The organism is Pontibacter sp. E15-1 (assembly GCF_022601975.1).
GTDB lineage: Bacteria > Bacteroidota > Bacteroidia > Cytophagales > Hymenobacteraceae > Pontibacter.
Map to the genome: position 1 here is coordinate 1 of NZ_JAKVIR010000006.1, position 57,671 is coordinate 57,671.

Annotated in this window: 27 protein-coding genes (1 of these 27 running past the window's edge); 26 read left to right on the forward strand and 1 reads right to left on the reverse strand. The window is 48.4% G+C overall.

The genetic code is table 11. The features are described 5' to 3' along the window. Positions 1 to 212 precede the first annotated feature (212 nt). From MKJ04_RS05445 to MKJ04_RS05490, 10 genes are all read left to right on the forward strand, one after another. Positions 213 to 3,500, forward strand: a complete 3,288-nt coding sequence (locus MKJ04_RS05445) for a carbohydrate-binding protein (protein ID WP_241640028.1) — start codon at positions 213 to 215, stop codon at positions 3,498 to 3,500. A gap of 475 nt (positions 3,501 to 3,975) precedes the next feature. Continuing rightward, complete coding sequence (locus MKJ04_RS05450; protein WP_241640029.1) at positions 3,976 to 5,796, forward strand: arylsulfatase; 1,821 nt, start codon at positions 3,976 to 3,978, stop codon at positions 5,794 to 5,796. A gap of 117 nt (positions 5,797 to 5,913) precedes the next feature. Then, a complete protein-coding gene (locus tag MKJ04_RS05455) occupies positions 5,914 to 7,287 on the forward strand; it encodes a hypothetical protein (protein ID WP_241640030.1) in 1,374 nt (457 codons plus the stop codon). Positions 7,288 to 7,351: 64 nt separating this feature from the next. Continuing rightward, positions 7,352 to 8,722 carry a right-handed parallel beta-helix repeat-containing protein gene (locus MKJ04_RS05460; protein ID WP_241640031.1) on the forward strand — a complete coding sequence of 457 codons (1,371 nt, stop codon included), beginning with the start codon at positions 7,352 to 7,354 and terminating at the stop codon, positions 8,720 to 8,722. Positions 8,723 to 8,942: 220 nt separating this feature from the next. Next, on the forward strand, positions 8,943 to 9,821 hold the full coding sequence (locus MKJ04_RS05465) for an alpha/beta hydrolase (RefSeq protein WP_241640032.1): 879 nt from the start codon (positions 8,943 to 8,945) through the stop codon (positions 9,819 to 9,821). Positions 9,822 to 10,165: 344 nt separating this feature from the next. After that, complete coding sequence (locus MKJ04_RS05470) at positions 10,166 to 12,895, forward strand: hypothetical protein (RefSeq protein ID WP_241640033.1); 2,730 nt, start codon at positions 10,166 to 10,168, stop codon at positions 12,893 to 12,895. A 100-nt stretch (positions 12,896 to 12,995) separates the two neighbouring features. Further along, a complete protein-coding gene (locus tag MKJ04_RS05475) occupies positions 12,996 to 14,657 on the forward strand; it encodes a sulfatase (RefSeq protein ID WP_262918056.1) in 1,662 nt (553 codons plus the stop codon). A 71-nt stretch (positions 14,658 to 14,728) separates the two neighbouring features. Further along, entirely contained in the window at positions 14,729 to 16,495 is a 1,767-nt protein-coding gene (locus MKJ04_RS05480; RefSeq protein WP_241640036.1) for a right-handed parallel beta-helix repeat-containing protein, read from the forward strand. Next, complete coding sequence (locus tag MKJ04_RS05485) at positions 16,492 to 18,825, forward strand: c-type cytochrome (protein ID WP_241640038.1); 2,334 nt, start codon at positions 16,492 to 16,494, stop codon at positions 18,823 to 18,825. The genes MKJ04_RS05480 and MKJ04_RS05485 overlap by 4 nt, the downstream gene beginning before the upstream one ends. A 215-nt stretch (positions 18,826 to 19,040) precedes the next feature. After that, on the forward strand, positions 19,041 to 21,749 hold the full coding sequence (locus tag MKJ04_RS05490) for a T9SS type A sorting domain-containing protein (protein ID WP_241640040.1): 2,709 nt from the start codon (positions 19,041 to 19,043) through the stop codon (positions 21,747 to 21,749). A gap of 154 nt (positions 21,750 to 21,903) precedes the next feature. On the opposite strand, the gene MKJ04_RS05495 is transcribed toward MKJ04_RS05490, so the two are convergent. Then, positions 21,904 to 22,845, reverse strand: a complete 942-nt coding sequence (locus tag MKJ04_RS05495) for a sugar phosphate isomerase/epimerase family protein (protein ID WP_241640042.1) — start codon at positions 22,843 to 22,845, stop codon at positions 21,904 to 21,906. A gap of 576 nt (positions 22,846 to 23,421) precedes the next feature. Here MKJ04_RS05495 and MKJ04_RS05500 point away from each other — a divergent pair. From MKJ04_RS05500 to MKJ04_RS05575, 16 genes are all read left to right on the forward strand, one after another. After that, on the forward strand, positions 23,422 to 24,786 hold the full coding sequence (locus tag MKJ04_RS05500) for an alpha-L-fucosidase (RefSeq protein WP_241640044.1): 1,365 nt from the start codon (positions 23,422 to 23,424) through the stop codon (positions 24,784 to 24,786). Positions 24,787 to 24,889: 103 nt separating this feature from the next. Further along, entirely contained in the window at positions 24,890 to 27,274 is a 2,385-nt protein-coding gene (locus tag MKJ04_RS05505) for a PDZ domain-containing protein (RefSeq protein ID WP_241640046.1), read from the forward strand. Between the two features lie 736 nt (positions 27,275 to 28,010). Then, a complete protein-coding gene (locus tag MKJ04_RS05510) occupies positions 28,011 to 29,228 on the forward strand; it encodes a glycoside hydrolase family 88 protein (RefSeq protein ID WP_241640048.1) in 1,218 nt (405 codons plus the stop codon). Positions 29,229 to 29,278: 50 nt separating this feature from the next. Continuing rightward, positions 29,279 to 30,643 carry a sugar porter family MFS transporter gene (locus tag MKJ04_RS05515; RefSeq protein WP_241640050.1) on the forward strand — a complete coding sequence of 455 codons (1,365 nt, stop codon included), beginning with the start codon at positions 29,279 to 29,281 and terminating at the stop codon, positions 30,641 to 30,643. A gap of 242 nt (positions 30,644 to 30,885) precedes the next feature. Next, positions 30,886 to 31,977, forward strand: a complete 1,092-nt coding sequence (locus MKJ04_RS05520; RefSeq protein ID WP_241640052.1) for a glycoside hydrolase family 88 protein — start codon at positions 30,886 to 30,888, stop codon at positions 31,975 to 31,977. Positions 31,978 to 32,147: 170 nt separating this feature from the next. Further along, on the forward strand, positions 32,148 to 33,308 hold the full coding sequence (locus tag MKJ04_RS05525; protein ID WP_241640054.1) for a DUF4861 family protein: 1,161 nt from the start codon (positions 32,148 to 32,150) through the stop codon (positions 33,306 to 33,308). Positions 33,309 to 33,345: 37 nt separating this feature from the next. Then, positions 33,346 to 34,344 (forward strand): ROK family protein, encoded by a 999-nt coding sequence (locus tag MKJ04_RS05530; RefSeq protein WP_241640056.1) that lies wholly within the window; start codon positions 33,346 to 33,348, stop codon positions 34,342 to 34,344. A 1,383-nt stretch (positions 34,345 to 35,727) separates the two neighbouring features. Beyond that, positions 35,728 to 39,789 carry a two-component regulator propeller domain-containing protein gene (locus MKJ04_RS05535; RefSeq protein ID WP_241640058.1) on the forward strand — a complete coding sequence of 1,354 codons (4,062 nt, stop codon included), beginning with the start codon at positions 35,728 to 35,730 and terminating at the stop codon, positions 39,787 to 39,789. Between the two features lie 559 nt (positions 39,790 to 40,348). Further along, entirely contained in the window at positions 40,349 to 41,263 is a 915-nt protein-coding gene (locus tag MKJ04_RS05540; RefSeq protein WP_241640060.1) for a family 16 glycosylhydrolase, read from the forward strand. A 703-nt stretch (positions 41,264 to 41,966) separates the two neighbouring features. After that, positions 41,967 to 44,993, forward strand: a complete 3,027-nt coding sequence (locus tag MKJ04_RS05545) for a glycoside hydrolase family 2 TIM barrel-domain containing protein (RefSeq protein ID WP_241640062.1) — start codon at positions 41,967 to 41,969, stop codon at positions 44,991 to 44,993. A 946-nt stretch (positions 44,994 to 45,939) separates the two neighbouring features. Further along, complete coding sequence (locus MKJ04_RS05550; protein ID WP_241640064.1) at positions 45,940 to 48,978, forward strand: SusC/RagA family TonB-linked outer membrane protein; 3,039 nt, start codon at positions 45,940 to 45,942, stop codon at positions 48,976 to 48,978. A gap of 18 nt (positions 48,979 to 48,996) precedes the next feature. Continuing rightward, the gene (locus MKJ04_RS05555; protein ID WP_241640066.1) at positions 48,997 to 50,727 is read left to right on the forward strand and encodes a RagB/SusD family nutrient uptake outer membrane protein; all 1,731 of its coding nucleotides are present in this window, start codon (positions 48,997 to 48,999) and stop codon (positions 50,725 to 50,727) included. 53 nt (positions 50,728 to 50,780) lie between these two features. Then, positions 50,781 to 53,675 carry a SusC/RagA family TonB-linked outer membrane protein gene (locus tag MKJ04_RS05560; protein ID WP_241640068.1) on the forward strand — a complete coding sequence of 965 codons (2,895 nt, stop codon included), beginning with the start codon at positions 50,781 to 50,783 and terminating at the stop codon, positions 53,673 to 53,675. A gap of 25 nt (positions 53,676 to 53,700) precedes the next feature. Further along, positions 53,701 to 55,383 (forward strand): RagB/SusD family nutrient uptake outer membrane protein, encoded by a 1,683-nt coding sequence (locus MKJ04_RS05565; RefSeq protein ID WP_241640069.1) that lies wholly within the window; start codon positions 53,701 to 53,703, stop codon positions 55,381 to 55,383. Positions 55,384 to 55,521: 138 nt separating this feature from the next. After that, the gene (locus tag MKJ04_RS05570; RefSeq protein ID WP_241640070.1) at positions 55,522 to 56,691 is read left to right on the forward strand and encodes a glycoside hydrolase family 43 protein; all 1,170 of its coding nucleotides are present in this window, start codon (positions 55,522 to 55,524) and stop codon (positions 56,689 to 56,691) included. Positions 56,692 to 56,741: 50 nt separating this feature from the next. Beyond that, on the forward strand, positions 56,742 to 57,671 hold the 5' portion of the coding sequence (locus tag MKJ04_RS05575) for a DUF5013 domain-containing protein (protein ID WP_241640071.1). It continues 117 nt past the right edge of the window; 930 of the gene's 1,047 nt are visible here — the first part of the coding sequence; the start codon lies at positions 56,742 to 56,744; its stop codon lies beyond the right edge, outside the window.

Consider the following 57,671-nt stretch of genomic DNA (forward strand, 5'->3'; position numbering starts at 1 on the left):
ACTTAAGATAGCCTTTTTCTAATGCTTAAAAAAATAAGAAAAGCACCAATCTTCGAATAGCACCGTGCAACGGTCTCGTATACTATAAGCTAGATGGAGGAGAAAGGATAGCCATTTCGGAAGATACAGGAGCCTTAGATGTTAATGTTGCCATAGCAAGAAAATTGACTGGCAAGACCCTGGAGCTTATTGTAACCGGCACCTCTGCAAGTATGGAGAATTATTATAGCATATCTGGTATAACCATACTTGAAACCACAGACCCTTTTGCCAGAATCGAGGCAGAAGATTACGATGATATAAGTGGACCCAAAGTAGGTAATACCGGCGATGTGGACGGTGTACAGAATTTAGGTGCTATCAAGCCGGGCCATTGGAGCATGTACGCTGCTTTGGACCTGACCGATGTGAAAAGTATAAAAGCTCGCGTAGCTTCAATTTATAATGATGCCTTTATCGAAGTAAGACTGAATGCGCCGGATGGCCAGTTAATCGGTACTGTTGATGTGCCGCAAACAGGTGCCTGGCAAGTCTATGCAACAGCTACTGCTTATATTGAAGATGTAACCGGGGTCTATGATGTTTATCTGGTGTACAAGAACACTGAAAGTTCATATGTCTGCAACATCAACTGGTTCCAGTTTTCAGATGAATTTGTGGCTCCGCCGATCGACCCTTACGTGAGGTTTGAAGCAGAAAATTACAACGGCGAAAGTGGTACATCCATAGCCAATACTTCTGATGTAGATGGCAAAAAGGATGTCAGCAATATCCAAAACGGTGACTGGATAAAGTTTACGAGCCTTGATATTAGCAAAGCCTCACGTGTAGACCTCCGGGTAGCCGGTATAAGCAACAATGCACAGATAGAGCTAAGGCTGGATGCAGTCGATGGACCCGTGATCGCTTTCGTTGATGTGCCCAATACAGGATCATTGAGTACCTGGGCAACGATAAGCACTCAGGTTGATCAGGTAGCTGATGAACATGATATTTACTTGGTCTTTACCGGACAGGGAGAGAATTTATTCCGTCTCAACTGGCTTCAGTTTAAAGTTTACGAAAACCCTTTTGCCAGGATAGAGGCAGAAGATTATGATGCGAAGGAGTGGAAAAAGGGTAATGTAGGAGGCACAACCGATGCGGAAGATAAGGGCGTTGGCTCCATCGTAAAATCTATTGTTCCCGGTGACTGGATCATGTTTAACGATGTTGATCTGACCGGAGTAAAAAGCATTAACGCACGTTTTGGCTCGATATATAATGATGCTTACGTTGAAGTGAGGTCAGGCTCAGCAGAGGGGCTGCTGCTAGGAACGATAAACCTGCATAACACCGGGGGCTGGCACAACTGGGAAACTACCAGTGCAAATCTGGAAAAAGTCACTGGCACTCACGACCTTTACTTTGTTTTTCTGACTGAAACGAGCGCTAATGTCTGCAACCTCAACTGGTTCCAGTTATCGGGTCAACGTCTAGAGGAAAAGGATATTTATTCGAGAATAGAAGCCGAGGACTATAATCTGGCAAATGGTACAAAAACTGAATCTACGTCTGATGCTGATGGAGGAAAGAATGTGGGTACCATTCAGGATGGAAACTGGTTACTATTCAAGTCGCTGGATTTATCTGAAGCAGGAGGTATTCTAACCCGGGTGGCAAGTATAAACGATGGTGGAACAATTGAACTAAGGTTAGGTTCCAGTACAGGTACACACATAGGAACTGTAAATGTGCCAAATACCGGTGGATGGCAAAATTGGCAAACTGCTCAATCCAATATTGATGCGGTAGAAGGAGTATATGATTTGTACCTGGTGTTTAAGGGTGCCAGCAGTTACCTGTTCAACATAAACTGGCTACAGTTTGTTAAGAAACCCATTGTTATAGAAGATTCTACTACAATTGAAGCAGAGGCCTATTTCACACAATCGGGAGTTAAAGTGCAAGCCACATCAGATATAGATGGAGGAGAGCATGTTAGTCTGATTAATAATGGAGACAATATTTCATTTGATCTTGAGGTGCTTTCAGGGGGGATTTACAATGTTTCCTTCCGTGTTTCTCCGAAGACTTCAGGGAGTAGTATAATTATTCGAAAGGATGATGGGACCACAGAAAAAGTGATGGTTCCGGATGCAGGCAACGGTGAAGAATGGCAAACGATTTCCACTTATCTGAAGCTAGCCTCTGGTGTGCAGTCGCTTTCATTTGAATTTGCAGGAGAAGGCAGCAATCTGTCCAACCTGAACTGGATCGAGTTCGAGTTGACGGATATGGCTTTCAGTATAGCCTCTAAAACCAAAGGGGCGGCCACAGATAATAGCATCGAGACGCAGCTGGAGTTGGTCAACACGGGCGGTTCTGCCGTTTCGTTAGACGATGTGACCCTGCGCTATTGGTTCACCGCGGAGGAGTTTGCCCCGCTAACCTTCTTCTGTGACTGGGCCCAAATCGGAGCAGCTAACATCAACAGCAAGTTTGTAACGAGCACACCGGCCAGAACGGGAGGCTATACCTACCTGGAGCTTTCGTTTGCAGCGGGGCTGGAGCTTGCCTCTCAGGCCGGAACAGGCCCAATTCAAACACGCGTTGCCAAGAATGACTGGACAGATTTTGATGAGAAGGATGATCACTCCTATCTGCCTTCTAGCTCTTTCCTGGAAAATGCGCACATCACGCTCTACAAAAACGGGGTATTGATTTGGGGTGAAGAGCCAGAGGTTGAGCTCGGTGCCACTTCCTTCGTTGTCGCGCACAAAGCGGGCGATGCCTCAAAACCCAAGGACAACTCCATCAAGCCGCAATTCAACATCAATAATACAGGCAATGTTGCGGTTCCGCTTTCCGATGTGAAGGTAAGGTACTGGTTCACCGCCGAAGGGTCTGAAGCCATGAACTTCTGGGTTGATTGGGCAGAGTTGGGTAAGTCAAACGTATCGGGTATGGTTTATACGATGGATGCACCAACGGCTACAGCAGACAGGTATCTGGAATTAAGCTTCAACAGTACTGATACCTTGCACAGCCTAAGCAGCACCGGCGAGATCCGGACAAGAATGGCCAAATCAGATTGGAGCGCATTTGACGAAACCAATGACCATTCCTATGTTGGGACGAGAGAATACCAGGCAAATCCTCATGTGACCGTGTATGTAAAGGATGAGTTGGTGTATGGAACCGAGCCTGGAGGAATAGCGCATACGGGTGTGGCGTCAGCTGTGAAAGCAATCGGTTTTGAAAGCACAGGTTCACTGCTACTGTATCCAAACCCGGTGAAGGACAACGCTACCCTGAACTTTACTTTAGCAGAAGCGGGGAAAGTGGAGTTCACTATCCTGAGCCTGACTGGCCAGCGGGTTCGGTCAGAAGTCAAAGCGCTGCCGCTCGGCGATCAACAAGTGAAACTCGATGTACAGGGATTGGCTGAGGGAGTTTACCTGTTGCAGCTACACAGTCAGGAAGTAAATGCAGTATTGCGGTTTGTGAAAACCCATTAGCCGCTATAGTCTTCAACACTGATTCAAAGGAGGCTGCCCATGTGGGCAGCCTCCTTTTTTTGTTCCCCTACAGTGGGTTTTGCCAGTTGCTGGTGGGTAAGTGCTCAACTGATTATCCCCAAGCTTATACCTGGTTTCATCGGGCAGACATGACTTGACATGGCGCTCACCTCGTGGGCTGAACTGCTTGTTGAAAGAAGTTGTAACAGCGGTATTTGTGTTTTTTCCCGCTTTTTTGATAAATTATAGTTGATGGGGGTGTACTCACTGAGCTTAGCTTGATACTGCCTTTTTAGAGAGTTAGGTACATAATTTATCCCTTTTGAACGATAGTTGATACGATGTGTGACCACAGTTTTAGAGCTTTGTTAGGAAGTATAATGCGATATGCAGCGCATTTGATTGGGGGACCAAACAGGCCAGAAGCGCTGTTGGAAGGGCCTGCTTCAAAAAGGGTTTTGTAGACAAAATTTGAATGAAGAAACTAAAGATTTACCTCACAGCAGTTTTAAGCCTGATGGCGTTGGCATCCCATGCCTCAGGAAGCAAGCCGAAAGAGAAGCCAAATGTGATACTGATCCTGGTAGATGACCAGGGGTATGGAGATATCGCGGCTTTAGGCAATCCTATCATCAAAACACCAAATATGGATGCGCTTCACGCCAAGAGCGCCAGGTTTACAGACTACCATGTGAACCCCACGTGTGCCCCCAGTCGTGCGGCACTGCTTACCGGCCACAATGCCAACCGGGCCGGGGTATGGCACACGGTGAACGGCCGATCACTCCTGCTGGAAAGGGAGGTTACCATGGCGCAGATATTCAAGGAGAATGGCTATGCTACCGGAATTTTTGGGAAGTGGCATTTAGGTGACAATTACCCTTCTCGCCCGCAGGACAAAGGTTTCGAGGAAGTGCTTACCCACGGTGGGGGTGGTATGGAGCAGACAATGGATTATTGGGACAATGACTACTTCGACGATATCTATGTGCACAACGGGAAGTTGGAGCAGTACAAGGGCTACTGTACAGACATTTGGTTTGAGGAGGCCATGAAGTATATCGATACCCAAAAAGACAAACCCTTCTTCTGTTACCTGCCCACCAATGCGGCACACTCGCCCTACTTTGTAGAAAACAAATACCTGGAGCCATACCAAAAGTATGAAGATGATGGTACGATTCCGATGGCTGCTTTTTATGGGATGATCGCCAATGTCGATGAAAATATTGGCAAGCTGATGAATTACCTGAAGTCGACAGGCAAACTGGACAACACCATCATCATCTTTACCACCGACAACGGCACAGCGCAAGGGGCCAGCGTGGAGGGGCATCGGTTGGATGGTTTTGTAAATCAAGGATTCAACGATGGCATGCGCGGGATAAAGGCAAGCAAATACGAAGGAGGCCACCGGGTGCCTCTGTTCATCCATTGGCAAAATGGTGATATCAAGGTGGGCCAGGATATCGATGAGCTAACCGCCCACTATGATGTGCTTCCCACGCTTGTGGAGCTATGCAACCTCAAAGTAAAGCCAGAAACCAAGTTTGACGGGCAAAGTCTGGTACCGCTGATAAAGGGGGATGATAGCGGCTTCAAAGATCGGATCGTGATCACCAACTCCCAAAGGACCGAGGTGCCTGAGCCATGGCGCAGAACTTCCCTGATGCAGGATAAGTGGCGTCTGGTAGACGGGGAAGAACTCTACAATTTGAAATCTGACCCGGAGCAGCGAAACAACATTGCAGCGCAGCATCCTGCCAAGGTTGCGGAATTCAAGGCTTACTATGACAAATGGTGGAAAGAAATCTCCCCGAGTTATAAAGATCAGCCATACATCTATGTCGGTCATAAGGGCGAAAACCCTGCAAGATTATATTGTCATGACTGGCATACCGATGCTGAGGCAAGCCCATGGCATCAGCGTCATATCCGTGAGGGATACATCGATAATGGGTATTGGCTGATTAAAGTAGCGGAAGCAGGTAAATACAAGGTGCGGTTGCGCAGATGGCCTGTAGAAACTGGCTTAGCCCTTCATGCAAAGGCTCCCGTTCGCCCAGCCAAACCCGGGACAAGTGTAAGTGAGACCAAACCCGGGAAATCGCTCCCAATAAAATCCGCTCGACTGGAGGTGCAGGGACAAAAATTCGCTGCTGAGGTTAACCCCAGCGCAGAATTTGTAGAGTTTACGGTGAAGCTCAAAAAAGGGGAGACCCAACTGAAAACATGGTTTGACCTCGAGGGCGGTGACGAACTAGGGGCATATTTTGTAGACGTGGAGAAGCTGTAGATAACACAAGATGGAAGGCACTTTCCCCACTCCGGTAAACAGCGCTAAGTAACTTATACCTGGGCTTTGCAATGGGTAGTAAAAACAGAGAAATAGGAAGGCTTGATAATTAAAATCATGAACAAATTCCATTATGCATTAACGGTAGTCTTGATCTTGATCGCCAGCGCCCTTCAAGCCGCTGAGATCAAGGTCAATTCCTTTGCTGAGTTAGCTACCTATACCTCGCAAAGCGGCAACGTGATTTCCATGAAACCGGGTGTCTATCAGCTGAATGATTATTGGACTGCGGATTCCATGCGTGTGCGGCATGACCGGAAGCAGTTTCAATTTCTCAATTTCAAAGGAGATAGTAACGTGTTTCAACTGGATGGAGTCACCATTGAGGTTGACAATGCCCTGCGTCTTGCCTTAAACGCACCCATCCATACCAGTTTATTTAAGGTGACGGGCAATCATAATACCATACAAGGCCTTCAAATCCGATATGTGGGAGAAGGCACCTCGCGTGGCGGGGCAGCTTTGGAGATTGCTGGCACGGGCACCGTGCTGAAAAAGCTGACGCTCCATGTCACAGGATCATCGCCCTATGGGTATGGCGATTTGCTGGGCAAGGGAGACAGAAGCCTGACCAAACTGAGAAAGCATAGTGGCCTGCTGATTACCGGTTCTGATACCAAACTCTACGACTGCAAAGTTTACATGCGCTCTTTAGGGCATGCATTTTTTATCCAGGGTGGGATTGATAGCTATCTTGAAAATTGCTATGCCGAAGGTGAGATGCGATCTACCAATGATATGTTGAAAGAGACCTCAGGCCCGGCATTTGAGGAGGGCTTTGCGTCGATATACGAGGGTTACGATGGGAAGAAAAGCATTAAGCCCGACTATATGAAATCGTTAAACGAATGTGGCTTTAGGACCTATGGGGCAGGCGGATCACCACGAAGGGAGACGGGTAAGGTAACCCTAGTCAATTGTACAGCAAAAAATATGCGGGTGGGTTTTGCACTGGCAGCTAATGAGGAAACGGCGCCTGTTACCCTGCGCGACTGTAAAGCCATTGCCTGTGAGCGTGGGTATTATTTGAGCAAAGCAGTGAGTGAAAATTGTAGCGGCGATATGTTATATGGCCCCTTGCTGTATCTGGTGGGCAACGAACGCTCACAAATAGATATGATCCTGGAACCGGGCGAGTCCAGGTATAAAGTGCATGCCCTGGCCACTATATGCGGCACAGGCCATGAGGTATCCATCCAAACCAATAAAAAGACGAAAAAAATTACGGCTCCGATCATGTTGGGCTACGGTATGCCTGACTCCGGCGAAAACGCATCTCCCATACCAGAGGCGTATGCAGGAGATGTTACCCTCACGAACAAGACCTCAGCGCCGGTCATTGTAGGAGCAGAAGCAAAGAATTGTACGGTTGTGACGCAGGGCAAGGTGGAACGTAACAAAGGATCAAACATTGAAATTGTCGGGAAGTGATGCTGAAGATAGCGGGCGTTTTTAGCGCAGAAACTAAAGGGGAATCGAATAATTGACGATAAGGATGATGAAAGGGTGTATTAAAAACGCAGTGCTGATCGCACTGATTTTGGTTTGCGGAATAGCAAAAGCTTCAGCCGTGTCTGTCAGCAGTTTGGCTGAATTAGCTTCGTATGCCGGCAAAAGCGGCAATGTGATCACCATGAAACCGGGTGTCTATCAGTTGACGGATTACTTGACGATGGATTCGATGCGGGTGCGGCATGACCGGAAGCAGTTTCAGTACATCACCTTCAGTGGCAGCAACAATACATTCAACTTGGAGGGTGTAGAGATAGCAGTAGACACTGAATTGCGCACGGCATTGAATCCTCCCATTCATAGTGACGAATTCCTGGTTACGGGTAATGACAATACCTTCAATGGGCTGACCATCAGATGCGTCGGGAATGGGACTTCACCTGGCGGAACGGTACTGCAGGTGGCCGGCACAGGCAATGTGCTGAAGGATATGACCCTATACGTGGCTGGTTCCTACCCCTATGGGTATGGCGACTTGTTTGGCAAAGGCGGGGAAACCGTGATCAAACACAAAAAGCACAGTGGGCTTCTTGTCACCGGCAGCAATACCCGGCTTTATCGCTGTAAGCTGTACAACCGCTCTTTCGGGCATTGTTTTTTTGTGCAAAAAGGAGCAGAGAATGTATACTTCGAGGATTGTTATGCTGAGGGAGCGGTGCGCTCTACTGATGAAATCCTGGCGGAGACATCCGGGCCGGCAGTGGATGTGAACTTTAGAACCTGGACGCAAAATCGTGAAGGTAAGTACGTGGTGACGCCAGGCTATATGAAATCGTTGAGCGAGGACGGTTTTCGCACGTATGGCGAGATCAAAAATATCCATTTCAAAAACTGCACCGCCAAAAATACACGGGCCGGATTTGAGCTGCGGACCAATGGTGGGACCCGTCTGGAAAATTGCACCACTATAGGTACAGAGCGCGGCTACTGGGTAGGCGATGGTGCCATCGTGAAAAACTGTAAGGGAGATGCCAATTATGGCCCCTTGATGTTTGTGGAGGGAAGCAACGCAGACGTGGAACTGGTGGTAGACACAGCTGAGTCGGACCGCCTGGTGCATGCACTGGTTACCATTCAAGGGAACAACAATAAAGTGGTGCTGAAATCCGAAAAGGGGTATAAGCGAAAGACTGACCTTCCAATTTTGGTAGGCTATACCCATCCGGAACATGGCGAATCGATGTCGCCCTACAGTGAAGGGAAAACGTCTGGTTTAAAATTGACAAATGAAACCGGTATGCCGGTAAAGATCAGTGCGTTGGTGAGCAATAGCAAAATTATCACAGACGGGAAGGTGCTGGAAAATAACGGGAAGAATAACAAAATCATCAAAAAAGTGAGGACATCGCTTTAATGCATTAGCTGCTCAGTTTGCCGGGCACGTTGTCTTTTTTAGGTATGAGGTAGCGCTATTTCTGATGCCATGAAAATTTCAATTTACAAGATTCTTAAAGTACTTCAGGAGCGATTCAAACAGCAGTACCACCACACCGCGTGGCAAAATTAAGGAGGAATTTTGAGCCGCTAGCTAGTCAGCTGGATCTTTCGAAACCAAACAAAAAATAAAATAACATATGGTAAAGTCAATACTACTGCTCACCATCCAGGCTTTAATTTGCTTCGAACTTCAGGCACAGCTGTTGGGCCTACCGGCAGGTATTCAAAAAGATGGGCAGCCTGATACGATTACTTATAAAGTAGTTGATGAAGATACCCTGAAGATGATTTTGAGGTATCCGGATGAATTCAAGAACCGAAAAAAATATCCGGTAATCGTGTTCTTCTATGGAGGCGGATGGAATGGGGGTACTTTAAAGCAGTTTCAGCCAGAGGCAGAGTACTTTGCTTCGCGTGGTATGATTACGGTACTGGCTGATTATCGGGTACGGTCGCGGCACCAGACCACACCCTATGAGGCGGTGGCTGATGCCAAATCTGCCATGCGCTTTTTGCGGAAGTACGCTAAAGAGCTGAATATAGATCCCGATAAAATGGTTGCCTCCGGGGGCTCGGCAGGGGGGCATCTGGCAGCGGCCTGTGGCGTCTTGCCTGGCCTGGACGAAGAAGGAGAGGATCTGCGCATTAGCTCCAAAGCCAATGCCCTGGTACTTTACAATCCTGTATTCGATAATGGTCCGGAGGGGTTTGAGCACGAGCGGATGGGTGATCGGTGGCAGGAGATCTCACCAGCCCACAACATCACGAAGCAAGCACCGCCTACCATCGTGTTTTTAGGTAAGGAAGACCACCTGATCCCGGTATCGGTGGTTGAAAATTATCAGGCGAAGATGGAGGAAGCTGGCCGCCGGTGTGAGCTTTTTTTATATGACGATGCAGGGCACGGGTTCTTCAATAACTACAAGTACGACGGCAAGTTTTATACCCTAACGATTCGGGAAACAGACAAATTTTTAAGATCACTCAAGTACCTGAAAGGGCAACCGGAAATATAGCCAGGACTTTCGCATCTAATCGAAACACGGAGCGAAAGCAATCTACAGCCTGCCGTTGTTGTGTGTTCTCACCAACAACTTGTTAGTCAAAAGACGCAAAAAGGGCAGCTTTGCGAAAGTCCTGATTGCAAGATGAAGGTATCACCAACCTCTCTTCTGTTTCTGGTGATTGATAGAGCAGACGCCAGTGGATTGCCCCAGAGAAGAAGGGACTGCCCGCCGGATCGGGGCGGAGCCAGTAAACGAGGGGCAAATCACAGTGAAATACAGCCTCGTGCTGTGGAAAATTGCCAGCCCCAAATCCACGACATCCCCACAGGGTATAAAAATAGAAGAAACATTTTATGAAGAGGTTTTCGATACTTTTAGCTGCACTACTTTCAATTTCATTTTGTGTCCAGGCCCAAATTCCCTTACCCAAGAGTCTGGAAAAGGGCTATCCGCGCATTTATACGACACAGGGGGGGAAGAAAGAGCTTCAGAAAACCATCAACAAGGAGAAATGGGCGCAGGAGGTACTGTCCGGCATCCATGACAGAATAGATGAGCACGTGGCCCGCCATGTAACCGACCCGGAGTGGATGGTGTCGCGGCTGCAAATGTACTGGAAAACTAAAGCCACCAACGTCTACATCGATGGCGTGGATTACTCGCATGCAGATGGGCAGGCCCCGGTTCCGACTGTTCGCTTCACGGGTTCGCGCAACTCCCATACCCTGTATGGCAAACCCAAGCTGGAAGATATCCAGCCATACATGGACGACCCAAGGGGACTGTACCTGCCCAACAAAAGCAAAGAGGGCCATCCGTTTGAGTGGGTGGAGGAATCGAAAACAGGCAATATCATTGTGGCGATCAATCAGGAAATCATGGAACTGGCCCGTGATGCTGCTTTCATCTATTGGCTGGAGAACGACCCAAAATACGCCCGGTTTGCCTATGATATTTTCCATACCTACATGGAAGGCATGTCCTACCGCAGCGAACCTATTGATTTGCTGAATGGCCATATCCAGACGCTCGTCGGGTTCACTCATTTCCAGGTCATCCACGAAAGTACGCTTCGGGAGGTCGCTGTTTTATATGATTTTCTGCACCCATACATCGAGGCCAACCACCCGCAAAACATCGCCATGTATGATAAAACGATCAAGCGTTGGGCTGATCAGATTATCAAAAACGGGGTGCCTCAAAACAACTGGAATCTCCATCAAGCCAAAATCATACTAAAAGCAGCCATGGTGCTGCAAGACAATGCGCGGTATGCAGATGGCAAAGGCCGGGAATACTATATCGACTACATCCTGAATGTCACCTCTCCGCGGCAGTGGTCACTGACGAAGTTTTTGGAGTATGGGTATGATTTTGAAAATGGCGTATGGGCGGAGTGCCCGGGCTACTCACAGGGCGTTACCAAAGACCTGACCAACTTCATCGAAGACTTTGACCACACGTTCGACCACAACATACTGCCCTATATGCCGGTGATGGACGAGGCGGTGAAAATGTTGCCGCAGTATCTGTTTCCGAATGGGCAGACGGTAGCCTTTGGTGATAGTTACTATGGCCCCGTGACCACGGAGCCAATGAGTGATATGATCCGGATAGCGCAGAAAAACGGCGATGCAAAGCGGGAAAAGGAATATACGGCCATGCACCGGCTGTTTGCCGAAGACCATGAAGACGGGCAAGGCGGGAAGCCACGGGCAGAGATAGCCTCTTTTTTTGCCAGTAAGCCGCTCAAACTGAACCCCAAGTATAAAAAGGCAGAAAAGGCGGATTACATGACGCAGACGTTTTACGCACCCAATGTGAGCTGGCATGTGCAGCGCATGGGCGAAGGAAAAGACGGTATGATGGTCTCGCTGAATGGCTCTCTGGGTAACCACATGCACGCCAACGGCATTAATATGGAGCTTTACGGCAAGGGGTTCGTACAGGGCGCCGATCCGGGTAAAGGTGGTAACTACTTGCAGCCGATTTATTTAGAATACTATTCGCAGTTTCCGGCGCACAATACCGTCATGGTAGATGGGGCGTCTTCTTATACCGAGATGCTCAGCTATCATGCCTTTGACCTGATGGGGGAATATCCCAAAACAGAAAAGAAAGCGGGGTACTATCCGGGCATCACCTATTCTGATGTGTACTTTCTGGAGCCGGAAACCCGCAGCGACCAGAGCCGCCTGGTGAGCATCGTGAAAACAGGTGAGGCGACTGGGTATTATATTGATGTGTTCCGGTCCCGTAAGCAGCGAAAAGGCGACAAGTTTCATGACTATTACTACCACAACCTGGGGCAAAGCATGGAGCTGCTAGATGAAGCAGGCGCGCCATTGGCACTTACGCCGAACGAAGAGATGGCCTTTGCCGGAGGGCACCTTTATGCCCTGGATTATATGTGGGACAAAAAGTCCGTGCGAACAAACGAGGATTACCAGGCGCAATGGAAAATCGACATGCCCGATGGCAAGGACGATGTGCTGATGAACCTGTGGATGATGGGAACTGAGGGGCGCGAAGTGTTTAGCATCAAGTCTCCCCCAAACAAAGCCTTTCACGGTGACAGTGGCTTGCCCTATGAGGTGGGCGAACAGCCATACCTGACGCTGGCCGCCCGGCAGCATGGCGAGGCCTGGGAGCGCCCGTTCGTGTCGGTTTATGAGCCTTATACCTCTGGCAAAGGAAAAAGCATCGCCAGCATCGACGGGTTTGAAGATGAAAATGGGAGCAGTGAGTTTGTGGGCATCAACGTGAAGCATAAGTCCGGGCGCGAAGACCATGTATTCTCGACCAAAAATGGAGCGCAGGCCAGCTACAAGGGTATGGCCACTGACGCTAGCTACGCGCTGGTTGGAGCGGAAAAACAGGGCGATCTCATTTTGTTTATGGGCAATGGGCAACTCCTGAAAGGCAAGGGTTTTACCATCAGCGCAACCAAAACCGGCAATGTGGTGCTGGAGAAAAAAAACGGAAAGCTGCTGCTGCATAATGAGGTGCCGGTGAGCATCAGTAATGGTGAGAGGGAGCAAAAGTTTGAACCGGGAGACTATCGGGAAATAAGCTTGAACTAAACCAGGTAGAGTCCGTGATTTTTGATAAATGAGATGCTATGCGCTATCAGGTAGTAGGGTCACTGTGAATTGACCTGTATGAATATGTAATAAAGAGGGTATGAAAATAACGAAACTAAAAACAACATTATTTACTGGCTTGGCAGTGGGGCTTCTGGCAACTATTGGTTCATGCGTCACAAACAAGGAGTCGGCAGAAGAGAAACAAAGACCTAACATTCTTTTCATCATGTCGGACGATCATGCCTACCAGGCCATCAGTGCCTATGGCAGTAAGTTGATCGAGACACCCAACATAGATCGGATTGCCAAAGAGGGCATGCTGTTCACCAACGCTAGCGTGACCAACTCCATTTGCGCACCGTCAAGAGCGACGATTCTTACCGGAAAACACACGCATATCAATGGGAAGATAGACAACCTGATGCCGTTTGACACCACGCAGGTGACCTTTCCGCAGATTTTTCAGGCCAATGGCTATCAGACGGCCATGTTTGGGAAATTACATTTTGGCAATAATCCAAAGGGCGTAGACGAGTTCATGATCCTGCCTGGGCAGGGCTATTATCTGAATCCTGATTTCAGTACGCCTCGGGGCGACACGACCATCATGGGCTACGTCACCGATGTGATCACGGATCTCACACTCAACTGGCTTAAAAAAGAGCGCGATCCGGAAAAGCCGTTTATGATGATGTATATGCACAAGGCGCCGCACCGCCCTTGGTGGCCAAAGCCTGAAAAGTTTGCCGAGTTCACCAAAAAGCAATTCCCGGAACCAGAAACCTTGTTTGACGACTACGAAAACCGGGGCACTGCCGCCAAAACTGCTGAAATGAACCTGCTGACGCACATGATGTACAGTCATGATAGCAAGATCAGACCCGAACTGATCGAGAAGATGGGGGACAAGGTGACTCCCCAGGTAGAGGAGTTTGAGAATGGGTTTTACGGTCCGTATGGCAGGGCCACTGCGGAGCAAAAAGCACAGTATGACCCTACGCTGGATTCGATCAACGCATTCTTCGAAGCCAACTGGCCCAACATGACGGAGAAAGAGAAGATGCGTTGGAAGTACCAGCGGTATATGCAGGATTACCTCGCCACTATTTCCTCGGTTGATGACAATGTGGGAAGAATCCTCGACTACCTGGATGAGAGCGGACTGGCCGAAAATACCATTGTGGTATACACATCGGATCAGGGCTTTTACCTGGGCGAGCACGGTTGGTTCGACAAGCGCTTCATCTATGATGAGTCTTTCAAAACCCCACTGATGATCCGTTGGCCAGAGCGTGTAGCTGCCGGTGCGGTGGAAGACGAAATGGTGCAGAATCTGGATTTCGCACAGACCATGCTGACTGCGGCTGGTATTACGCCTCCGACAGATATGCAGGGTGAAAGCCTGATGCCACTGCTGACCGGTCAAAAAGAAAAGTGGACCCGAGACGCGGTCTATTATCACTATTATGAATACCCAAGTGTGCACATGGTTAAGCGCCATTATGGGATTGTAACCAAAGAGTATAAACTCGCTCACTTCTACTACGATATCGATGAGTGGGAGCTTTACGATCGGCTGAAAGACCCGCAGGAAATGAACAACGTTTTCGACGATCCGGCCTATGCAGATGTGGTCGCAGAGTTAAAAGTAAAGTTAGCGGACCTTCGCAAGCAGTATAAAGACTCACCGGAGCTTGATCAGAAATACATCGACATATATAAAAACATGCAGGTGAAGAAGGGCAATGACTTTTGGTAATATTAGCTGTGATGACAAAGCGAAAAATCTATAATAATAGCTGGTGGCTCGGCCTAAGCCTTGCGTTGTGTATGCTCGCACAGTGTCTGCAGGCGCAAAGTACCAGCCCAAAGAGTCTTTGGCAAGTGCGCTATGAAGGTGACGCCATCGTTAACCCGAAGCATGATCAGGTCATAAAGCCGGATGGCTTTTCCGTAAACTCCCATACATCAGGCGCCTATAACGTGTATGTGCATAGGGTGTTAAAGAAGCCGGTGCGTCGGATCTCCTTCAGCTATCGCGCTGAAGGGGCGGTGACAAAGGCACCCATCAGATTGATGGATGCCGGCGCCAATGTGCTGTGGCAACACGATGCATCGGGCACCTCATCAGGCTCTGTCACCCTGAGCGACCTGAACGTGCATGGGCAATTGGTTTTTCAGATCGGTGGTCGGGAGGCGAATCCTTCAGACGTGATGACGGAGTATAGCATCAGCGATTTTCAAATCACAGAAGGGAAAATAGAGCCGAAGAAAGATGCAGATGGCTTTGTTGTGATTGACAACCTGACCGACCTCAGAAGTTATGCCACACAGGACGGCGTGAAGGTGCGGCTAAAGCCGGGGCACTACCAGTTGGACAAAGCGTATTGCAGGCAGTTTATACAGTTTACGGGCAGCAACTCGGTATATGACCTGAGGGGTGCCAATATCATGGTAGACACCAGGTTGTTTAGTCGTACGGACTTGGCTCCGGGTATAAACGATGCGGTAATGTATTGCGCCATTGCCATACATGGCGACGGTGTGCAGATAGAAGGCCCGTATGTAGAGACCTATGGAGACACACCCGGCCATCAGAGCCGCAACAAGGTTTTTAACCTCACAGGCAAGAACGTCACCCTGAAAAACGCCGAGATACGTACCGCTGGCTCAAACCCCTGGGGGTATGGCAGCTTTTACGGACTTGGTGGTGGAGACGTCCGCAAGATGAACGGTATCCGCATCGCCTGGCCTGGCGAGAACATCAAAGTAATCGGGTGCAAAGTGCACATGCGGGCGATGGGACATGCCATTTTTGTGCAGGGAGCCAAAAACACGTTGATTGAAGACTGCCATGTGGATGGCTTGCTGCGAACGACAAATGATATCCTGGCGGAAACTTCGGGATACGCTTTCGATAAAAATTTCAAGGCGCACCGGGGCGGGTACATTGAAGGGGTGATGGTAGCGGACGATGGGGCCTTTTTGCCCGGGGAGATGTACTCGCTGAGCGAAGACGGCATTCGGGTATATCCGCAAGCCCAGAAAGGGGCTAACACTGCCACAGGCTCCACCACGATTAAAGACTGCACCGTTACCAACATGCGACGCGGGATTTGTACGGGACTTAATACAGCCGGTGACAAAGTCATCAACTGTAAAGTCACGAATTGCGTTGCCGCCGGTTTTAATGTGGGCAATGCCGACACGCTCATCAACTGCAGCGCTGACGCCAAGTATGCAGAGGCTTTCTGCATCCCATACGTCGATGCCCGAAATGCCTACGTGGAGGGAACCATACTAGACAGCCGGGGAGGTATGAAAAACGAGTTGCTGGTAAAAATCAACGGGTCTGGGCATGAGGTGAAAATCCAGACGGCTGATCCTGCTTTTATACCGGAGCAAATGCAAATCAAACTTTCCACCTCCGAGAGCTATGGCGGCCCATGGGATGGCAGCCCGACACATGCGAAGGAGATCACCTTGAAAAATAAAACCAAAGCTCCAGTCGTGCTCCTGCCCGGAACGGAGAAGGTGCAGCTGGAGAGTGAGGGAAATGTTTTGGATGAGTCTAAAAATAAGCGCAAATCGAAATGAAGAATAACATACATAAAACAGCCTTTGTACTTTTATCGGTGCTGGCTTGTAGTTGCAGTACACCAAAGGTAAACGAGCAGGAGCAGGTTAGCGCAAGGCCAGCGTTTAACCCTAACCCTACCGGAGCGTATCTGTCGCCTGAAGAAAGTATGAAAACCATGCATCTTCCCGAAGGCTATCATTTAGAACTGGTAGCCAGCGAACCTATGATTAAAGAGCCGGTTGCCATCGCCTGGGACGGGAACGCCAGAATGTATGTAGCCGAAATGATTACCTATATGCAGGATGCGGATGCCTCCGGGGAACAGGAGCCTTTCAGCCGTATATCGCTTTTGGAGGATACCGACAATGACGGGAAAATGGACAAAAGCACTGTTTTTATAGATAGCCTTTTGTTGCCCCGGATGCTGCAGTGCGTGAATGATGAACTGCTGGTGAATGAAACGAACACCATCAACATCTACAGCTATAAAGATACTGACGGAAATAGCAAGGCTGATGTAAAAAAGGTAGTGTACAGAAACGATACGTATGGCGTGAACGATGCCAACATGGAGCACCAGCGGAGCGGCCTGGACTGGAACCTCGACAACTGGATGTATGTCACGTATGATCCGGTGCGCTTCCGGTATACAAACGGCACCATGAAAGCCGACACCCTCATCAGTGGCGGGAACGGGCAGTGGGGCGTAACCCATGACAACTATGGACGGGTATACTACTCCAAGGCTGGAGCAGAAATTCCGGCTGCTGGTTTCCAAATCAACCCTGTTTATGGCACGCTTGATTTTGCAGATCAGTATAGCGCGGAGTTTGCGGAGGTATGGCCCATTATGGCCACCCCGGATGTGCAGGGCGGGAACAAAAGGCTACGACCCAACAACACGCTCAATCATTTCACGGCTGCTTGCGGACAGTCGATTTTCCGGGGGGATCGCCTACCGGAGGATTTGGTTGGCGACTACATCGTTTGTGAACCAGTGGCACGGGCCATCAGGCGCGCCAAAGTGATAAACCAGCAAGGTAAAGTAAAGCTGGAGAATGCTTATCATCAGCAGGAGTTCATCGTCTCCTCCGATATGAACTTCCGCCCGGTAAACACTGCCACAGGCCCGGACGGAAATCTATACATCGTAGACATGCACCGGGGAATTATACAGCAGGGCAACTGGACAAAGCCAGGCTCTTTCCTGCGCCACAAGATCGACAGCCTCGGTTTGGCTGAGAATGTAGGCCATGGCCGAATTTACCGCGTAGTGCACGACGACTTTAAGCGAGGACCTAAGCCAAACATGCTGGATGAGTCTAGCAAAGAGCTTCTGGGGTATCTGAAGCACCCGAACGGGTGGTGGCGTGATGAAGCGCAAAAGTCAATCGTTACCCGTGGCGATAAGTCAGTGATTCCTGCATTAAGAAAGATGGCAGCCGGGGAGTCTGGATTTTTTGAAAAGAAGCCAGGCCATCTTGCCAGGATACATGCCTTATGGACATTAGAAGGTTTGGATGCAATTGATAAAAACATCCTGTCAGCCGCTCTGAAAGATGAGCATGCGCAGGTTAGAAGAACAGCTGTATTGATCAGTGAGCCCTATATGAGAAAGAATGATGGGCAGTTGATGCAACAGGTAGGGGCGCTTGCCAATGATGCGGATTACGATGTGCGCGTGCAATTGCTGCTCTCCTTGTACAACAGCCCATCTGAAAAGGCGAAAGCGATAGTTCAGGAGATACTCGAGCAGAATGCAGCAAATGAAATGCTCACAGCTACCAAAACTGCCCTGGATAATAACGAAGGCGTGCGAACGTATGGGAGCAAGTTGGGTGCACTGGCGCAGGCAGACAGGGAGCTGATCCTGAATGGTGCGGCTACTTTCAAATCCATTTGTGCGAGTTGCCACGGTCCTGACGGGAAAGGTTTAGCCATTGGAGGTTCTACAATGGCCGCTCCACCACTTGTAAAGTCAAAGCGATTGGCTTTCATAGAAAAAAAGACCGCCGCCAGAATTTTGCTTCATGGCTTGTCTGGCCCTGTCGACGGTAAATCATACTCTAGTGTAATGCCAGCCATGGAAGCGAACAGTGATGAATGGATAGCCTCCGTCTTGAGTTACATCCGATTCGAATTTGGCGGCAAGGTTCCACGGGTGCCTACTACAGATGATAAGGCAGCAGGTTTTACCGAACGGAAACCCCTTTCCCCTGTAGTTACCCCGGAAGAGGTTCAGGAAGTCAGAAAAGAAAACAGCGGAAGAAACAAAGCCTGGACTTTAGCAGAACTGGAAGCGACAAGCAAAAAGGATGCTGCCTCGCCGGGAGCATCCGCACTATAAAAGTAGAAGTGAATTTCTGTTAACAAGCAGTTGGTTTTGACCATGATAAGAGACGGTGAAGCCTGAAAATCGCTGTATAAATCAAAGTGGGAGATGATTTATAGCCTGCGGATTATAATTTATACCTATTTCTATCTATTCTGAAGATATTGAGCTGTGTTTGAGAGTGTTCGAATACAGCTCAATTTTTTTAAAGCCACTTAATGATAGAAAACATGGAAATTATCTCTACAGACAGTTCAGATCAATTAAAAGGATTTCGAAAAGTATTTTGGCTTACCATGGTGCTTATTTTTTTAGGCATTAGTTCACAGGCGCAAACCTTCGTCAATACTTTGGCAGAGTTAGAGCCATACCTGGATGACGACAACGTTCATGTGAAACTAGCGCCGGGTACCTATACTATTACGGCTGCCGATGTGACGGAAGGCCGTATTGGCAGCACGAGTGAAACCTGGAGTAACGTGAGCCGGCTCTTTGCATTCAAGGGCAACAACAGCGTGTATGATTTCACGGATGTAAAGTTTGAAATTGATACTGAAATTTTGCGTGCTTTTGGGAATCAGGATGTTTATGAGCTGCATATTACCGGTAGCGAAAATGTCATTAAAAACCTGACGATTGAAGATATGGGCAACACCCATCCGGCCAATCGTGCTACCAGCATTGTTGTTGACGGCCTTGCAAACAGACTGGAAGGCATTCACATGACGGTAAGGGGCTCTTTCCCGTATGGGTATGGCGATGCTTTCGGTAAAGGAGGAGGTCCGGTGATAAAACACTATAAGCATAGTGCTCTTTTGGTTCGGGGTGAAAGTAACCATATAAAAGATTGTAGAATTATCCATCGGTCTTATGGCCATGCCATTTTTATGCAGGCGGCTTCTAACCCGCTTATTGAGGGATGTTATGTGGAAGGCGAGATGCGATCAACGGATGATATGCTGACTGAGGAAGGAACAGGCTCTCCGGCAGATAAGGTAGGGTTTATGACCGTTTGGGGGTATAAGCTTCCTGCCGGTTACATGCTTAGCACTGGAGAGGCAGGTATACGCGCCTATAACGCGGGACAAACCATAGTGGATGGCGAATTTTTTAAGAGGGGAACTTCGAATCCAACAGTAGTAAACTGTACCATAAAAAACATGAGAACCGGGGTGACCCTTGCTCATGCTGCAGGAACCATATACGTTGAAGGAACAACTGCTATCGGGTGTGAGAATGGATTTTCACTAGGATCTGGCGATGTAGTTGATTGCAAAGCCGACTGTACCTATGGCCCTGTGTATTCCTCTACGTATGAGTCGGATAGGAACTACAATGCAAACATAGAGATTCTTCCTTCGAGTGCCCCTTATTACAATGGTTCGGGAACTGTAGCTTACATCGGTGGTAGTGGCCATGAAATAACATTACACGGTGCTACGGAAGCGCTGGAGCAAGGCCTGAAAATAAAAGTGGGAGGAGATAAAAACAATATTCGATTATTGTATGGTAATCTCCCGCACCAAAACAACTTCTCAGCCTCTGACTTTCAATTAAACAACTTCACGGAGTATCCCATCGAGCTGTCTGATGAGACCTCAGGCGTGACAGGAGAGTCGTGTGGGCCTGTTGTGGATGCGGGAACAAACAACAACATTAATGATAATGACTGTAGCGGAAAATTAGTTGCCCCCTGGAGTAACAGCGATATAGGTGGGGCTGATGTGAATGGTAGCGCCAAGGACTTAGGAGGGATATTCACCATCAGTGGTGCCGGAAATCATCAAAACAAATTGAAGGATGAGTACCATTTTGTGTATCAGGAATTGAGTGGGGATGGAGTGATCACCGCGAAAATAGGCTCCCTGGATGCCGTGCATCCGTGGTCTACTGCTGGTCTGATGATGCGGGAAGATGTAAGCGATGATAAATCTAAGTTTGTGATGATCAGCACAACAGCAACTAAAGGGGAGTTATTTAAAAGCAGAGAGCAAGCAGACCGGCCGTTGAATGAAATGAATACCGCTAATGGCGTGGAAGCAAAATGGCTTCGATTGGAAAGATCAGGCGATACGATTACGGCCTATAAGTCTGTTGATGCCTTGGAATGGGTAGAAATTAGTCAGGATACCGTTCCTATGAACGACCAAATCTTTGTTGGCCTGTGTGTGTCATCAGGCAATAAATCAAAGGCCGCAACAGCAAAATTTAAAGCAGTCACCATAGAAACCCCACTTATCCAACAAGGAAAAACCTACTATTTAGTAAGCCCACGCTGGAATTCGAAATTGGCTGCTAACGGAGGAGATAAACCCTATACCACAGCAGTGGATGCTACGGGGGCTCATGTGGAGTGGGCTATAAAGAAAAGCGACGTAGAAGGCTACTATTACTTAGAAAGTAATGGTGCGGCAGAACTCTCCAGATTGGCGTCTGACAAAACGAGTGCAATCATGGTAGCTAATTCTGCCGCTAGTCCCTTGACAAGATGGGAATTCAACGAATTTGCTGAGGGCATTTATTGGGTAAGTACAGAGGACAAAACGAACCCAAATTTACAAGCCTTTGGTGATGGCACAGTAGCCGTGACTACAGGAACGGGTAGTTATACTAGATTCCAGTTAGTACTAGTGTCAGATCCTGTTGGCAAACAAACCAGCATTGTCCCTCAACAACTAGTGACAGCGCAGAAACAATTGCATTCGGAAGTGAGTGTTTATCCTAACCCTGTTACAGACCAATTGAAAATTGATCTCTCATTGTCTCGCAACTATCAGTACGAACTCGTTAACATGTCGGGGCGGGTAGTAGAGCAAGGCGAAATCAAGAAACATCAGAACCGTTTCGCAATTGATATGTCTGGCATGGAAAACGGACTATACTTATTCCGTTTAACTGGCAATGATTCACAGGAAACTTTAAAAATACTCAAAAAGTAAGGTGAATTAGTACTGTTGAAATGAGGTAGTCAAGGTATAAACTGGCTGTATGAGTAAATTGAATGTGACGCATTTAACGACTCAGACCAGATTATACCTTGGCTATCTTAAATCAGCACCCGTACCCGCCGCGCATCTTTTGAACCTGCACATTTCAGGCCTTCATCCATAGTTGCTGAACGGCAGCCATGTCTTTTTTCATGGCATCAAAAATAACCTTCTGATCCACAGAAATTTTATACTCGCCTTTTTCAGCTCCCCCCAAAGGATATTCCAGGTGTAAGGAAGCAGGAGGGTTCAATCCATACCCTTTCAGGAGCTTAAAAAAGCTGTTGAAGTCAACCATGCCTTCTCCGATGGGTACATTCACGATTTGCCACTTGCCGTCTACTTTGCCCCATTTGAAATCTTTCAGCACTATCGTTTTGATATGATTCTTAAGCAGTTTGATACCATTCGGCCAGGATTTTCCACCCTCTGCCACAGCATGCCGAATGTCATACTGGGCACCGAAAAATTCAGGGTTTACGGTTTCCAGAATTTTTTTCACTTCCCACATAGAGGCCCCAATCAGAGTTCCGGAATGGTTTTGATAGCAGCCTACAATGTTGTGCATTTTGTTTAGATCGCCTAACTCCCGGACTTTCCCCCGATAATGATCCAGTGAATCCTCCAGCGACGAATCTTCCTTGTATTTGAACCAGTCGCTTCGATAGAATTTCACGCCCTCCGCAGCAGCTGTTTTAATGATATCCACATCCAATGGATTTGCCACATCAGATATAGCAGTAGTGATCATCTCACAGGACAGCCCTACTTTCCTGATCTCTTTGATGGCCTTAGGCAAATCACGTTTCACGTTTTCTGGCAGCACGTGTCCCTTCGGCCGGACCGTAAGATCCAAGCCCTTGAAGCCAATTTCTGCTGCTAGTTCGGCGGCCCTTCTATAATCTAAAAATTGCAGGTGCTTGGAAAAAACATGCATCTTTAATGGCGCATTATCCTGAAGAAAATGACCGGTTGCATGTGCATAAAAGGGAGCCAACATGCCAAGAGCTCCCATTTGTTTCATAAAGCTTCGTCTTGAATTGCTCATATGTCTTTTTGTTTTTTCCCTCCATCACCAAGGCGCGATGGCGTTACGGAGAAGAAGGTGCCCCGCAAATATGGAGTAGGTGCATTGCCCGGCCCTACAGACGAAATGTTCTTAATCAGGTTATGCTTAAGTTAAGCAACTTATGCTGATTTTCATATAGGTATACGATAAATCAAACTGCTGATTTTTTGAAAACCTTCCCCCATCCAACACCAAAAAACCGTGAGTAACTTTACGTGGGAACACGCAGTCCGTATCTAGGCGCCGTTCTTAAAAGGAGAGGAGACATTTGGCTGAAAGAGCCATAAGAACTGTAGTCTATACGTACCTGTTCGGCTCCGGGGTCAAGGTACGCATCCGGCAACTGGTATAATGCTCACAGTTCCTAAACCTCTCATTTTAGGGTCTGTAAGTATGCGGTAGACAGCTCTTTGTGTATAATTTATCTTAATTGAGCGATAGTTTATACCCTGTTCTTAATTGTTTTCTCAAATTGCATATAGCGCTATTTGGGAAAAAACAGGGACCAGGTAGAAGACATTATACCATTAAATATAAATACTAAAAAACTGTCAGATGAAAAAAATGACTAGCCTGATTCTCTCAGGTATATTGATGCTTTGCTTTTCTTGTTCTCAAACAGTACCCAAAAATGAAGAAATAACGGAAGCAGAACCGCTCCCAAAAGATGAGCGAATGGAATGGTGGCGAGATGCCAAGTTTGGGATGTTCATCCATTGGGGGGCGTATGCTGTGCCTGGTGGCGAAAGAAATGGCGAGATCTGCAAGGGAGGGGCTGAGTGGATCATGGATAAGCTGGACTACACGATCGAAGACTATGAAAAGGAAGTAGTAGCCAATTTTAATCCTACTCAGTTTGATGCAAAAAGATGGGTAGCCATGGCTAAAGACGCAGGAATGAAATACATTGTTCTCACGTCCAAGCATCATGATGGTTTTTGTCTGTGGGACTCAAAAGTGTCAGACTATGATATCATGGAAGCTTCCCCGTTCAAACGAGACATTGTTCGGGAGTTATCAGATGCTTGTAAAGAGGCAGGAATTAAGTTCGGTTTATACCACTCCATAGTGGATTGGCACCATCCCAACGCCCAGGCGCCCTTGTATCCTAACTACAATGCCGGACAGAAAGATTCTACGGCATTTAACCCGGATTTCCCGAAGTACTACGAAAACTACCTGAAGCCTCAGGTGAAAGAGCTTTTGACCAATTATGGAGATGTGGACGTGGTATGGTTTGACGGAGATTGGATCCCGGATTATACCACTGAAATGGGGAAAGACATGTACAGCATGATACTGGATATCCAACCTCAAACCATTGTTAACAACAGAGTGGACAAAGGTCGTAAGGGTATGGAAGGCATGGACAAAGAGGGAAATTTTGCAGGCGACTTTGGCACTCCTGAACAAGAAATACCTGCGACAGGTATAGCTTCTGATTGGGAGTCGTGCATGACCATGAACGGTTCCTGGGGGTATAAGCCATCAGACACTAACTGGAAGAGCAGCGAAACACTCATCGAGAACTTAGTAGATATCGTGTCGAAAGGGGGCAACTTTCTGTTAAATGTTGGCCCCGATCCGCAAGGATTATTCCCCCAAGAAAGTGTAGAGCGTCTTGCAGCCCTTGGTGACTGGACAGACACGAATGGTGAAGCGATATATGGTGCCAAGGCAAGCCCGTATGCCAGGCCGGATTGGGGCAGGTATACAAGCAAGGACGGTGTTATTTACGCACATGTGTTTGATTGGCCTAAGGATGGAAAACTGACCATCAACAGCGATATCAAGGCTAAGAAAATAACGCTTGTGGCTGATGCGGCACAAAACCTTAGTTACAACGGAGAAAAATCTCAAATCACGCTGCCTGGGCAAGCTCCAGATGCATACGTGTCCGTGGTCAAAATTGAATTGTAATTCTTTTAGCTAAATGCCTGGTGCTCTCAATAGGGCGCCGGGCTTTTTTTGTGTCGTGAAAAACAAGAAACCAATCAGGAGATTGTACAACTAACGAAAGGGAATGGCGCTGAGCATGAGACATTGGACAGGCTTAAAATTGGGATGGCTTCCGCTGGCCCTTTTGTTCGTAATCTCAGGTTGCCAGCAGCCGATAGAGTTATATGTGGTGGCCTCTGATGAACCTATTCCTGAAAACAGGACGGAGACAACCTTCACATCGATCAACGCGGCTCTTGACAAAGTCATGGAGCTGAGGAATGGAAAAACAGACGTGCCCGCTACGATAAACATCGCAGCAGGAGACTACTATCTGGATGCTCCCCTTCAGTTGGACAGCGAGCTGAGCAATCTTAAAATAATAGGACAGGGGCCGAGCAAGGTTAAAATCAAGGGCTCTGTCCCGTTGCAACTGGCTTGGTCGAAGACTGACAGCCAACTGCACGTGGCAGATGTGCCGCAAGGGCTTGATTTTGACCAGTTGGTTGTAGATGGAGTGCCGCAGATTTTGGCGAGATACCCCAACTATGATGAGTCGGCGCAATATTGGCAAGGGTATGCCGAGGATGCGATTTCCAAGGAACGCCTTGCCTCTTGGGCAAAACCGAGTGGGGCCTTTTTCCATGCCTTGCATCGTGGAAAGTGGGGAGGTTTTCATTGGAAGATCACCGGAGTGAAAGATGATGGAACCCCTATACTTGAAGGTGGCCATCAGAACAACCGTGGCTCCGCGCCACACGAGGAATACCGAATGGTAGAGAACGTGCTGGAGGAGTTGGATAGCCCCGGGGAGTGGTTTCTGGACAAAGAGGCAAACAAGCTATACCTCTGGCCTACGGCCGGAATCAACCTGCATAATGCAACAGTCGAGGTATCCCATCTCAAAAGTTTGATCGAGGTAAAAGGCACTTTGGATCAGCCTGTGAAAAATGTCCAAATTAGCGGAATAAAATTCGAGCACACCAGGCGCACCTTTATGGAGGAGTATGAGGCCCTGCTCAGAAGTGACTGGACGATTTACCGTGGTGGGGTTCTTTTCTACGAAGGCACTGAAAACTGCTCCGTTACGGACTGTGAATTCACAAACCTGGGTGGCAATGCCATCATGGTGAGTAAATACAACAGCGGGCTGAATATCTCAGGAAACCTTATCCATGACATTGGCGCCAGTGCCGTTTCTTTTGTTGGAGACCCGTCTGCCGTTCGTTCACCTTCCTTCAATTACGGGCAGTTCGTTGAGCTATCCGAGATGGATACGGTAAAAGGGCCACAGAACGAGCTTTATCCAAGAGCGTGTCTGGTGGAGAATAACCTCATTCACCGAATCGGGAGAATTGAAAAGCAATCAGCAGGAATTCAGATTTCTATGGCCATGCATATTACGGCAAGGCACAATTCGGTTTATGATGTGCCAAGGGCTGGCATCAACATAGGGGATGGAACCTGGGGAGGCCATGTGCTGGAGTACAATGACGTTTTCAACACCGTTTTGGAAACCAGTGACCATGGGTCTTTTAATGCATGGGGCCGCGATCGCTTCTGGCATCCAAAGCGCAAAGTCATGGATAGCATCACAACAGCATACCCTGATTTGTATGCGTTGGACGCCATCCACACAACGGTAATCAGAAACAACCGCTTTCGCTGTGATCATGGGTGGGATATCGACCTAGATGATGGGTCATCTAACTACCATATTTACAATAACTTGTGTTTGAGCAGCGGCATTAAACTAAGGGAGGGTTTTGCGCGGGTAGTGGAAAACAACATTCTGGTCAACAACTCTTTACACCCGCATGTGTGGTTTGCCAATAGCCGGGATGTTTTCAGGCACAACATCGTAGGAGATGCTTATCAGGATGTCGGCCTCCTGGGTTGGGGCAAGGAGCTGGATTACAATTTTTTCCCGACGGAGGAAGCGATGCTAAAGTCGCAGGTGTACGACAGAGACATGCACAGTGCATTTGGAGATCCTTTGTTCAAAGATGCGGGTGCGTTAGACTTTTCGGTAGCCGATAACTCGCCTGCACTTGAGATCGGTTTTGAAAATTTTCCGATGGATAGCTTTGGGGTACAAAAGCCAGAGCTCAGGAAAATAGCCAAGACCCCAGAAGTACCCACCACAAAGAAGATAAATGATTCAGAAACCAGCCCTGAAGTTGCGTGGCTCCGAAACCGACTGAAAAGTGTGGTATCAGAGCAGGAACAATCTGCGTATGGTCTCAACTCGGCGGAAGGAGTTATTGTGCTGAGCATCTGGAAACCAAGTCCGGCAGCTCAGGGGAATGGAATCCGAAAAGGGGATGTGATCCTGGAGGTGGAAGGTGAAAAAATCAAAAACACCATCGACTTCCTAAACGAGACGAAAAAGCATCAGGAAAGCGGTCAGATGGGTGTGGTCGTAATGAGGGATCAAAAAGAAGCTCCCTTGCAAGTGCAGTTAAAATAGACCCAAGGGATGAAGTCAGTGACCCAATCTAATGTTTCCTGACAGCGTCGCTATCCATACCCCCACTAGTGTTCGGCTAACCCTCGGATCCCAGTTTGTTGGTTAAGCACTCAGGCAGAAGTGAAATTTTTAAAAAATGAAAAAGGAATGTGCGGCAGCTATGTGGAAAGGCCTTCTTGCTGATAGAGGTTCTGTAGAAAGTCGGCAACCACTGCTCCTGATTGAAACCTGTCATGAATGCCCAGATATAAAAGAAAGGTGAAAAGATCCATTGCACTTTCTTTTGAAAGCTTTGCTTGTTTTGTCTCGATGCATCATCAATATCTGGATAGCAAAGAGTACGCGGATCTGCTCTGCAGGTCATGCTTATCTCTCCGGAATTATAATTATATATGTGTATCAGGTTCACTGGTGTGAAGCGCAAGAACCCTAAAATCCATACAATAGATTCACCAAAGCGCTTTTATCTCCTTCATATAGGCACTTAGAGTCATGATTTATATTTTATGAAGTATGAGTCATACCATACTTTTTATTTTTATCCGATTATTGTATAGACATCGCAGTAACACGCAGGCAAAATATCTCTTCAATCAGGTGTATTGTGTTTTTCCTATTTGCGGGAGATGATATGCAATCGACAAAGAACTGTGACGGATAAACCGTAAGCGTGAAAAGGATGGAGGGGAATGGGCTTTTATGGGAACAGATTTGAATCAGGACTAAAGCAGCACGTATGAAAAGGAGCACTTTACTACTATTAATTATCGGACTAATTGGATGGAGTTGTCAGCAAGAGCAAAATGACGATTTTGACATTGACAAGCAATTGGATTATTGTGTGTCTCAAGCCAAAAAAACACTGCAGCAAATCCCCGATGACACGGCTTCTATACCCAGAAACATACTTGACGGGTCAGACCAATGGACATTTGTGAAATACCGCGATTGGACGAGCGGCTTTTGGCCAGGTACATTATGGTATCTGTATGAGTATTCAGGGGATGAAAACTTGAAAACGTCTGCCGATTGGTATACGCAGTACCTGCAACCACTTACAGTAGAGCCGGCAAGCGACCATGATTTGGGCTTTCAGATTTTTTGCAGTGCCGGGAATGGCTATCGGATAACGGGCAACCCGCAGTATAAAGAAATGATTCTGAGGGCCTCAGACACGCTAGCCACCCTATATAACCCCGTTGTGGGCACCATCCATTCTTGGCCAGGTAAAACCGAATTCCCGCATAACACGATCATCGATAATATGATCAACCTTGAAATGTTGTCTTGGGCATCGAAAAACGGTGGAGCCCCTGATCACATGCAAATTGCAATCAACCACGCTGATAAAACATTCGAAAATCACTTTCAGGATGATTATTCTGCCTACCATGTGATAATCTATGACACGATTACAGGTGACAAGATAAAAGGGATTACCCATCAGGGGTATGCGGATGAAACCATGTGGGCCAGAGGCCAGGCTTGGGCCATATATGGCTTCACCATGATGTATCGTGAGACTAGAAAGCCTGAATATCTCGACTTAGCCAACAACGCCGCTCAGGTTTACCTGGATCGGTTGCCAGAAGATCTGATTCCATACTGGGATTTTGATGTGCCGGGTATACCTGATGTGCCAAGAGACGCTTCTGCCGCAGCGATTGTCGCTTCTGCTTTACTGGAGTTGTCTCAATACGTGGCAGACGACGCTAACCTATCTGAAAAGTATATGGATAACGCCACGGGTATGCTGGTAGAGTTGTCGGAGAATTACCAAAGCGGGGAAAGCAACTCAGCTTTTCTTCAGCATGCCACAGGGCATCACCCTCAAGGTTCGGAGATAGACGCATCTATAAACTATGCTGATTATTACTATGTGGAAGCATTGCTCAGACTAAAAAGACTGAAACAGGGAGAACCTTTAATCAATACGGTTTTGGCTCAAAAATAAGTGCCATGTATAAGGCAAGCCTTCTGGCAAAACATTATTTATAGATTCTGATGAATAAAAGACTAGTATACTATTCCATCGTGGTGGCGATGGCAGGATTTCTTTTTGGGTTCGACACGGTCGTGATTTCAGGAGCCAACTTGCCAATCAAAGCGCTCTGGAATACGTCCGAATGGTTCCATGGCACTTTTATTATGTCCATGGCCTTATGGGGCACTGTCGTCGGGGCGTTGCTGGCCGGCTATCCTACCGATAAGTTTGGCAGAAAGAACACGCTTATTGGCATAGGCATTTTATACTTTGTTTCGGCCTTGGGCTCGGGATTGGCTACCGACCCTTACCTGTTTTCCTTCTTCAGGTTTATCGGTGGTTTAGGTGTAGGCATATCCTCCATCACTGCGCCCACTTATATCTCCGAAATTTCATCCGCGAACAACAGAGGAAAATTGGGAGCGCTCTATCAGTTTAATATTGTGTTTGGGATACTCGTTGCCTTCGTTTCCAACTATCTGCTGGAAGGTGTGGGCGGGGAAAACGACTGGCGATGGATGCTGGGGATTGAAGCTTTGCCGGCTATGATCTACACACTGCTTATGCTGGGGGTACCCGAGAGCCCGAGGTGGTTGGTGTTACATAAAAATGACTACGCGGCTGGTTTAAAGGTGCTTAAAAAGACTTTTTCTTTAGGCGAAGCAGAAAATATAATTCGTGACATCAATGCAGACTATCAATCTTCAAAAGGCGATGTTTCAAGTGTTTTTTCTAAAAAGTATTCTATACCGCTGTTGCTGGCTTTTCTTATTGCCTTTTTTAATCAGCTGTCCGGTATAAACTTCATTCTCTATTACGCGCCTGAGATTTTGGAAAAAGCAGGTTTTGGAACATCAGACTCCCTGCTTAGTTCCATTGGCATCGGTATGGTTAATTTAGTTTTCACCATTGCAGGCATGTATCTTATTGACAAAGCCGGAAGAAAGCAGTTGCTGTATATCGGCTCGTTTGGGTATATCATCTCCCTGCTGATGGTCTCCTACGGTTTCTACATAAATGCAGCGGCAAGCTTCAAGCTTTATTTCATACTGTTGTTTATCGCCTCTCACGCCATTGGGCAAGGGGCCGTAATATGGGTTTTCATTTCTGAGATTTTCCCAAACCGGGTACGGGCTTTTGGGCAGGCTTGGGGAAGTGGCATACACTGGGTCTTCGCCGCCCTGATCACGCTGTTCGGATCTGTTTTAATGAATTCATTTGAGCCTTGGATGGTGTTTGCCTTTTTTGGCGGGTTAATGGTCCTGCAGTTATTATTCGTTCATTTTCTTATGCCAGAAACCAAGGGAAAATCACTGGAGCAACTGGAAAAAGAACTCATCAAAGAACCTGTCAGCCTCCCTGAAGACAGCGCTGTTTTGAAATAGAGAAATACCACTACAGTTCTAGAATTGGGGAGCCTACTTATACGTAGAAGCGATTTTTATTTTTTATAATCAAAGGAAACATGAGTTTTTTCAACCACACCAAAAATGCCCTAGTTCTTGCCGCTGCCTGTTTCGTGCTGCAAGCTTGTTCAGGCACTACTGCATCCGACACTGTCAGTAACACTACAGCGAGTCCGAGTGAAATTGAGGTAGCAGGAATATTAGCATACACCCAAGCGCAGGTGAACAAGTCCTTAGCGGAAATACCGGCTTACGACAGTATTCCGAGAAACATTTCTCCCGGCCAAAAGCAGTGGAACTATGTGACCATCAACGACTGGACCAGTGGTTTCTGGCCTGGCATACTTTGGTATAGCTACGAGAGTAGCGGAGATGAGCAAATCAAGGAGAAAGCCATCGCCTTTACAGAAGCGCTAAAGCCAATCCTGGTGCAAAACAAGTGGGACCACGACCTTGGTTTTATGTACTACTGCAGCTATGGCAATGGCTACCGTATCACAAAAAACCCCGCTTATAAGGAAGTGCTGCTGGCAGCTGCCGATTCGCTCGTGACGCTCTACAACCCGAAAGTAGGCACTATACTGTCGTGGCCGGGTATGGTAGAGAAAATGAACTGGCCGCACAACACCATTGCCGACAATATGATGAACCTGGAGCTTCTGTTCTGGGCAGCTAAAAACGGCAGAAAAGACTGTTACGACATGGCCGTGAGCCACGCCGAAGTTACCATGAAAAACCAAATCCGCCCCGACAATTCCATGTACCACGTGGCGGTGTATGATGACAAGGGCGGTCAGTTCATCAAAGGGGTTACGCATCAGGGCTATGCTGATAATTCGATGTGGGCAAGAGGGCAGTCGTGGGGAATCTATGGCTTTACCATGTGCTATCGGGAAACTGGTAAAGAAGAGTTCCTGGAAACAGCACAGCATTTGGCTGATAAGTTTATAGAGCGACTGCCGGCAGACATGGTGCCTTACTGGGATTATGATGCGCCTAATATACCGGATGAGCCAAAAGACGCCTCTGCCGCGGCCATAACCGCCTCGGCCCTGCTTGAGCTTTCCACTATGGGGGATAATCAGGAGCTGCAGGACAAGTACAGAACGACTGCCGAAAGAATAATTGCGTCTCTTTCTTCGGATAGATATTTAAGCAAAGATCAGAACAATGCTTTCCTGCTGCACTCTACCGGCCACTGGCCGAACAAATCAGAATTGGATGTGCCTATTGTCTACAGCGACTATTATTTCATAGAAGCCCTGATGCGCCTGAAAAGACTGAATGCCGGAGAGAAAGTAGCCACCCTCTGAGTATACCTTTGAAGTGGTATGGCTGCTGGGCAAGATGACGTGGCCCCAGCCATTTGAAAGGCTAATGAAAAAACGCTAAACTTAGGTTAAAGTAGAACTTATAAAACTTCACGTACATGACTTGTTCTTTCGATAGAAGTAAAATAATGTGGGCAGGTTTGTTTCTTGCTGTGTCACTGTCTTCCTGCCAGCAGGAGGAGAGCAATACAAAATCGTTTACTGTCAAGAACAACCTCAACCTGGACCGCACTTCGGAAACGGTCAGTATTCCGGCAGCCAAGGTAGCGCAACTGGTGCAGGAGTTTGGAGCAGAAAACCTATTGCTCCGCGATGCTGCAACCGACAGCCTGCTTGTGATACAGCCGATCGATAATGACTTGGATGGAGCCATCGACGAGATACTCTTTCAGACAGACATCAAAGGGAATGCCGAGAAAGAATTCACGATTACGGGAGCAAAAGACGGTGCAGCACAGCAACCTGAAAGTGAATTCACGACTTACTCCCGCTTCGTGCCGGAGCGCACCGACGACTATACCTGGGAGAATGAGCGGGTAGCCTTCCGGACGTACGGGCCGGTGGCGCAGAAAATGGTAGAAGAGAACACAGCGGGAGGGACGCTTACCAGCGGTATGGATGCCTGGTTTAAGCGTGTGCCCTACTCCATCATCAACGACTGGTATAAAAAAAACGAAGCAGAAGCAGGGTATTACCACATCGACCATGGCGAGGGGTACGACCCTTACCACGTGGGCTCCAGCCGGGGAATCGGCGGCATAGGTGTTTGGGAGAACGACACGCTTTATACCTCAAAAAACTTCACTGGCTATACCACCATTGCCGAGGGGCCTATACGCACGTTGTTTGAGCTGAGGTATGCTCCGTGGCAGGCCAATGGGCGCACGATCAACGAGACAAAGCGCATCAGCCTGGATATGGGCAGCAACCTGACCCGTTTCGAGAGTGCGTTGCAAAGCAGCGGTCCGGTTCCAAACTACACGATCGGCATCACCCTGCACGAGAAGGAAGGCGATGTAAAGGCAAACAAACAGGATGGCTGGTTCCGGTATTGGGAACCCATTGACGACTCCTTCCTGGGCACGGGCATCGTGCTGTCACCTGCCAGGGTATATGACTCCAAAGATCATCGGGTAGAGGCAAAAGACCACAGCCACCTCTACGTCATCACAAAGCCTGACACTGATACATTGACTTACTACGCGGGGTTTGGCTGGGAAAAAAGCGGGCAATTTAAGTCTCAGCAGGACTGGGATGCCTATCTGGCCGACTTCGCCAAACGCTTGGCTTCTCCCCTGGAAGTGAAGTTTTAAAGTTAGAGAAACAGATAAAGTATTAAAGTATAGAGAGATGAAAACTTTTGATAGCAGCAGGAATTTGTGGGGTATAGATATGGGCGGCACAAAGATGGAAGGCGTGATCCTGAAGTCGGCCCAGGAACCAAAGGTAATATTCAGAGACAGAGTCCCGACAGAGGCAGACCAGGGATATGAGCATATTATGAACCAAGTCAATAAGTTGGTTGATAAGATGGAAAATGCTGCAAGGTATAAACCAGGCCATATGGGTATAGGCACGCCGGGCATTTATGTCCCTAAGCTAAAAATAATTAAAAACTGCAATGCCACTGCACTTAACGGGCAACCCTTAAAGGATGATCTGGAAAAGCTGTTGGGTATAAAGCTGCATTTTGCCAATGATGCCAACTGTTTTGCACTCGCAGAGACGCAGCTGGGTGTGGTAAAGCAAAAGTTTCCGGATGCAAAAATTGTGTTTGGAGTTATACTTGGTACTGGCGTAGGCGGTGGCGTAGTGGTTAATGGAGAAGTGCTAAACGGACGACACGGCATTGGCGGGGAGTGGGGGCACAATTATCTGCCTGGGTATGAAGGTGAGCTTTGCTTTTGTGGCAAAACAGGGTGTAATGAAAGTGTATTGGCCGGCCCAGCGTTGGAACGCTACTACGCAAAGCAGACAGGAGTGAAACGCTCTATGAAAGATATTGTGGCCTTGGCAGATGCCGGTGTAGATGAAGCCGCACAAAAAACGCTAGACAGGCTTATAGAAGGATTTGCACTAGCTATCAGTGTGATTATCAACACACTGGACCCTGATGTGATTGTGATTGGCGGAGGGCTAGGCAATATTGATAGGGTTTATAGAGAGAGTGTGGCCTTAATAATCAAACATGTGCTGGATAATACTTTTGAGGCTCCTGTGGTAAAACCCTTACTCGGCGACAGTGCAGGCGTGTTTGGGGCTGCTTTTCTAGCTGCGGCTGCATCTGCTGATGAAACAGTAACCAAAGTGGCCCTAGAGGTAGAAAATGTAGTCGTACTGCCAGGGTAGGCTAAAGGCTGGTCATGGCCAGATAAACCGTGCTCTACCCGGTAGTCCTGTTTTTTCATAGTCTTTGCTCAAGCGCCTTGCGTGGAGTATCCAAGCAAAGTCTCTCTCGACAATCCATCTTCTGGGATCCTATTTCAGGGGACGGAACATCTGCTCACCTCCCTTCTCTTTGATAATGATAGGAAAGGTTGCCTTGCTATTTTGACTATACATCCTTTTCATTTCGACTATATACAGCATGAAATGTATTCTTGAATTAACGTGAACTTGTCGATTTTTCAGGAGTGCAAATTCGGATACCCAAGCATATTGTTTTTACAACAAAATGAAAATAAAGCGTTTACAGGAAGAGGCTAAATCGCTTACTTTCTGTCGGTAGCGATACCAAATTATTAAAAGCCTGCAAATCAAGTGTTTGTAGGCTTTTTTTCTTTCCGGTCGACACTGAATCATTCACTTCTTCGCATAATAGATGTGCGTAATCTGGTGAGTTCGATTGAGGATATAATTTACTCACCAGATTTCACATAACAAGTTGATTTACAGTATGTAAATCAACTGTGCATCTTGACGATGAGTGTTTGTAAAGCTGCATTTGTTTAACTTTTAAAGTCACTGCTAAGTGTATTAAGATCAGCCTTTTCTTTTTCCTCAAAAAACAAATGAATTACCGCCTGGGCTCTCTCTACCTGCACTCCCCACACAAATACCTCTTCCAAGTCTCTGAACGCTTTCCTGGATTGCCTTCAGCCGAAGGTATACGGGGCGCACAGTATGCCTGCCTAAGAAAAAGCCTCCACTAAGCTGTTGCAATTCCAGATTGATGTTAATTCTCTTTTTGATGAGCGAAAGGGCTTTTATCTTCCTATATCTGCTTTATTCCAGGGCAACAGATCCTTCTGCGACAGTATCTTTATCGTTCATAACAGTGGGTATAGGTACAGTTGAGAAGCCAGGGGAATAGGTGTGGTTTTCCAAATCATGGTGCTAGATTCTCCTGGTAGTTGTGCAGTGGGGAAAATAAGAAACAAAAGGGGGGTAATTCTTATTCTGGGCATGGGTTGTTTCATATTAAAACAGATACTTGTATGTTGAGCATCCAAGGAAGGTGGTCTAAATTAGTCCATCATCTTTCAAAGGGGTGCAAAATGACATGGGTTGAATCTATCCTCTTATAATAGAGTTGTTTAAATATATCATGGTCAAGTCGGAGGATGCCAGCTATTGTTTGATATGCATGTTTGCAATAAAAGACGAAACACGGTGAAAGCCAAGGCAGCTAGAGATTTGGCGAGGGAATAGACTGTGCATTTATTATTCATGAAGTTTAAAGCTAGTAGCATGCGTACAATACTGAGTTACCTTGCCACAACATGTTGCCTAATGCTACTAACGGTCTGTGCTGTCTATTCAGGCAGTAGAGTCGGTCACTGGGACGACTATAAAATCAGTTACCTGGGTATTGAGAAAGGGTTGTCCAACAACGCTGTTACGTCCATTTACCAGGATACGAGAGGGTTTATGTGGATAGGCACCTACGACGGCCTCAACAGGTATAACGGGTATGATTTTCAAGTCTTCAGAAACCAGCCCAGCGACTCATCAACGTTGATCAATAACCGGATTGTTAGCATTTATGGCGATGAAAAGCAGATTTGGGTAGGTACCAAAAAGGGGGTAAGCGTCTACAATTACCTGACGGGAAAATTTGAAAGCAGGTATTGCAATAATCCTGAGTTAGGTAAAATAGAGCTGATTGATGTTGCGATTAACAAGATCAAGGGGTATAAAGGGCGTACCTACATAGCCACTGGCGGTAGAGGGCTTATGTACCAGGAGGGGGATAATAGTATTTGCCGCAAAATACCCCTAAATGTTCGGGGCGAACTCATCTGGAATTTCCATGCCCAGGATGTAGTGTTTGACACAATGGGCAGGATGTGGGTTTTTATCCAGGGGCAGGGCATTGCCATGGCAGAACCCGGTGAACAGGAACTGCACACCGTTTTCTCGGGTATAAAAAGTGGCAGCTGCATGGTGTTTGATGGTGCTGCCAACCTATGGGTGGGGCTGGATAACGGTATCTTGCGCTACAACATCAGAGACAATACTGACTATGTCTATTCACAACAGGTTATCAGGCACAAAATAGCAGACTTGTTGTATCTCAAGGATAAAAATGAGCTCTGGATTGCTACCGATGGAAACGGCATGGTACAGTATGATATGCAGGCGGAAAGCTTCACGCCTTTGAATGAAGGCGCTGGAAACAGTAACCTTACCAGCAATGCGGTCTATGCGCTTTACCAGGACAATGGGGGACGCAAGTGGGTGGGCACGCTCAGAGGTGGGGTCAACATTCTGGAGGATGACAATCTTGCTTTCAGAACAATATCCAGGAACAGGGCTCTGGCAAACACGCTTCCCAGTAATTTCGTGCTTTCTTTTTGTGAGCAGGATCCAGATAACATCCTGATTGGGACGGACGGGAAAGGCTTAAGCCTATGGAACCGTAGCAGGAACACATTCACTAATTATGCCCATGATTCTCAGGACCCGCTCTCGTTACCGGATAACTTTGTAACTACCCTTATAAAGGGAAAAAAGGGATTTTGGGTTGGTACTTATCGTGGAGGGGTAAGTTTATTCGATGAAAAGACAGGGCGTTTTAAAAAATATTCTCTGTTTAACGAAAAATTTAAATCTGAGCAGGAAAGTATCTGGGTGCTGTTTAAAGATGCGAAGGAGCAGCTATGGGCAGCCACATCAGACGGCGAAGGGTTATACAAGTATAATCCGCAGGAGGATAAATTTAACTTTGTGTATGCCGGAATCAGTGGTATCCTAACACTGGCTCAGGATCAAGCGGGGAATCTATGGGCGGGTACCTTTGGCCAGTTAATAAAACTCGACTTAAATAAGATGAACCACGAGGTGTTTGATATAGGCTATCCGGTCAGGGCGATAACCGCTGTGTCGGCCAATCGGATGTTGCTGGGTACAGAGGGGGGCGGATTGTATAAGTTTAACCCTAAAACCGGACAGAGAGATGTATTAACCGAGGCCGATGGTTTACCGAACAACTCCGTGCTGAATATTTTGCGTGACAATGCGGGCATGTACTGGCTGAGTACCTATAACGGCGTCTCAAAGTTTGATCTGAAGTCAGGCAAAATGGTGAATTATTTTGATGAGGACGGTTTACAGAGTAACCAGTTTAGTTACAACGCGGCGCTTAAGCTATCTAGTGGTGAGCTGCTTATGGGCGGTATCATCGGCTTTACTGTCATAAACCCAACTGTTGCCATACCGGCACGCCAGTTTCCAGAGTTACGTATAACGGGGGTCAATGTCAATAATGTTCCTTTAGAGGATGAAGGAAAAACAGCCTTTGCCATAGATAAGCTGGAACTCCCCTACGATAAGTCGATGCTGTCGATCGAGTTTGTTGCGCTGGAGTACTCTATGCCCGATAAAATCTCCTATGCCTATTTCCTGGATGGATGGGACAGGGAATGGCAGGATATAGGAAACGCCCGGGTAGCGAACTACTCGAAGTTAGCTGATGGCGACTATGTGCTGAATATAAAATCCACGAATGCCGACGGCACCTGGAATCCGCAGATCATATCGTTACCTATCACCATTCATGCGCCTTGGTATAGAACCTGGCCAGCCTATCTGTTATACTTCCTTTTAGGGTCGGGGCTGTTTGCCGCGTTGGTCATGTATCAGCGGAAGCAGGCAAGGCTGAAGTATGAAATCCGCTTGTCAAAGGATCTGGCCAGGCAGGAAAAGGAGCTTCACGAGAAGAAACTGACCTTCTTCACCAATATCTCCCATGAGTTCCGCTCTCCGTTAACAATGATCATCAACCCCTTAAAGGAAATGCTGTATGGCCAGAAACAGGAGTTTAACCCGGGAGGGCTGGAAGTTGTTTACCGGAATTCGCGCCGTTTGCTGAGCCTTGTGGATCAGCTGCTGCTTTTCCGCAAGACGGAAAGTGAAACAGGCGAGCTAAAAGTAGTGCGTGTGGAGGCTGTTAACATGTTAAAAGAAGTTTACGCCTGCTTTGTGCACCATGCCAAATCCAAAAATATAGATTACGTGTTTCAGACGAATGCGGAAGAAGTGCTAATCTACGCCGACAAGCAAAAAATCGAGCTGGCGGTGTTTAACCTCATCTCCAACGCCCTAAAATTTACTCCGCAAAACGAAGGCAAAGTAGTCCTAAAACTGAGCTCCACGCCATTAGAACTTGCCATAACCGTTTCCGACAATGGCGTAGGCATTGCAGACGCTGAAAAAGGAAAAGTATTCAACATGTTTTTCCAATCCGCCAAAAATACCAGTAGCAATAGCAAAGGCTTTGGAATAGGGCTTTACCTGGTACGGCAGCTTGTGCAGCAGCATTTCGGCGAGGTTACTTGTGCCGATAATGATCTTGGCGGAACAACCTTTACGATCAATCTTAAAAAAGGAAAGGCACACTTCAAAGATGAGCTCATCCGGGAGGATGTGGAGGAACATGCGCTGTACCTGGATGAACTGGTGGGTGAAAAGGAACTAGTGGAAGAGCAGCCCGTGGAGAAGGTGCCCGTGCAGGAAGTGATGGAAGAGATTGTTCAGAAAGACAAGACTATCTGTGTGATTGACGATAATCCGCAGATCCGGCAATATGTCTCCAGCATTCTTTCTGATACGTACCGGGTAACTGAGGCAAAAAGCGCTGAGGAAGGCATAGCCCTTATCAGGCAGCGACAGCCTGATCTGATTATTTCCGATGTGGTGATGGGAGAGATGAACGGAATAGAGCTGTGCAAGCTAATTAAAAACGACAGAGACCTGCGGCATATCCCGGTTATTCTGCTTACAGCCAGCGGCTCAGAAGAAATAAAACTGACAGGCATCGAAGTGGGGGCCGACGATTACATTACAAAACCATTCGATAAGGACTATTTGAAGGCAAGGATCAAAGGTATCCTCAAAAGGCAGGAGACGGTGCAGAATCATCTGTTGAATGTGGTTACTCAAAATCCGGCCAACCAAAAATTATCAGACCTGGAAAAAGAGTTTTTAAATAATCTGGTGAAGATAACTGAACTCAACATGGAAGATGGTTGCAATATGAAGTCCCTGGCCGAGAAGGTGGGTATGAGCCATTCAGCCATGTATAAAAAAATAAAGCAGATTACCGGAAAATCGGTTAACGAATTTGTGCGCGCTGTCCGCCTAAGGAAGGTTGCAAACCTGCTGATAACGTCCGGCGTGCAGGTTGGTGAAGCAGCAACGATGTGCGGTTTTAAAGACCTAAAGTATTTCAGAACGCAGTTTCAGCAACAGTATGAGATGAATCCTTCTGAATTTCAGAAAAAGTATAAGCATGCATTACAGGATAAGCAATATGTGCTGAACAAAAGCTTTTGGAAGACATCTGAGTCTTAAACTTTTCCAATCTGCGCCTTGATTGGCATGAGCTTATTGAAATCAGAAAACAACCGGTTCGAAATACAGGAGGTATGACTAAACCGGTTGTTTTCTGATTTCGACCATACCCCTTAGAGCATGTTTAAATTTCATTTTTGGAAGCGAAAAATGTTCAGGAAGGGTTCTGGCGAAGCGTTTTTTGAGCCGCATAGCAGCGCTATGGGGCGATAAAAAGGTGAAGTCAGGTTCCTTGATGGACGTTTTGTAGCCCAAAAGATGAATTTTAAACATGCTCTTAAAGCCATAATGAAGCTACACTCCCCTAAATCTTGCGAATTCGCCCCCTGTACCTCTTATTTTGTTGTAATATCTTTGAGAAATTTACAGAAAGTAGTTCACGTAAGGTCGTAATCAGTCATCAGAAATGGTAGGCTGTGGTTGATCAAAACTTCACGTCCACGATTTCATGTGCCCAATCGTCCGTTTTAAGTCCGGGTTAGATTTTAGGGGAAGAGCCATAGTGGTAGGTTGGTGCATGTTGTTCAAACAGGAAAATAAAAAATTATACTATCGAAAGATGAAAACAAGGGGACTTTACTTTTTCGGTTTGCTTTGCTGCTTAAGCCTTAGTCAATGCCAGACAGTTTCTGTTGGCAACAAAGGGGAAACCTCTGGACAGGTTCCCCAAATGGAAGGGTATAAATTAGTTTGGAGCGATGAGTTTGATGTGGATGGCAAACCTGACAGCGCTTTTTGGTCTTATGAGGAAGGATTGGTGAGAAACAATGAGCTTCAGTATTACCAAGCCGATAACGCCACGGTAAAAAACGGCTTGTTGGTTATTGAGGGAAGGCGCGAAAAAGTATGGAACAAAGCGTATAAGCCAGGGAGCAGCGACTGGAGAAAGCGGCAGGAATATGCAGGCTATAGTTCTTCAAGCATCCATACCCGTGGTAAAAAAGAGTTTCAGTACGGCATTGTCGAGGTTCGCGCCAAAGTCGATACGGCCAGCGGAATGTGGCCGGCCATCTGGACGCTTGGCATCACAAGACCCTGGCCAGCTAATGGTGAAATAGACATGATGGAGTATTACATTGTGGACGGGACTCCAAGTATACTGGCAAACATGGCTTGGAAAGAAGGAGCTAACGGTGTAGCCTGGGACAGTGAAAAAATCCCCCTGACAAAGTTTCTTGCAAAGGACCCTGACTGGCCAAACAAATTTCACGTCTGGAAAATGGACTGGACGGAAGATTACATCAAGCTTTACCTCGATGAGGAGCTTTTGAACCAAGTTAACCTGCGCGATACCAAAAACCCGGATAGTTCTAACGGGTTTTTACAACCGCATTACCTGCTCCTGAACCTGGCTATAGGGGCTAAAGGAGGAGAACCCGCCAAGACGCCATTTCCCAAAATCTATGAAGTGGATTATGTAAGGGTTTACCAAAAGGTGAAAGGCAGGACAGGTGATACAACTATGGTCGAATAGAGAACATCTGCCACCTCTTTCACTGAGCTTCTGGCACAGGAGAGCTCAATAGCCAGCCTTTTTTGGAAGTATGAAATAGTTTTGGGTATACCTATGAAGCTACAAAACCTATATAAATGTAAGATTTTGTTTATTAGCAGGTAATAAACCCCGGCCCTCGCCATTATCATGAGCGAGGGCACTTATCTATGCGTAGGCTGCCTTGCTATAACCAGCGCGACTCTTGCACTTTCTCTGTGTAATGCTGTACGGTGAAAATACAGGGTTTCACTTCATGCACCGTTTATCCAATCTTTGCAGGGTTATATACCGCTGAAGCCTTTTTAAGCACGGGAAGTAGAACAAAAGCAGGTATTTTGTCGATGTACTAAAATCACCCCTCTATTATAATACTGCCCCCCCTAATAAAGTAATGTAATTACACGAATTTTGGTACAGTCGGTGCTGCATCGCAACTGCCATACCCAGGCTAAGGCAGGGTATGGAGACTGAAGCAGACGACAGCGTAAAAATGTTATGGAAACGTCATACGCACAACTACCCTATATTTCATCTTAACAAAAGCATCTTTATGGTAAAGCGTAAATTGATTGTTGTGTTATTTCTGCTTTTCGCGCAGGTAGGTCTGGCACAGCAAACAAAAAATGAGTGGGAAAATCACAGGGTTTATGAGCGTAACAAGGAAGAGCCCCGCGTTACTTTTATGCTTTATAACAATACCCCAGATGCCCGGGAAGACGAATACAGCAAATCAGCTTACTACCAGTCGCTGAACGGCACGTGGAAGTTTTCTATGGTGAAGAAACCGGCCGAAAAGCCAACAGATTTTTACCGAACTAACTTTGATGACAGCAACTGGAAAACGATTCCGGTACCTTCTAACTGGGAGATTGAAGGACATGATATTCCGATTTACACCAACGTAACTTACCCTTTCCCGGCCAACCCGCCTTACGTCAATAACGATTACAACCCAGTAGGGACTTACCGCAGGACTTTCACCGTACCCGAGTCGTGGAAAGATTCCCAAGTGATGCTGAATTTTGGCTCTGTCTCAGGCTATGCGCAGGTGTTCCTGAATGGGCAGGAAGTGGGCATGAGCAAAGTGGCCAAGTCTGCGGCCGAGTTTGATGTAACTAAATATTTGAAGAGTGGCGAGAACCTGCTGGCTGTGCAGGTAACCCGCTGGCACGATGGCAGCTATCTGGAGGATCAGGACTTTTGGCGCCTGAGCGGAATTGAGCGCGATGTATACCTGCAAGCGCTGCCTAAACTAACGGTATGGGACTACTTTATCAAAGCCGACCTGGACAGCAGCTACACCAAAGGCTTGTTCAGTACAGTACTGGATCTGCGCAAATTCGACAAACGAGCCCCTGAAAAAGCAACGGTGGCTATCGAGCTGTTTGATCATAAAAACAAAAAAGTCTTCTCACAGGAGAAAAGTATTGCGACGAAGTCAGGTAACAAGTTCCAGCTGAACTTCAATGGTACCCTTAACAACGTACAGACGTGGAATGCGGAACACCCCTATCTCTACGATTGCGTGATTACTCTAAAAGACGAAAAGGGAAAAACGGTAGCCGTTGCGGGCGACAAAGTGGGCTTCCGCAAGGTAGAGCTCAAAGATGCGCAGCTGCTGGTGAACGGAGTGCCTATCCTGATCAAAGGGGTAAACCGCCACGAGCACGACGATGTAAAAGGCCACGTGCCAACACGCGAGGTAATGCTCAAGGACATTCAACTCATGAAGCGCAACAACATCAACTCCGTGCGCACCAGTCACTACCCGAACGAACCGCTGTGGTATAAGCTGTGCGACGAATACGGCTTGTACCTGGTTGACGAAGCCAACATTGAGACACACGGTATGGGGGCAGAGTGGCAGGCTTGGTTCGAGCAATCGAAGCACCCTGCCTACCAGGCAGACTGGGCCCCGGCACATATCGACCGTATCGGGCGCCTGGTGGAGCGCGATAAAAACCGCCCGTCGGTCATCATCTGGAGTATGGGGAATGAGAGCGGCAACGGGCCTGTGTTCCATGATGCCTACAAGTGGATAAAAGAGCGCGACAAAGGCCGCCTTGTGATGTTTGAGCAGGCGGGTGAAGATTGGAATACGGACATTGTTGGCCCTATGTACCCGAGTATCGAGAGCATGAGAAAGTATGCTGACGCGAAAGACAAGTACCGCCCCTACATCATGTGTGAGTATTCTCACGCCATGGGCAACAGCAGCGGCAACTTTCAGGAATATTGGGACATTATCAACGGCAGCCAGCACATGCAAGGTGGCTTTATTTGGGACTGGGTAGACCAAGGCCTAAAGACTGAGGATGAAAACGGTAACGTATACTGGGCCTACGGAGGCGATCTTGGCGGCAATGACCTGCAGAATGACCAAAACTTCTCTGCCAACGGCATCGTGTCGTCTGACCGTACGCCGCATCCGGCCCTGCAGGAGGTAAAGAAAGTATACGCCAATATTCAGTTCAAGGTCAAAGACGCAGCTCAAGGGGTTATCCAGGTTGAGAACCAGTTTGGATTCACCAACCTGGATCAGTTGAACTTTAAGTGGCAACTGTTTAAGAATGGCAGCTTGCAGAAAGAGGGCGATTTTGATGTAACCCTGGCACCGAACCAGATAAAAGAGGTAAGACTGCCAGTACCGCCTGTGACTGCCGCAGCCGGTGAAGAGTATTTCCTTCAAGTATATGCCTACCAGAAAAATGCCACTACTTTTGTGCCTGCTGGGCATGAAATTGCCAAAGAGCAATTTGCACTGAGCGATGGTGCATATTTTGCCAAATCAAACGCACCTGCCGGTAAACTGAAGGTAAAGAAGAAAGGCAGTGTTCTCCGTTTTACGTCTGGCGATGTTGCTGGCGTTTTTGACTTGAAAGAAGGGAAATTGGTTTCGTATGGTGCAAACGGTGAGCAGGTTGTGGCAAAATTTCCGGAACCATACTTCTGGCGTGCTCCAACAGACAATGACTTCGGTAACAAAATGCCTGAGAAGATGGGTGTTTGGCGCGAGGCACATATAGGTATGGCTATAAAGAACGTGGCGGTTGGTAAGAAATCCTCTGTGGGACAGACCATCACTGTTACCTATAAACTGACAGACCAGCAGGTGCCATACACGGTAGTATACCTGATTCAAAATGACGGTTCTGTTCAGATAACCGCCTCTATTGATATGACAGGCATTGAAATGCCAGAGCTGCCGCGCTTTGGTATGCGCATGGAGCTGCCTAAAGACTATAATAATCTGAGCTACTACGGTCGGGGCCCTTGGGAGAACTACTCCGACCGCAAGTCGGCTGCGTTTGTAGGGTTGTACCAAGACCAAGTGGCGAACCAGTACAACAGTAAGTACATCCGTCCGCAGGAGAGCGGTAATAAAACGGACGTGCGCTGGGTGCAACTGACAAATTCTGCAGGAGACGGTATCGAGGTAACAGGTAGTCAGCCGTTAAACTTCACGGCGTTGGATCACCTGGCCGAAGATGCGGATCCAGGGCGTTGGAAGTGGAACATGCACCCGACGGATGTTAAGCCCCGCGATTTTATTAGTCTGCACATAGACCTGAAGCAGCGCGGATTGGGAGGCGACGACAGTTGGGGCCGTTTACCGCACGACGAGTACCGTTTGCTGGACAGGAAGTATACATATAGCTATACCATCAAACCGCTGTCAGGCTCAAAAGACGCTGTGTCACGGAAGTAGAAAAGCGGTTCAGATTGGCTTCAGATTTCCTTTTTATCTAGAGCTTTGCCCTGCCCAGGGTATATGCTTAAGCGAGGCTTTGGCTTACGGTATTCTTTTTCCTAGTTAAAGGGATAGCCCATTCCGAAGTGTGGAGAAGCGCTGAATGGATATATAAAAAGGCATGATTCACCCGGAACTTTGTAAATGGGAGTAGGCGGCAAACCCATTGAGGAGGGTGTTTGCCACTGTCAATTGGATACGGTAAAGGGGTACAGAGGCTTTCCTGTACCCCTTTACCGTTTTTGCTGCAGTAGTTGATTCACTGCCATTTCTCTTTTCGTGTAAAAAGAGCAGCTAATTATATACCAGCGGTACGATCTTTAGCAGTTTTATCCTGTTTTGTCAGAAACAGTGCCCCTAGCTAAACTTCGGCTTTGGACAAGCACAAAAAGCTGCGTTGCCTGCCATGTTTTAAGCGATCCGGAAGGTGGTGGGCAGGGAGTGAGTATGCCAACAAAGTATGGCTGCCCAATAGAAAACCTCCTCTAACCTACTGAAATCCCAGTTGCGAAAGTCCGATTATCATGTAGTTGGTATAATGCATCTGGAATTTTCACGGCAGACTTATGTAGCCCCGTTAGTTTGCCAGGGTGCAGCGCAATTGCACCATGAGTGCCTACTCATGAGGTGGTCGTTTTCTAAGTAGATTATCCCTGTACAGGTATAAAAATGCTGTCAGAGCGTGTGTTTATCAATTTACCCCCTTAGAATTAAGAATTGCTCCTCGATCAAGGTGGTTTGAAAGCAGTATTTTTGAGTAATCAATTACTTATCTACTTGAGTGTGTCATAGTATTAAAGAATTAAGGAAGAGCAAAGCCTTTGTTCCAGATGAATCTGCTTAACAGCTAAACTTAATAATCTATATAGATATGCAACATTTTTTACTAAAGAAGTCAAAATGCATGCTTCTACTCTTGCTTGTTCTCCTCTCCTTTGGCGAAGCAATCGCGCAGGGAATGACAGTGCAGGGCAGAGTGACCGATGAGGAAGGTGTTGCCTTACCAGGGGTAACAGTCGTGTTAAAGGGCACTACGGTGGCTGCACCTACAGGCATAGAAGGGACCTATTCCATTCGTGTGCCTAACGGGAGCGGAACCTTGGTATATTCTTATATCGGGTTCAGGTCAAAAGAAGTGCCTGTTAACAATCGAGCCACTATTAACGTGACGTTGGTGTCGGATAGTAAATCTTTAGAGGAGGTAGTTATAATAGGGTATGGCCAGCAAAAGAAAGCCACTTTAACAGGTGCCGTCTCTACAATCGAGACAAAAGAACTGGTGCAGTCGCCGGTTGCGAACATCAGTAACTCGCTCGTAGGGCGTTTGCCGGGCCTTATTGCCATACAGTCCAGTGGGGAGCCTGGGTTTGACCAGTCCAGCCTGAAAATCAGAGGAATTGGCACCCTGAATGCGGGCGCTGAGTCAGACCCTTTAATTCTGGTGGATGGGGTGCAGCGGACTAGCATGAACCAGATTGACCCAAATGAAATTGAGAGCATCAGTGTTTTGAAAGATGCCTCTGCCACAGCAGTATTTGGAGTGCGGGGAGCTAACGGCGTTATCCTGATCACCACAAAAACAGGTGAAACAGGGAAACCGCAGATAAACTACTCTTCTAACTTCGGAGTGCAGACACCTACTCAGTTGCCTGACCTGCTCAATAGCTATGAGTATGCCACGTTGCGCAACGAAGCCAGCAATAACATGGGACAGCAGCCATACTTCTCACCTGAGGACCTGGAGAAGTTTAGGAACGGAACGGATCCCTATTTTCACCCGGACACGGACTGGTTTGACAAAGTCCTGAAGAAGTACTCGAGCCAGCAGCAGCATAATTTTAACATCAAGGGCGGATCAGATAATGTAAGGTATTTTGTGTCGCTGGGTTACTTTGACCAGAACGGGGCCTATGACGTAGAGGAGGTACAGGATTCCTATTCTGCCAACCCAAGATACCAGCGCTATAACCTGCGCTCCAACGTCGACATAGATATTAACAAAAACTTCACGGCAGCCATTAAAATAGGCGGGCAGTTTGCAGACTCAAACTACCCCGGGTATGGCTCAGGCGAAATCTTCTTTCGCATACTGGGCGCCAACCCGCTGTCGAACCCCGGCATCATAGACGGTAAGCTGATCTCGGGTGTGGAAGGTTTGCAAGGCGGCAGTCCGCTGAATGACATTGCAAACAACGGGTACCAGCGGAACTTCAACAGTACTTTAAACACCAGCGTCAGTCTGCAACATAAGCTGGGCTTCATCACAGAAGGGCTGAAAGTTCGAGGTATGGTAGCTTATGACAACTACTATCAGCACGCGATTAGACGAAGTAAGGCAGCCACCACCTATAGTATCGTCAAGAACCCGGATGACACGACTTCCCCGATTTTCATTCAGCAAGGCAATGATGCCCCATTCTCTTTCAGCGAAAGCTACGGCAGAAACAGAAAGGTGTACGGGGAGGGAGCCATCGAATATGCCCGTAGCTTCGGAGACCATAACGTGTCCGCACTGGGCTTGTACATGCAGGAGAAATACACTGCACCCGGGCAGGAGTACAACGTGCCGCGCGGGTATCAGGGGCTTGTAGGGCGTTTGACCTATAACTTTAAGGAAAAGTACCTGACTGAGTTTAACATGGGCTACAATGGCTCTGAGAACTTTCCAGAGAATAAACGCTATGGTTTTTTCCCTTCCTTCTCACTTGGCTGGGTGGTAACAGAGGAGCAGTTTATACCTAAAAACGACATCCTGACCTTTTTGAAGTTCAGAGGCTCTTATGGGGAAGTGGGCAACGACAAAATCGGGGGAAGCCGCTTTTTATACCTGCCTTCCGTCTTTTTCCCGAACAGCGGAGGCTACTATTTTGGAGACTACAACACAGGCAACTACCAGTGGTACGCTGGCTCGGAAGAAGGCCGGATCGGCAACCCGGATGTAACCTGGGAGAGAGCCAAAAAAGCGAACTTCGGTTTTGAGACTAGCTTTATAAAGGACAGACTGCGTGTGAACGGTGATATTTTCCAGGAGAAGCGCGACAACATCCTGTGGTACCTGGGAACAGTGCCTGCACTGGTTCAGGCCCAGCTTCCTCCTGTCAACATCGGCAAAGTGGAGAACAAGGGCTACGAGTTTGAAGTGAGCTGGAATGACAACGTGGGAGAGGTGCACTACTGGGTCAAAGCAAACTATTCTAAGGCAAAGAATGAAATTCAGTATATGGATGAGCCAGAGAGGGCATTTCCATGGCTGCAGCGCACAGGGCATTCGGTAGGGCAGTACTGGGGGTTGATAAATAAAGGCTTCTATAACACGGAAGAAGAACTGGAAAACGCTCCGGCCTCAGCCTTTACTCCCGAACTTAAGTTGGGTGACATCAAATACGAAGACCAGAACGGAGACGGTATAATAGACCAGTACGACGAGGTGCCTATCGGGTACTCCAGATTGCCCCAGATTATCTACGGGGCGTCCTTCGGCGGCGACTTCAAAGGCTTTGAGTTTTCTATCCTCTTTCAGGGGTCCGACAAGGCCTCTACCTACATTGATGAAATGGGCGCCTGGGCATTTGATACGGACTGGAGAAACGCCACCACCCGCCACCTGGAGCGATGGACACCAGCGCGCTACGCTGCTGGAGAAACCATCACATACCCGAGGGTGGAGCTTTCGCCAACACAGGGCAACCACAACTATCGCCCATCCGATTTTTGGTTGCAGGACGCGAGCTACCTGCGCTTGAAGAACGTGGAAGTCGCCTATCGCTTCCAAGGCGGTATCCTAAACAAAGTCGGGACAAGGAGCCTGCGGGTATTTGCGAATGGAAACAACCTCATCACCTGGTCTAAAATGAAGACGTATGATCCGGAAGCTCCGGCAGGCAGAGGACAGTTCTACCCTCAGATGAAGGTTTATAACGCGGGCGTAAGCCTTCAGTTTTAACATGTTAAGGTAAAGACAATGAGATATTTAAAGAACAGACTGGTGCTTGTCGCCATAAGCGGCATGGTGGCCTTGGCATCCTGCGAGAAGGATTTTTTAGAGAAACCGGAAAGCAGTGATGTGACGGTAGATGAGATCTTTTCGGAAAAGCTCAAGGCTGAGTCCTTTCTATGGGAGACATACTCCAGCACGGTGCCGCTAGGCTTCCCCGTTGACTGGGGGCGGCACCACGGTATGTACGCTTCCATGCTGATGGCGGCCTCTGATGAAGGAGACTACGAAAGCTCGTGGGTGGGAGCCAACAACCATAACACAGGAAACGTGAGCACCGGGTACAACGGCGAAGACGATTTCGGCTACCACTACAAGGGCATCCGAGACGCCAATATCTTTCTGCAGAACATTGACAAGGTGCCGGACATTAGCAAAGCCGAGAAGCAGCGGCTGCAGGCCGAGGCGAAGTTTCTCCGGGCCTTGCAGTACCACGAGCTCATGAAGCGCTACGGGGCCATTCCGCTTGTGGACACCGTGCTGACAGTGGCGGGAGAGATTAAACTGCCTCGAAATACTTATGAGGAATGTGTCAACTTTATTGTAAAAAGCTGTGATGAAGCGGTCATGGTGCTGCCCGACGCTTATCCGGCAAACTACACTGGCCGCATCACAAAAGGAGCTGCCTTGGCCCTGAAAGGCAGAGCGCTGCTCTATGCTGCCAGTCCGCTACATAACACTGGCTCACCTTACCTGGAGGGGAACGAGGAACTAACAGGCTACGGCAATTATGACCTGGCAAGGTGGCAGCGAGCCGCCGACGCCAACAAAGCCGTCTTAAATTGGGCCGAGTCGGCAGGGGTGAGCCTGGTAACGGCTTCTGCTGACCCAAAGGAAAATTACCGCAATGCCATTGAAAAGCAGAATAACTCAGAGCTAATACTGGTGAATCAGTCGCAAGGGTGGTGGGGGGCTTGGTGGCCTATGTTTGGGCAGTTTGCCATGCCAAGAGGCATCTACGGTGGCTGGACCGGCCACGGCGTTACGTACCAGCAGGCCCAGCAGTACTACACAGCAGACGGAACAAATCAGGTATGGCCTGAAACCGGGCCGAGGGGCGAATTTCAGGAGAAGATGGAGCAAATGGAGCCTCGCTTCCAATACTCTGTACTGTACTCAGGTGCTAAGTGGAACGATGAGGTAGGCAACCGCAACTTTTATAAGACAAAGGACGGGGCCTGGTTCGGGGGAGCCCCTGTCAACGGTGTCGGGTTCATGCGAAAATTCCTGACCTCCGCAAACTGGGGAGGTGGACAGTTCAACTGGATCATATTCCGCTTGGCCGAGTTCTACCTCAACTATGCCGAGGCCCAAAACGAAGTGTCGCCGCTGGCCCCTGAAGTATACGAGGCGGTAAACGTGATCCGGCGCCGCGCAGGCATACCTGAGATCTCCCCATCCGACGAGCGCTACGACACACAAGAAGAGCTGAGGCAGGCCATCTGGAGAGAGCGGGCCGTGGAGCTTGCCTTTGAGGAGCACCGCTTCTTTGACGTAAGGCGCTGGATGATAGCCGGGCAGGAGGGCGTGATGCGAGGGCAGTTTACAAGCCTGAACCTCTACGAGCAAGGCGACGGAACTTTTATCTATAAAAAGGAGCCTTTCGAAACCCGTGTTTGGGCCGACAAGCTGTATTTATATCCCATTCCGCAAGATGAGATCGACAAAGGGTACATAAAGCAAAACCCGGGCTGGTAACAGGCCATACTAAAGTTTGAAGTTCTTGTCAGACGCTTAACTATTTGAACTATATGAAAGTAGCTATAAAATTGAACTTTGTTTTTTTCCGCAAGGTCCTGCTAGTGGGGGGGGGATGCTGTGCCTTCTGGGCCGGAAGCCAGGCCCAGACAACAGATTTGGGTATAGACGGGATGGCTACAGTAGCCCAAACTGATACCCTGGCACAAGACAGTATCAGCCCTGTTTTTGGAAAATACCTGCGCCGTGGCGTTGTGAATGTGGCGTATGGCAAGCAGCCTTATGTAGGCTCCACGGCTGCTATCGCTACGATAAGCGGCGGAGAGATGCGAAAAACGCTAACCCCTTCCCTAAGCAATACCCTCTATGGCCGCTTACCGGGCCTTACTGTGCTGCAGGGTTCAGGAGAGCCAGGCTATGATGAGCCAAGCTTGCTCATCAGGGGCCTGAGCACCTGCAACAACGCAGGCTTCCTGGTGATGGTAGACGGGTTTGAGGCGTCTTTTGACCAACTGAATGTAGAGGAGATAGAGAGCGTTTCGGTGCTGAAAGACGCCGCTGCTTTGGCGCTGTACGGCATCAGAGGGGCGAACGGAGCCATACTGGTGACCACCAAAAGAGGGCAAGCTGGTAAGAGTGAAATAACCTTTAACGCTCGCACAGGGCTGCAGCAGCCCACCCGTCTTCCGGAGTTCCTGGGGGCATATGACTATGGCCGGCTGTACAACGAGGCGCTTGCCAATGATGGGCTGCCGCAACGGTACACTGACGAGGATCTGGCAGCCTACCAAACCGGGAGTGACCCTTTCCTTCATCCTGATGTAAACTGGTACGACGAAGTGCTGCGCGAAAGCGCTCCTATCAGCGACTACAGCTTTACCTTCTCAGGGGGGAGCAAAGCTGCCAGATACTTTGTTTTGTTAGGCTATATGCAAAACGAGGGCCTTTATGCCCGTACCGACAAGCAAAGGAAAGAGAACTCCAATGCTGACTTCAGAAAGTATAACTTCCGGACCAATCTGGATGTAGACCTGAATTCTAAAATTACGGCCTCCCTGGATCTGGGAGGCAGGATTGAGGACCGCTCTTTCCCGAACTACAACGGCTTGGCGCTCTGGGACAACATGGCGAGGTACCCTGCAAACGCCTTTCCGGTACGCAACCCCGATGGCTCCTGGGGAGGCAATTCTGTTTACCCCGACAACCCGGTTGCTACTGTGTTAGACAGAGGCCTCAACACGTCCCATGACCGTAACCTAATGGCCACGCTCCGGCTCTCTGAGGACCTGAGCTCTCTTGCAAAGGGGCTAACGTTCCGGCAGGCTTTGTCCGTTAATAACTGGCACCGCGGAAACTACAACAAAACCAGGAACTATACATACAATGAACTCATCAAAGGCATCACCAGCGATGGCCGTGATACGCTGATTTACAGGCAGCGCGGCACTGACAGCGACTTCAGTGTGGATGAGGGCGGCAACGACCAGTGGAACAGGTTTAACGTGCAGGCGGCCCTTGATTATACCAGGCAGTTCGGAAACCATGGCGTTGACGCGATGGTGATGTACCACCAGGATGTTTATGACGTTAGCGGCAACAACGTGCCCTATGCGCAGCAAAGCGTGATGGGGCGGCTAAATTTTAATTACAAGTCGCGCTATTTTACGGAACTGGGCTTTGCCTACAGTGGGTCGGAGCGGTTTCCAAAGGGCAACAGGTTTGGCTTTTTTCCGGCCTTGTCAGCCGCCTGGGTGGTCAGCAATGAAGATTTCCTGCAACAGAATGCCACGCTTAGCTTCCTGAAGGCGCGCGCCTCCGTAGGCTTAGTTGGCAGCGACCGGCTCATTGGCAACAGGTTCGCATATGTGCAGGACTACTATTATTCCGGTGACTACCGGTTCGGCAACGAAAACACAGCAATCGGAACCATTATGGAGGGAACGCTGGGTAACCCTGACATTACCTGGGAGAAAGCGCTGAAATACAACGTCGGCTTTGACGGCAGCATCCGCAACAAACTGGACTTCACGCTTGACCTGTTCTACGAGAAAAGAACGGACATTTTAGCCAGCGCCGCTGCCACAATTCCTGCCTATATTGGCGTAGGAGCACCTTACCAGAATGTGGGCGAGGTACTAAACCGGGGTTTTGAAATTAACGTGACGTACCGGGACCAGATCGGAGACTTTGGCTACTTCGTCGGTGCCAGCAGCTCATTTGCCCGCAATAAAATCGTAGAGATGAATGAGGTAACGCGTGCCGAAGACTATCTGTACAGAACGGGGCATGCGGTGGGGCAACTGTTCGGGCTTGAGGCTGTCGGGTTCTACAACACGGGAGATTTCCAGGAAAACGGAATGCTGAACCCTGCCCTTCCTGTGTCCACCTTTGCCCCGGTACAGCCGGGCGACATCAGGTACAGAGACCAGAACAACGACGGCTTTATTGATGAAAATGATGAGATTGCCATCGGCAAGCCGTCTTACCCTGAGCTGACCTATACTGCCAACCTCGGCGCCCAGTTCAAGGGATTTGACGTGGAAGTGTTTTTCCAGGGTATCGCCAACCGCGATGTATACCTGAACGGGTCTTACTTCTGGGCCTTTGTGGACGATGCCAACATTGCCGCAAATGCACTGGGCCGCTGGACGCCTGATAACGCCGCAACGGCCACCTATCCTCGGTTAACGACATTACCAAACGCCAACAACTACAGGCCGTCTACCTCGTGGATGCGCTCAGGAAGTGCGCTGCGCCTACGCAATGTAGAAGTGGGTTATACCCTGCCAGGCGCAATTGCCGATAAGGTGCGCCTATCAAACGCAAGAATTTTTGCCAGCGGGTTTAACCTGTTCACATGGGATGAGGTAGACGCCATGGACCCTGTAAGCCTGAGCGGCTATCCGCCATTAAAGTCCTATACATTGGGTGTTCGCCTGCAGTTCTGATTTTGAAACGAAAGATAACCTAGAGATGAAAAAACATATAGCACTCCTTGCCGTCTCTCTTTGCCTGGCCCTGACAGCCTGCGAGGATGATTTCCTGGACAGGAAGATAGACACGAATTATACAGAAGGGCAGGTTTTCTCTTCGTACACCACCATCCGGAACTTTGGTATAGGTATTTACAACTACCTTCCGCAGGGCTTCGACCGGATTGATGGTGCCATGCTGGCCTCCGCCACAGACGATGCCGTGCATACCGGCGTTGGCCGGGACATCCAGCGCCTTACAAATGGCAGTTGGGGGCCGTTCAACAACCCGGATGAGCAATGGGGACACTATTACGCCGGTATCCGGAAAGCCAACCTGTTTCTAGAGAAAACGGTGGGCTATAAGAACACGATCCTGCGTGATACCATCACTGCAGACGGCAAGCAGGCATATCAGGTGCAGTCAACTGAATTAGGGCTGTTGCGCTCTGAAGCACGTTTCCTGAGGGCCTACTTTTACTTTGAACTGGCGAAGCGCTATGGGGGGGTACCTGTCATTACGCAGGTACTATCACCGGATGAGGACCCTGGCCTTTCCAGAAGCTCGTTTGAGGAAACCGCTGATTTCATCGTTTCTGAGCTAGCTGCGGTGGATGCTGAGCTGAGAGAGTCATGGGTGGGCGTGTTTGACGACGGCATGATCGGCAGGGCCACAAAGGGGGCGGCTTTGGCTCTAAGAGCAAGGGTACTACTGTATGCGGCCAGCCCTTTGCATAACCCGTCGGGTGACCGGCAAAAGTGGGTAGCAGCGGCAGCGGCAGCCCATCAGGTTATCGCCTTGAGTCAGTATAACCTGGTGAACAATTACAGAAACCTTTTCCGGGAGATGCACAACAACGAGATCATTTTTGCGCGGCGCTATGCTCCGAGCAACGGGTTCGAGCGGTCTAACTTTCCGGTAGGCTTTGAAGGCGCAGTGGGCGGCACGAACCCCAGCCAAGACCTGGTGAATGCCTACGAGACCAAAAACGGCCTCTCTATCGAAGAAGACCCGGCCTATAACCCTCAGAAACCCTATACTGGCAGAGACCCCCGCCTAGGCATGACGGTTATTGTGAACGACTCAGACTATAAAGGGCGACGCGTGGAGATTTACCCAGGGGGCAGTGACGGACCTGGAAGGCCCCGCGCCACCAGAACCGGCTACTACCTGAAAAAATATGTGGATGAAGGGCTTGATCTGCAGCAAAACAGAACAAGTAACCATACCTGGATCTTCTTCCGGTATGCAGAGGTTCTGCTTAACTACGCAGAGGCTATGAATGAAGCGTTCGGCCCTGACCAAATTCCGGCAGATTTTACGCTCTCGGCACGTGAGGCGCTGAACATGGTCAGAAGCAGAAATGGGGTTTACATGCCCGCTGTGGAGGTGATGGGCCAGGATGCTTTCAGGGAAAAAGTCAGAAATGAGAGGCGCGTGGAACTGGCCTTTGAGGAGCACCGGTTCTGGGACTTGCGCCGCTGGATGATTGCCGATGAAGTGTTGAGCACCCCTATCAATGGTGTTCGCGTGTCTCCGAATGCCGATGGTTCTTTTGATTATAATTTCCTGGCTCAGCCTGTAGAACAGCGCACTTTCCAGGATTACATGTACCTATACCCTATACCGAGAATAGAAATTGACAAGTCAGAAGGTCGTATAGCACAAAACCCTGGGTGGTAACATAGCCTGTCATGGAGTTGGCTAACAAGAATAGCCTGTGCTTGAATATGGCTACGCATGCGCGGTTATCTCCTAAAACTGCTTAGCTATATCAAGAGGCGAGACTTTTGAGGTTTTAATTCATAAGTAAGCATAACAATGAAGCAGATTTTTGCCAGTGTATTGATTCTGATGGGAATGCTTGGGCAAGTGGTGGCCCAAAGTAACAAGACCCAGCCTATGTTTAAGCCAGGTGAAATTTGGCGAGACACCAACGGAGAGCACATCAACGCGCACGGCGGTGGTATGCTTTTCCACAAGGGCCGTTATTACTGGTTTGGCGAGCATAAAGTGGCAGGCCGCGAGGGGAACAAAGCCTTGGTGGGCGTAAGTTGCTACTCCTCTAAAGATCTCAACACCTGGAAAAACGAAGGCCCTTCCCTCTCAGTGGATGCAGAGGGCAGCGGCTCCGAGATAGAGAAAGGCTCAGTCATCGAGCGGCCGAAGGTCATTTACAACGAGAAGACCAGAAAGTTCGTCATGTGGTTCCACCTGGAACTGAAGGGCCAGGGGTATAGTGCCGCCCGCACTGGCGTGGCGGTGGCGGACAAAGTGACAGGACCCTATACGTACCTCAAGAGCGTCCGGCCGCATGCCGGCGTGTGGCCTGAGAACGCCACGGAGGCGCACAAAACAGAGCCGATCACGGTAACAGACAACGATCCGGATTGGGAGCAGAAGGTGGCTGCAGGCGCTTTCCTCCAGCGGGATTTTAAGCAGGGGCAAATGTCCCGGGACATGACCCTGTTTGTGGACGACGACGGCACGGCCTACCACATTGCCTCTTCAGAGGAGAACAGGACCCTGCACATTGGCAAACTGAAGGATGATTACCTGAGCTTTACAGATGAGTATGTGCGGGTATTTCCGGGAGGGAGAAACGAAGCCCCCGCCATCTTCAAGAAAGACGGCAAGTACTATATGATTACCTCCGGCCTGACGGGTTGGGCGCCCAACCCTGCCCGATCGGCAGTGAGCGACAACATGATGCGTGGCTGGAAATCGCTGGGCAACCCTGTGCGGGGAACAGAGGAGGAACTGAGCACCACCTTCTTGTCACAGAGCACTTATGTGCTCCCGGTGCAGGGGCAAAAGGATGCCTTTATTTTTATGGCTGACAGGTGGCGTCCAAATAATCCCATTGACGGCCGCTACATCTGGCTGCCTGTTTTTTTCGAAGACGGAAAGCCTGTACTCCGGTGGCTGGAGGAGTGGACACTTTCAGACCTGAAACCGAAGCGGCGCGGGGAAAGCAGATACGCCGAATAAGAGTAGTGTAATCTATCGACAAACTGAGAAATAAAGATCTAATATAATATATGAAAAAATTTATACGACAACTGGCGTACGGGGTAGTTTGCCTGTCTGGTGCTCTGCTGGTTTCCTGCGACAAAGAGGATGATGAGATGTTCCTTACGCAGCCTCCCCTCAGTATTTCTATGACACGGGGTGGAACCCAGTTGGCAGTGCCTACAAAGGGGAATTACACTGTAGACCAAGAAAAGACCTACCTGAAAATCCCACTCGGTGTCTCGCTATCAACAGTGACCCTGGATACCTTCAGTGTGAACGTGGCGGTGAACAACGATACCATTAGCGAACTCATCGCAAACGGGGCCTTGGCCAACATGGTGCTGCTGCCGGAAGGCAGCTATATGTTGCCAACGTCTGTTATAGTGCCCGCTAATACTATCAGTGCCCCACTTAATTTGTTGGTTAACTTCAATACATTGATAGAAAATCAAGGAAAAAAACTTGCCCTGGCAGTTCGTATTACTGATCCGTCCAGCCACAGCCTGACGACCTCTAAAAGCATCACTGTTGTGGTCATAGACACGGACGCAGTCATTGCTGCCAGTGAGATCGGCGACGTAACGGCAAAATACCTGGTCAACACAGGCTATCCGTTTATCTCCACCGAAAGGGAAACACCAGGAGGCCGTTGGGGGAACCTGAATGGATGGACTGCAAACGGAGCTGCCAAAAGCCACAACGGCTATGGCGGTTTCAACAGCGATGCTGGAGGCACCTTGGGCCTGGAAGCAGGCTGGGGATCACCGGAAATCCTAAACGGGAAACTGTACCAGACCACTACGCTACCGGCTGGAAAGTATGCATTCGAGATTGCGGAGTGGGATTGGAAAGGCATGCAAGACCCTGCCTATCTGGTGGTGGCTGAAGGAGCCGGCCTGCCTGACTATGCGGCAGTGGAAGAGGGGGCCCTAAGCTATAGCAACTTGGCAGGCAGC

Excerpts from the sequence above, each read along its gene's own strand:
- MKJ04_RS05445 (WP_241640028.1), top strand. The coding sequence starts at position 213 with ATGGAGAATTATTATAGCATATCTGGTATAACCATACTTGAAACCACA.
- MKJ04_RS05450 (WP_241640029.1), top strand. The coding sequence starts at position 3,976 with ATGAAGAAACTAAAGATTTACCTCACAGCAGTTTTAAGCCTGATGGCG.
- MKJ04_RS05455 (WP_241640030.1), top strand. The coding sequence starts at position 5,914 with ATGAACAAATTCCATTATGCATTAACGGTAGTCTTGATCTTGATCGCC.
- MKJ04_RS05460 (WP_241640031.1), top strand. The coding sequence starts at position 7,352 with ATGATGAAAGGGTGTATTAAAAACGCAGTGCTGATCGCACTGATTTTG.
- MKJ04_RS05465 (WP_241640032.1), top strand. The coding sequence starts at position 8,943 with ATGGTAAAGTCAATACTACTGCTCACCATCCAGGCTTTAATTTGCTTC.
- MKJ04_RS05470 (WP_241640033.1), top strand. The coding sequence starts at position 10,166 with ATGAAGAGGTTTTCGATACTTTTAGCTGCACTACTTTCAATTTCATTT.
- MKJ04_RS05475 (WP_262918056.1), top strand. The coding sequence starts at position 12,996 with ATGAAAATAACGAAACTAAAAACAACATTATTTACTGGCTTGGCAGTG.
- MKJ04_RS05480 (WP_241640036.1), top strand. The coding sequence starts at position 14,729 with ATGCTCGCACAGTGTCTGCAGGCGCAAAGTACCAGCCCAAAGAGTCTT.
- MKJ04_RS05485 (WP_241640038.1), top strand. The coding sequence starts at position 16,492 with ATGAAGAATAACATACATAAAACAGCCTTTGTACTTTTATCGGTGCTG.
- MKJ04_RS05490 (WP_241640040.1), top strand. The coding sequence starts at position 19,041 with ATGGAAATTATCTCTACAGACAGTTCAGATCAATTAAAAGGATTTCGA.
- MKJ04_RS05495 (WP_241640042.1), bottom strand. The coding sequence starts at position 22,845 with ATGAGCAATTCAAGACGAAGCTTTATGAAACAAATGGGAGCTCTTGGC.
- MKJ04_RS05500 (WP_241640044.1), top strand. The coding sequence starts at position 23,422 with ATGAAAAAAATGACTAGCCTGATTCTCTCAGGTATATTGATGCTTTGC.
- MKJ04_RS05505 (WP_241640046.1), top strand. The coding sequence starts at position 24,890 with ATGGCGCTGAGCATGAGACATTGGACAGGCTTAAAATTGGGATGGCTT.
- MKJ04_RS05510 (WP_241640048.1), top strand. The coding sequence starts at position 28,011 with ATGAAAAGGAGCACTTTACTACTATTAATTATCGGACTAATTGGATGG.
- MKJ04_RS05515 (WP_241640050.1), top strand. The coding sequence starts at position 29,279 with ATGAATAAAAGACTAGTATACTATTCCATCGTGGTGGCGATGGCAGGA.
- MKJ04_RS05530 (WP_241640056.1), top strand. The coding sequence starts at position 33,346 with ATGAAAACTTTTGATAGCAGCAGGAATTTGTGGGGTATAGATATGGGC.
- MKJ04_RS05535 (WP_241640058.1), top strand. The coding sequence starts at position 35,728 with ATGCTACTAACGGTCTGTGCTGTCTATTCAGGCAGTAGAGTCGGTCAC.
- MKJ04_RS05540 (WP_241640060.1), top strand. The coding sequence starts at position 40,349 with ATGAAAACAAGGGGACTTTACTTTTTCGGTTTGCTTTGCTGCTTAAGC.
- MKJ04_RS05545 (WP_241640062.1), top strand. The coding sequence starts at position 41,967 with ATGCTTTATAACAATACCCCAGATGCCCGGGAAGACGAATACAGCAAA.
- MKJ04_RS05550 (WP_241640064.1), top strand. The coding sequence starts at position 45,940 with ATGCTTCTACTCTTGCTTGTTCTCCTCTCCTTTGGCGAAGCAATCGCG.
- MKJ04_RS05555 (WP_241640066.1), top strand. The coding sequence starts at position 48,997 with ATGAGATATTTAAAGAACAGACTGGTGCTTGTCGCCATAAGCGGCATG.
- MKJ04_RS05560 (WP_241640068.1), top strand. The coding sequence starts at position 50,781 with ATGAAAGTAGCTATAAAATTGAACTTTGTTTTTTTCCGCAAGGTCCTG.
- MKJ04_RS05565 (WP_241640069.1), top strand. The coding sequence starts at position 53,701 with ATGAAAAAACATATAGCACTCCTTGCCGTCTCTCTTTGCCTGGCCCTG.
- MKJ04_RS05570 (WP_241640070.1), top strand. The coding sequence starts at position 55,522 with ATGAAGCAGATTTTTGCCAGTGTATTGATTCTGATGGGAATGCTTGGG.